49 protein-coding genes and 14 tRNA genes (2 of these 63 running past the window's edge) are annotated in these 57,671 nt (G+C 46.2%); 57 read left to right on the top strand and 6 right to left on the bottom strand.

Features of this window, described 5'->3' with window-relative positions:
* The 21 genes from ytvI to dut all read left to right on the top strand — a co-directional run.
* Positions 1-223, top strand: partial view of a sporulation integral membrane protein YtvI gene (ytvI, locus tag DHBDCA_RS10280; RefSeq protein ID WP_021315573.1) — the 3' portion only. 881 nt of this gene lie to the left of the window's left edge; only the last 223 of its 1,104 coding nucleotides appear in the window; its start codon lies beyond the left edge, outside the window; it ends in the stop codon at positions 221-223.
* A gap of 83 nt (positions 224-306) precedes the next feature.
* On the top strand, positions 307-1,455 hold the full coding sequence (locus DHBDCA_RS10275; protein ID WP_015044130.1) for a 1-deoxy-D-xylulose-5-phosphate reductoisomerase: 1,149 nt from the start codon (positions 307-309) through the stop codon (positions 1,453-1,455).
* Between the two features lies 1 nt (position 1,456).
* A complete protein-coding gene (rseP, locus tag DHBDCA_RS10270; RefSeq protein ID WP_242824895.1) occupies positions 1,457-2,545 on the top strand; it encodes an RIP metalloprotease RseP in 1,089 nt (362 codons plus the stop codon).
* 709 nt (positions 2,546-3,254) lie between these two features.
* Positions 3,255-4,325: a flavodoxin-dependent (E)-4-hydroxy-3-methylbut-2-enyl-diphosphate synthase gene (gene ispG, locus DHBDCA_RS10265; protein WP_015044128.1), complete on the top strand. Its 1,071-nt coding sequence runs from the start codon at positions 3,255-3,257 to the stop codon at positions 4,323-4,325.
* A gap of 258 nt (positions 4,326-4,583) precedes the next feature.
* Positions 4,584-6,308, top strand: coding sequence for a proline--tRNA ligase (locus DHBDCA_RS10260; protein ID WP_015044127.1), 1,725 nt, complete (start codon positions 4,584-4,586; stop codon positions 6,306-6,308).
* 521 nt (positions 6,309-6,829) lie between these two features.
* Positions 6,830-10,543 carry a PolC-type DNA polymerase III gene (locus DHBDCA_RS10255; RefSeq protein WP_015044126.1) on the top strand — a complete coding sequence of 1,238 codons (3,714 nt, stop codon included), beginning with the start codon at positions 6,830-6,832 and terminating at the stop codon, positions 10,541-10,543.
* Positions 10,544-10,700: 157 nt separating this feature from the next.
* On the top strand, positions 10,701-11,159 hold the full coding sequence (gene rimP / locus DHBDCA_RS10250; protein ID WP_034378602.1) for a ribosome maturation factor RimP: 459 nt from the start codon (positions 10,701-10,703) through the stop codon (positions 11,157-11,159).
* Between the two features lie 27 nt (positions 11,160-11,186).
* Positions 11,187-12,659 (top strand): transcription termination factor NusA, encoded by a 1,473-nt coding sequence (nusA, locus tag DHBDCA_RS10245; protein WP_015044124.1) that lies wholly within the window; start codon positions 11,187-11,189, stop codon positions 12,657-12,659.
* Positions 12,660-12,697: 38 nt separating this feature from the next.
* A complete protein-coding gene (locus tag DHBDCA_RS10240) occupies positions 12,698-12,964 on the top strand; it encodes an RNase P modulator RnpM (protein WP_015044123.1) in 267 nt (88 codons plus the stop codon).
* On the top strand, positions 12,961-13,278 hold the full coding sequence (locus DHBDCA_RS10235; protein WP_015044122.1) for a L7Ae/L30e/S12e/Gadd45 family ribosomal protein: 318 nt from the start codon (positions 12,961-12,963) through the stop codon (positions 13,276-13,278). The genes DHBDCA_RS10240 and DHBDCA_RS10235 overlap by 4 nt, the downstream gene beginning before the upstream one ends.
* A gap of 75 nt (positions 13,279-13,353) precedes the next feature.
* Positions 13,354-16,608, top strand: coding sequence for a translation initiation factor IF-2 (infB, locus tag DHBDCA_RS10230; RefSeq protein ID WP_081580530.1), 3,255 nt, complete (start codon positions 13,354-13,356; stop codon positions 16,606-16,608).
* 22 nt (positions 16,609-16,630) lie between these two features.
* Positions 16,631-17,005 (top strand): 30S ribosome-binding factor RbfA, encoded by a 375-nt coding sequence (rbfA, locus tag DHBDCA_RS10225; RefSeq protein WP_015044118.1) that lies wholly within the window; start codon positions 16,631-16,633, stop codon positions 17,003-17,005.
* The gene (locus DHBDCA_RS10220) at positions 16,986-17,981 is read left to right on the top strand and encodes a DHH family phosphoesterase (RefSeq protein ID WP_015044117.1); all 996 of its coding nucleotides are present in this window, start codon (positions 16,986-16,988) and stop codon (positions 17,979-17,981) included. The genes rbfA and DHBDCA_RS10220 overlap by 20 nt, the downstream gene beginning before the upstream one ends.
* On the top strand, positions 17,965-18,849 hold the full coding sequence (gene truB / locus DHBDCA_RS10215) for a tRNA pseudouridine(55) synthase TruB (RefSeq protein ID WP_015044116.1): 885 nt from the start codon (positions 17,965-17,967) through the stop codon (positions 18,847-18,849). Before DHBDCA_RS10220 ends, truB begins: the two co-directional genes overlap by 17 nt.
* 34 nt (positions 18,850-18,883) lie before the next feature.
* The gene (locus DHBDCA_RS10210; protein ID WP_015044115.1) at positions 18,884-19,828 is read left to right on the top strand and encodes a bifunctional riboflavin kinase/FAD synthetase; all 945 of its coding nucleotides are present in this window, start codon (positions 18,884-18,886) and stop codon (positions 19,826-19,828) included.
* Positions 19,829-19,923: 95 nt separating this feature from the next.
* The gene (gene rpsO, locus DHBDCA_RS10205; protein ID WP_015044114.1) at positions 19,924-20,190 is read left to right on the top strand and encodes a 30S ribosomal protein S15; all 267 of its coding nucleotides are present in this window, start codon (positions 19,924-19,926) and stop codon (positions 20,188-20,190) included.
* A gap of 219 nt (positions 20,191-20,409) precedes the next feature.
* Complete coding sequence (locus tag DHBDCA_RS10200) at positions 20,410-22,548, top strand: polyribonucleotide nucleotidyltransferase (protein WP_015044112.1); 2,139 nt, start codon at positions 20,410-20,412, stop codon at positions 22,546-22,548.
* A gap of 283 nt (positions 22,549-22,831) precedes the next feature.
* The gene (locus DHBDCA_RS10195) at positions 22,832-23,587 is read left to right on the top strand and encodes a polysaccharide deacetylase family protein (RefSeq protein ID WP_015044111.1); all 756 of its coding nucleotides are present in this window, start codon (positions 22,832-22,834) and stop codon (positions 23,585-23,587) included.
* 13 nt (positions 23,588-23,600) lie between these two features.
* Positions 23,601-24,809 carry a D-alanyl-D-alanine carboxypeptidase family protein gene (locus DHBDCA_RS10190; protein WP_242824894.1) on the top strand — a complete coding sequence of 403 codons (1,209 nt, stop codon included), beginning with the start codon at positions 23,601-23,603 and terminating at the stop codon, positions 24,807-24,809.
* Positions 24,810-24,850: 41 nt separating this feature from the next.
* Positions 24,851-26,119 carry a M16 family metallopeptidase gene (locus tag DHBDCA_RS10185; protein ID WP_015044109.1) on the top strand — a complete coding sequence of 423 codons (1,269 nt, stop codon included), beginning with the start codon at positions 24,851-24,853 and terminating at the stop codon, positions 26,117-26,119.
* Between the two features lie 42 nt (positions 26,120-26,161).
* Entirely contained in the window at positions 26,162-26,626 is a 465-nt protein-coding gene (gene dut / locus DHBDCA_RS10180; protein ID WP_015044108.1) for a dUTP diphosphatase, read from the top strand.
* A gap of 171 nt (positions 26,627-26,797) precedes the next feature.
* Here the strand turns inward: dut and DHBDCA_RS10175 are convergent, their stop codons facing one another.
* A complete protein-coding gene (locus tag DHBDCA_RS10175; protein WP_015044106.1) occupies positions 26,798-28,000 on the bottom strand; it encodes an L-lactate MFS transporter in 1,203 nt (400 codons plus the stop codon).
* Positions 28,001-28,233: 233 nt separating this feature from the next.
* Between DHBDCA_RS10175 and DHBDCA_RS10170 the strand changes: the two genes are divergently transcribed.
* The 33 genes from DHBDCA_RS10170 to DHBDCA_RS10015 all read left to right on the top strand — a co-directional run bounded on the left by DHBDCA_RS10170 (position 28,234) and on the right by DHBDCA_RS10015 (position 47,530).
* A complete protein-coding gene (locus DHBDCA_RS10170) occupies positions 28,234-28,548 on the top strand; it encodes a hypothetical protein (RefSeq protein ID WP_019226748.1) in 315 nt (104 codons plus the stop codon).
* Position 28,549: 1 nt separating this feature from the next.
* Positions 28,550-28,801, top strand: coding sequence for a YlmC/YmxH family sporulation protein (locus DHBDCA_RS10165; protein ID WP_015044104.1), 252 nt, complete (start codon positions 28,550-28,552; stop codon positions 28,799-28,801).
* Between the two features lie 101 nt (positions 28,802-28,902).
* Complete coding sequence (gene dapB / locus DHBDCA_RS10160; RefSeq protein ID WP_015044103.1) at positions 28,903-29,706, top strand: 4-hydroxy-tetrahydrodipicolinate reductase; 804 nt, start codon at positions 28,903-28,905, stop codon at positions 29,704-29,706.
* 77 nt (positions 29,707-29,783) lie between these two features.
* Positions 29,784-30,731, top strand: a complete 948-nt coding sequence (gene dpsA, locus DHBDCA_RS10155) for a dipicolinate synthase subunit DpsA (RefSeq protein ID WP_015044102.1) — start codon at positions 29,784-29,786, stop codon at positions 30,729-30,731.
* Positions 30,721-31,317, top strand: a complete 597-nt coding sequence (locus tag DHBDCA_RS10150) for a dipicolinate synthase subunit B (protein WP_015044101.1) — start codon at positions 30,721-30,723, stop codon at positions 31,315-31,317. The genes dpsA and DHBDCA_RS10150 overlap by 11 nt, the downstream gene beginning before the upstream one ends.
* Before the next feature lie 111 nt (positions 31,318-31,428).
* Positions 31,429-32,421: an aspartate-semialdehyde dehydrogenase gene (locus tag DHBDCA_RS10145; RefSeq protein WP_015044100.1), complete on the top strand. Its 993-nt coding sequence runs from the start codon at positions 31,429-31,431 to the stop codon at positions 32,419-32,421.
* 111 nt (positions 32,422-32,532) lie between these two features.
* Positions 32,533-33,759 (top strand): aspartate kinase, encoded by a 1,227-nt coding sequence (gene dapG, locus DHBDCA_RS10140; protein WP_015044099.1) that lies wholly within the window; start codon positions 32,533-32,535, stop codon positions 33,757-33,759.
* Positions 33,760-33,800: 41 nt separating this feature from the next.
* A complete protein-coding gene (gene dapA / locus DHBDCA_RS10135) occupies positions 33,801-34,685 on the top strand; it encodes a 4-hydroxy-tetrahydrodipicolinate synthase (protein ID WP_015044098.1) in 885 nt (294 codons plus the stop codon).
* Positions 34,686-35,054: 369 nt separating this feature from the next.
* Positions 35,055-36,719, top strand: coding sequence for a ribonuclease J (locus tag DHBDCA_RS10130; protein ID WP_015044097.1), 1,665 nt, complete (start codon positions 35,055-35,057; stop codon positions 36,717-36,719).
* Positions 36,720-36,804: 85 nt separating this feature from the next.
* Positions 36,805-36,880, top strand: a tRNA-Glu gene (locus DHBDCA_RS10125).
* 43 nt (positions 36,881-36,923) lie between these two features.
* Positions 36,924-36,999 (top strand) — tRNA-Val (locus DHBDCA_RS10120).
* A 165-nt stretch (positions 37,000-37,164) separates the two neighbouring features.
* Positions 37,165-37,241 (top strand) — tRNA-Asp (locus DHBDCA_RS10115).
* 35 nt (positions 37,242-37,276) lie between these two features.
* Positions 37,277-37,351: transfer RNA gene (locus DHBDCA_RS10110), tRNA-Gln, on the top strand.
* Positions 37,352-37,354: 3 nt separating this feature from the next.
* Positions 37,355-37,430 (top strand) — tRNA-Lys (locus tag DHBDCA_RS10105).
* Between the two features lie 19 nt (positions 37,431-37,449).
* Positions 37,450-37,525 (top strand) — tRNA-Lys (locus DHBDCA_RS10100).
* An 8-nt stretch (positions 37,526-37,533) separates the two neighbouring features.
* Positions 37,534-37,608, top strand: a tRNA-Gly gene (locus DHBDCA_RS10095).
* A 9-nt stretch (positions 37,609-37,617) separates the two neighbouring features.
* Positions 37,618-37,694, top strand: a tRNA-Arg gene (locus DHBDCA_RS10090).
* Positions 37,695-37,710: 16 nt separating this feature from the next.
* Positions 37,711-37,786 (top strand) — tRNA-Thr (locus DHBDCA_RS10085).
* 7 nt (positions 37,787-37,793) lie between these two features.
* Positions 37,794-37,878: transfer RNA gene (locus DHBDCA_RS10080), tRNA-Leu, on the top strand.
* Between the two features lie 141 nt (positions 37,879-38,019).
* Positions 38,020-38,110: transfer RNA gene (locus DHBDCA_RS10075), tRNA-Ser, on the top strand.
* A gap of 6 nt (positions 38,111-38,116) precedes the next feature.
* Positions 38,117-38,191, top strand: a tRNA-Asn gene (locus DHBDCA_RS10070).
* Between the two features lies 1 nt (position 38,192).
* Positions 38,193-38,269, top strand: a tRNA-Ile gene (locus DHBDCA_RS10065).
* Between the two features lie 5 nt (positions 38,270-38,274).
* Positions 38,275-38,348, top strand: a tRNA-Gly gene (locus DHBDCA_RS10060).
* Positions 38,349-38,709: 361 nt separating this feature from the next.
* Positions 38,710-40,044 carry an IS1182 family transposase gene (locus tag DHBDCA_RS10055; RefSeq protein ID WP_015044096.1) on the top strand — a complete coding sequence of 445 codons (1,335 nt, stop codon included), beginning with the start codon at positions 38,710-38,712 and terminating at the stop codon, positions 40,042-40,044.
* Positions 40,002-40,313, top strand: coding sequence for a transposase (locus tag DHBDCA_RS15815; RefSeq protein WP_242824893.1), 312 nt, complete (start codon positions 40,002-40,004; stop codon positions 40,311-40,313). Before DHBDCA_RS10055 ends, DHBDCA_RS15815 begins: the two co-directional genes overlap by 43 nt.
* A 490-nt stretch (positions 40,314-40,803) precedes the next feature.
* The gene (locus tag DHBDCA_RS10050; protein ID WP_015044095.1) at positions 40,804-42,012 is read left to right on the top strand and encodes a type II secretion system F family protein; all 1,209 of its coding nucleotides are present in this window, start codon (positions 40,804-40,806) and stop codon (positions 42,010-42,012) included.
* Between the two features lie 29 nt (positions 42,013-42,041).
* Positions 42,042-43,247, top strand: coding sequence for a type IV pilus assembly protein PilM (gene pilM / locus DHBDCA_RS10045; protein WP_015044094.1), 1,206 nt, complete (start codon positions 42,042-42,044; stop codon positions 43,245-43,247).
* Positions 43,248-43,262: 15 nt separating this feature from the next.
* On the top strand, positions 43,263-43,820 hold the full coding sequence (locus DHBDCA_RS10040) for a PilN domain-containing protein (RefSeq protein ID WP_015044093.1): 558 nt from the start codon (positions 43,263-43,265) through the stop codon (positions 43,818-43,820).
* On the top strand, positions 43,820-44,653 hold the full coding sequence (locus tag DHBDCA_RS10035) for a type 4a pilus biogenesis protein PilO (protein ID WP_015044092.1): 834 nt from the start codon (positions 43,820-43,822) through the stop codon (positions 44,651-44,653). Before DHBDCA_RS10040 ends, DHBDCA_RS10035 begins: the two co-directional genes overlap by 1 nt.
* Before the next feature lie 47 nt (positions 44,654-44,700).
* Entirely contained in the window at positions 44,701-45,885 is a 1,185-nt protein-coding gene (locus DHBDCA_RS10030; RefSeq protein ID WP_015044091.1) for a PilX N-terminal domain-containing pilus assembly protein, read from the top strand.
* Positions 45,886-45,921: 36 nt separating this feature from the next.
* On the top strand, positions 45,922-46,248 hold the full coding sequence (locus DHBDCA_RS10025; RefSeq protein WP_015044090.1) for a type II secretion system protein: 327 nt from the start codon (positions 45,922-45,924) through the stop codon (positions 46,246-46,248).
* Positions 46,249-46,277: 29 nt separating this feature from the next.
* Positions 46,278-46,811, top strand: coding sequence for a PulJ/GspJ family protein (locus tag DHBDCA_RS10020; RefSeq protein ID WP_015044089.1), 534 nt, complete (start codon positions 46,278-46,280; stop codon positions 46,809-46,811).
* Positions 46,812-46,879: 68 nt separating this feature from the next.
* Positions 46,880-47,530, top strand: a complete 651-nt coding sequence (locus DHBDCA_RS10015) for a sigma-70 family RNA polymerase sigma factor (protein WP_015044088.1) — start codon at positions 46,880-46,882, stop codon at positions 47,528-47,530.
* 289 nt (positions 47,531-47,819) lie between these two features.
* Here DHBDCA_RS10015 and DHBDCA_RS10010 read toward each other — a convergent pair whose 3' ends face one another.
* Both DHBDCA_RS10010 and DHBDCA_RS15925 read right to left on the bottom strand, forming a co-directional pair.
* Complete coding sequence (locus DHBDCA_RS10010; protein WP_015044087.1) at positions 47,820-48,242, bottom strand: prepilin-type N-terminal cleavage/methylation domain-containing protein; 423 nt, start codon at positions 48,240-48,242, stop codon at positions 47,820-47,822.
* Positions 48,243-48,508: 266 nt separating this feature from the next.
* Complete coding sequence (locus DHBDCA_RS15925) at positions 48,509-48,907, bottom strand: type IV pilin protein (RefSeq protein WP_015044086.1); 399 nt, start codon at positions 48,905-48,907, stop codon at positions 48,509-48,511.
* Between the two features lie 226 nt (positions 48,908-49,133).
* On the opposite strand from DHBDCA_RS15925, the gene DHBDCA_RS10000 reads away from it, so the two are divergent.
* Both DHBDCA_RS10000 and DHBDCA_RS09995 read left to right on the top strand, forming a co-directional pair.
* The gene (locus tag DHBDCA_RS10000; protein ID WP_015044085.1) at positions 49,134-51,887 is read left to right on the top strand and encodes a methyl-accepting chemotaxis protein; all 2,754 of its coding nucleotides are present in this window, start codon (positions 49,134-49,136) and stop codon (positions 51,885-51,887) included.
* 13 nt (positions 51,888-51,900) lie between these two features.
* Entirely contained in the window at positions 51,901-53,112 is a 1,212-nt protein-coding gene (locus DHBDCA_RS09995) for a hypothetical protein (RefSeq protein WP_015044084.1), read from the top strand.
* A 182-nt stretch (positions 53,113-53,294) separates the two neighbouring features.
* Here DHBDCA_RS09995 and DHBDCA_RS09990 read toward each other — a convergent pair whose 3' ends face one another.
* Positions 53,295-54,371, bottom strand: a complete 1,077-nt coding sequence (locus tag DHBDCA_RS09990) for a type IV pilus twitching motility protein PilT (protein ID WP_015044083.1) — start codon at positions 54,369-54,371, stop codon at positions 53,295-53,297.
* A gap of 35 nt (positions 54,372-54,406) precedes the next feature.
* Complete coding sequence (locus tag DHBDCA_RS09985) at positions 54,407-56,086, bottom strand: GspE/PulE family protein (RefSeq protein WP_015044082.1); 1,680 nt, start codon at positions 56,084-56,086, stop codon at positions 54,407-54,409.
* 154 nt (positions 56,087-56,240) lie between these two features.
* On the opposite strand from DHBDCA_RS09985, the gene DHBDCA_RS09980 reads away from it, so the two are divergent.
* Positions 56,241-56,906 (top strand): prepilin peptidase, encoded by a 666-nt coding sequence (locus DHBDCA_RS09980; RefSeq protein ID WP_015044081.1) that lies wholly within the window; start codon positions 56,241-56,243, stop codon positions 56,904-56,906.
* A 113-nt stretch (positions 56,907-57,019) separates the two neighbouring features.
* Here the strand turns inward: DHBDCA_RS09980 and DHBDCA_RS09975 are convergent, their stop codons facing one another.
* On the bottom strand, positions 57,020-57,671 hold the final stretch of the coding sequence (locus tag DHBDCA_RS09975) for an ISNCY family transposase (RefSeq protein WP_242824890.1). It continues 725 nt past the right edge of the window; only the last 652 of its 1,377 coding nucleotides appear in the window; the start codon falls outside the window, past its right edge — the gene reads right to left on this strand; the stop codon is at positions 57,020-57,022.

Raw genomic sequence — 57,671 nt, 5'->3', positions numbered from 1 at the left:
CTCAGCAGTTAAAATCCTGGTGATCTACCTTGCCGCTACTGTGATCCGGCAGGTCCTGGAACCAAAGATTTTGTCTCATAATATCGGGCTGCATCCGCTGGCCACCCTGATGTCCATGTACATTGGAATGAACCTTTTCGGAGCAGTAGGACTGATTATCGGCCCCACTCTGGTCGTCATGTATGAAGCCGTCAGGAAAGCCGGCTTTTTTAAGGGAGAATAGCAAAGCCATTCTCTTAAAAGATTCACTCTAAGTAAAACTTAAGCATAATGAATTAGGATAGAATTTGAATTGGAGATATCAAAGTGAAAATAATCTCGGTTTTAGGCTCCACCGGTTCAATTGGCACGCAGACACTGGATGTGGTCAGAAATTCGGAAGGAAAATTAGCTGTCTATGCTTTGTCGGCCAATTCTCGGGCCGACCTTTTTGAACAGCAGATCCGCGAGTTCAGGCCGAGGATTGCCGTAATGATGCAGGAAGAAAAAGCACTTTACCTGAAACAACAGGTTGTTGACCTGCCTGTTAAGGTGCTGGTAGGTATGGAGGGACTGCTTGAGGCGGCGACTGCAGCAGAGGTTGACACGGTTGTGACCGCAGTCAGCGGCAGTATTGGTCTTGAACCTACACTGGCTGCACTGAACGCAGGAAAAAATATTGCGCTGGCCAACAAAGAAACGCTCGTTGCCGCAGGGGAACTCGTAATGCAGACAGCAGAACGGAACGGCTGTTCCATCATTCCTGTTGACAGTGAACACTCTGCTGTGTTCCAGTGTCTCAGCGGCAACGAAAATGCAGTTAAAAAAATTATTTTGACTGCTTCAGGCGGCCCTTTCAGAGGATGGAGCAGGGAAAGGCTGGCTGAGGTAACACCGGTAATGGCGCTGAAACATCCGAACTGGAATATGGGCGCCAAGATCACCATTGATTCAGCAACCATGATGAACAAAGGTTTGGAAGTTATTGAGGCAAAATTTCTTTTCGGCGTAGATTATGACCAAATTGATGTTTTGGTTCATCCTCAGAGCATTGTTCACTCGATGGTCGAATTCCATGACGGCACTGTTCTTGCCCAGCTTGGCATACCGGATATGCGCATTCCAATTCAGTATGCGCTGACCTATCCCGAACGCTGGGAAAACCGTTTGCCGGAACTTTCGCTTGCCGGAAAGAGCTTAACGTTTGAGAAGCCCGATTTGGCTGCTTTCCCATTTTTGAAATTCGCTTGTTCCTGCGGTCAGACGGGAGGGACACTTCCTGCTGTCATGAATGCTGCCAACGAAATCTGTGTACATGCTTTCCTGGCAGGACGCATAAAATATCTTGAGATGCACGAACTTGTGGAACGCACTTGTCAGGCCCATCAGGTTCTGGAGATAAAGGACCTGGATACCGTACTGACTGCGGACAGATGGGCTAGGGAGTATGCTGCATCACAAATAAATCTGGGTTGAGGTGAATGGTTTGTTTGAAATATTGAAAACGGTAATTGCTTTTATCGTAATATTTGGCGTTTTGGTATTTGTGCATGAATTTGGGCATTTTATCATAGCCAAGAGATCGGGGATTAAAGTGCTGGAATTTGCTTTTGGCATTGGGCCAAAGCTTTTTGGGTTCCAGGGTAAGGAAACGCTTTACTCCATCAGGATACTGCCTCTGGGAGGGTTCTGCAGATTCTTAAGTGTTGAAGAAGTCGAAGAAGGGGAAGAAGGCGATCAGGTTAGCAGGGAGGAACTGTTGGCCCGAAGTTTTGAAAGCAAATCAATCTGGAAGAGAATGGCCGTCATTGTGGCCGGACCGCTCATGAACTTCATCCTCGGTGCGGTGCTTTTTGTGGTTGCTTTTGCCTTTTTTGGCGTAGCCGTAGCCGATAACCAGAACCTAATCGGTGAGGTGTCACTGGGTAAACCTGCAGCCACGGCGGGACTCGCCGCCGGAGACAGAATTATGGCGATCAATGGTACAGAGACTCCAGACTGGAATTCTGTAACGCAGCAAATTCACACCAACCCCGGAGAAAAGATGTCGTTTACCGTAGAAAAAGCGGATACGAAACAAATTGTCACGATTGAGATTACCCCGGCCTATGATCAGGAGCTTGGAAAAGGATTGATCGGGATTGCGCCTTCTTATACCATGCAGAAAGTATCCGTCCTGAAATCCATTCAATATGGTTTTCTGCAGACGGTAGAGTTTACTAGACAACTCGTCCTATATCTGATCCATATGATTACCGGCAAGGCGCCGGTTGAACTTTCGGGTCCGATTGGTGTTGCCCAGGTCATCGGGGAAGGCGTAAAACAGGGCATGTCATCGCTATTTACCCTGGCTGCTGTGCTCAGCATCAACTTTGGTGTATTAAATATTCTACCGCTTCCGGCGCTCGACGGCGGTCAGCTGGCCGTGATGACTTTTGAAGGAATCCGACGTAAGCCTTTAAGTATCGAAAAGAAAGGCTGGATTCAGCTCACAGGCTTTGCGCTGCTCATTGCGCTGATGATCGCGGTGACGTATCAGGATATACTGAGGATTATTACGAAGTAAACTTTTTTGGTTAAAGAATAGCGGATATGTCTCTATAGCGTTTGAATTATGAATGTTATTTGAAACCCTATTGTTTGGGCAAGGCTGAGGGCCACAATACCGCTTTTCGGCCGTTGTGTCCTCCGTGACCCGTCGCTCCTTGCCATCCATGGCATCGCGACATTAGGCCATCCATGGCCGTCAAAAGGCCGCGCTATGCAATCCTTGCTCCGCTCACAGCGAAACTGTGGCCCGCAGCCTGATTTTTAGGGTAATTGGCATGACTTATACGGAAGTTGCAGTTCTTCTATGTAGAGAATACAATTATAGTTCTCTTGCTGGGAATTCATACTAGATTTTAATCACGAATAAAAAGCGTGTTTATCTGATTTGATTTAAGCACGGATTATTCTTTAGCCTTTAAGTTCCCAACGCTATGCAAACGAATGACGTTAGCTAGGTCAATCATCATCTGAATGCATCCAATCGATGATATCAGAGCGCTTGAAGGAGCTTGGCAGGCTTCTTCTTCATAGAGATACTTTCTGGCTCCTTGATCTAGCTTGCAAATTAAACTTAAGATTAGTCTGGGGGCCACAGTTCCGCTGTCAGCGGAGCACGATGCGGAGCGCGGCTTTTTGTGCCACGGAGGGCACAACAGCCGAGAAGCGGTATTGTGGCCCACAGACTAGCCCAAGATAAACTACGTCAAAATAGGAGGGTTTATCGATTGAAACGTAGGATTACGCGAGAAGTGAAAATCGGATCGGTGGCGATTGGCGGAAATCATCCGGTCGTGATTCAGTCGATGACCAATACGGATACCCGGGATGTGCAGGCCACGCTCAGTCAGATCAGGCACTTGGCGGAAATTGGCTGTGAGATTATCCGGATGGCTGTCTTAAATGAGCAGGCTGCGCTTGCATTGAAAGACATCTGCAGCCTAAGTCCGATCCCGGTAGTTGCGGATATTCACTTTGACTACCGGCTTGCACTTAAAGCTGTTGCAAATGGGGTTCATGGACTCCGGATCAATCCGGGAAATATCGGTGAGCGCTGGAAAGTACAGGAGATTATCAACGCGGTCCGCGAAAGAAACATCCCGATCCGGATCGGAGTCAATACCGGATCTCTGGAAAAGGAAATCCTTGAGAAATACGGCGGACCGACCGCGGAAGGGATGGTCGAAAGCGCTTTGGGCCATGTTGGCATCCTGGAACAGGAAAACTATCATAATATCAAGATATCCCTGAAATCGTCCCATGTTCCGTTGATGATTGACGCTTACCGCATGATTGCCCATCGGGTGGACTATCCGCTGCATGTCGGGGTAACCGAAGCCGGTACGGTCAGATCCGGGGTGGTAAAGTCTGCGATCGGCATAGGAACGCTTCTGGCTGAAGGCATCGGCGATACGATCAGAGTCTCACTGACAGGCGATCCTGCTGCAGAGATTCCGGTTGCCCAACAGATTCTGCGGGTACTGGATCTCAAGAAAGGCGGATTCGAATTAATCAGTTGTCCGACCTGCGGCAGGACTCAGGTGGATTTAGTTCATCTGGCTGAGGAAGTAGAACAGAGACTTGAAGCTTTACCGGCACCATCCAAGAGGGTATCCATAGCCGTGATGGGCTGTGTGGTCAATGGCCCTGGGGAAGCCCGGGAAGCCGATTTTGGCATTGCAGGAGGAAAAAGCAGGGGGCTGCTTTTTGCACGGGGTGAGGTCATCGCGCAGCTGCCTGAAGATGAATTAGTGTCGGCTTTGATGGAGAAAATCGAAGACGATTTAAGTCTATCATAAAAACTCTAAACATTTTCTGATAGATCTAAGTGCAGCTAAGGCTGTCAACGGCTACGGAAGCGTGAAGGCGTTTAAATAGGCTTCACGGTGTCACGGTGCCACGGATGGTAAGGAGCGATCACCAGTGACTTGGCGTTAGCCAAGTTTTCTTTAAATAAATCTGAGGTTTTCCAGTTGTTTAATCCTGTGTGAAAATGGTAATATTGAAGAGCAAGAATTTTTTAAGAGCAAGCACTTGTTGAAAGGAAGAAATAAACAATGAAAGTTAGCCAATTATTAAATCCGACCTTGCGGGAAGTGCCTGCAGAAGCCGAAGTGATCAGTCACCAGCTCATGCTGAGAGCCGGATTTATCCGCAAAGCTGCAGCCGGGATTTATACATATCTTCCTCTGGGACTCAGAGTAATTAAAAAGATCGAGCAAATCGTACGCGAAGAGATGGATGCCAAAGGCGGGCAGGAAGTCATGCTGCCGATTGTCCAGCCGGCTGAGCTGTGGAAAGAAACCGGACGCTGGGATGTCTATGGTCCGGAGATGTTCCGATTAAAAGACAGGCATGATCGGGAATTCTGTCTCGGACCCACGCATGAAGAAGTCATCACCGACTTGGTCAGAAGTGAAGTCCGTTCCTACAAACAGCTGCCGCTCCTTCTGTACCAGATTCAAAACAAATACCGTGATGAAAGAAGACCACGTTTCGGACTGATGCGCGGCAGGGAATTTATCATGAAGGACTTGTATTCTTTTGACAGGGATCCTGAAGGTTCCAGGGAAAGCTACCGCAAGATGTATGAGGCTTATGAACGTATTTTTACGCGCTGTGGGCTGACTTTCCGTGCTGTCGAGGCAGATGCCGGTGCGATTGGCGGAACAGGCGGAACCCATGAATTTATGGTGCTGGCCGAATCCGGAGAGGCTGCGGTGGTATTCTGTCCAGATTGCGATTATGCCGCCAATGTCGAGAAAGCTGAATGTCTGCCGCATCCAGACACTGATCAGGATATTCTGGCAGGCCGGACAGGTGAGGTTCATACCCCCAATATCAAAACGATTGACCAGCTGGCCGATTTCTTAAAAATCAACAAGTCTTCTCTGATAAAAACGCTTTTATATAAAGGCGACGACCGTTTTATACTTGTCCTGGTTAGGGGAGACCGGGAAGTCAATGAAATCAAGGTCAATAATATGCTCGGACCGTTCCTGAACCTCAGAATGGCTGACCCGGAGGAAGTCCGGGAGGTTTTCAACTGCGAGCACGGGTTCATCGGACCGGTTGGACTTAAGGATGTCTATGTTGCCGCAGACCTTGAAGTAGCTGAGATGAAACAGGGAGTCTGCGGAGCCAATAAAAAAGATTATCATCTGCTCGGTGTTGCTTGCGGAAAGGATTTTGTTCCCGCCAAAATAGCAGACCTCAGAATGGTAACACCGGGTGAACCCTGCCCGAAATGCCAGGGACCGCTCCAGGAAGCCCGCGGGATTGAAGTCGGACAGGTCTTCAATCTTGGTACGAAATACAGTCAGGCCCTTCAGGCAACCTACCTCGACGATACTGGTAAGGAAAAGGTCTGCTACATGGGTTGCTATGGGATAGGCGTCAGCAGAACAATGGCTGCCGCCATTGAGCAGAATTATGATGAGAACGGAATTATCTGGCCGATGCCGATTGCCCCGTATCATTGTATTATCGTCCCGGTTTCCTTAAAGGACGAAAATGTCGTCTCAACTGCCGAAAGGTTATATGCAGAATTAAAGGCAGCCGGCGTCGAGACAGTATATGATGACAGAGATGAACGTCCGGGCGTAAAATTCAAGGATGCAGACCTTGTCGGCTATCCTTTGAGACTGACGATCGGCCCCAAAGCACTCGTCGAAGGTAAAGTTGAACTGTACAACAGAAGTACCAGACAAGTCGAACTGGTTGAGGCGGACCGCGTTTGCAGTCTTGTAACAGAAATCATCAAAGAAGCCTGTCGTGCCTAGAACCACGTTTTCAAAATCTTACACAAATTGTTGATAAAGTTCTATTGAGTATTACAAAACCATTATGTATGGCAGGTCTGGGGGCCACAATACCGCTTTTCGGCGAATTGCGCCCTCCGTGGCGCAAATGCCGCGCTGCGCACTCCATGCTCCGCTTGTCGCGGAACTGTGGCCCCCAGACTGATCTTAGGCTTATTCAAGCAAGTCTGCATGTCAGAATGTAGATTATTCTTGAGAATTTATTAAAAGAAAAGAACAGTGTATCGTTATACTTCTCAAAGCTATATGCTTAATTTAAGCAAGCATTATAATCTTATTATCCAAAGATTCAGTCTGTGTGCCACAATTCCAGCGTCAAGCGGAGCATGGAGTGCGAAGCGCGGCCTTTTGTGTCATGGATGACACAACGGCCGAAAGCGGATTTGTGGCACACAGACCAACCCCAAATAAGTTACATAGTAAGTTACATAGTAATATGCAGTGATGTGAATTGCGTTTGGATACAAAGGAGGCATTCATTGGTGTCAACTGCGGCGGTCAAACTGGAAGCAACACCTTTTTATCAGGAATTACCAAGTGATGTCAGCATGAGGCTGGATACTTTTCTAAATTACATACTGCTGGAGAGGGTGGAGATTGTTCCTGAACAAAGAAAGTGGATACTCCATCTTTCTTTATCCTGTCCGGTCCAGGAAGAAATTCTGGGCCTCTTAACTGAATCCTTAAAGAAAAGATTAAATAGTGGGAACGAAAATAACGGAATCACGATTGAGATAAAAACAAAAATGTCTCCCGATTTTACCCTAGAGATGCTTTGTCAAGAACATTGGCTGCAAATCATCCAGGATATTCACGAGAAGGTGCCTTCCCTTAAGGTCTGGCTGAATGCTTCCGTAAAATACGAGGTTGTTAAAAACAGACTGACCTTCTTCGTTCCGAGCATGATGGCGATGGAATATTGTCAGCTGAAACAGGATAGTCTGGAAAGCTTCTTTCGGCAGAAATATGGTGTGGAGGCAAGGATTTTCTGGGAAATTGAAGAGACTGCCGCCGAAGAGGAAATCTATTTTGACGCGGAAAAAGAAGAGCAGAAGTATGTAGAGGAAATCCTGTCCAAAAAGCCTGAAGAGAAAAAAGAGAAGAAAGAGCAGAATGCTGTTTTGCTTGGCAGAGAGATAAAGGGTACGCCGGCTCCGTTAGCCGATATTCATGACGAGGAGAAACAGGTCATTGTAGAGGGTGAGGTCTGCGAAGCAGAAATCAGACTATTAAAAAGCGGACGTCAATTATTGTCGTTCGGTTTGACAGACAAGACAAACTCAATAGGCTGTAAACTGTTCTTTGACGAAGGAAAAAAACCTCTGGAAATCAACAAAGGTGACTGGCTCAGAGTGAAAGGAGCTGTGCAGTTCGATCGTTATACGACCGAGCTGACGTTGATGCCAAGGGATATGATGATTGTTCCGAAGACGTCCAAGCTGGATCTTGCGGAAGAGAAACGGGTTGAACTGCATCTGCACACCAAGCATTCGGAAATGGATGGTGTTTCATCGATCCAAAACATGGTGAAGCGAGCCGGTGAATGGGGACATACCGCGATTGCTGTAACAGACCACGGGGTCGTCCAGGCTTTCCCGGATGCAGCTGAAGCCGGAAAAAAGTACGGTGTTAAAATCATCTATGGCATGGAAGGCTATTTGGTCGAGGATGTCGGAACTAATCCGGTCGAGTTGAGCCGCAGCCGTTCTTTTCATATTATTATTCTGGCCAAGGATTATACCGGCTTAAAGAATCTGTATAAACTTGTTACCGCTTCCCATATGGAGTATTTTTACAGACGTCCCCGTATTCCGCGTTCGCTGCTTGATGCCCACAGGGAAGGTTTGATCCTTGGTTCGGCCTGCGAATCAGGAGAATTGATACGGGCGATCCTGCAAAAGAAGGATGCGGCAGAAATCGAAAAAATTGCATCCTACTATGATTATCTGGAAATCCAGCCGCTGGGCAATAATCGGTTTATGCTGAAAAACGGTGAGGTCTCCAGCGAAGAACAATTGATTGATATGAACCGGCGCATTGTCTCTCTCGGTAAGGAACTTGGGGTTCCGGTCGCTGCTACCTGTGATGTTCATTTTTTGGATAAGGAAGATGAAGTCTACCGAAGAATTTTGATGGCCGGGAAAGGGTTTGCTGATGCTGATGAGCAAGCCCCGCTGTATTACAGGTCTACGGATGAAATGCTCGAGGAATTCTCTTATCTTAATGAAGAGGATGCCTATCGGGCGGTAGTCACTACACCGAGAATGATTGCTGAACAGGTAGCTGAAATCAAGCCATTCCCGGATGACTTTTTTGAACCGAAGATTGAAGGCGCTGCCGATAAAATCCGGGATATGACGATGACCAGAGCGTATGAGCTGTACGGCAATCCTTTGCCGGAAATGGTTCAGAAAACCTTAAATAAGGAACTGGATTCCATCATCGGCAACGGTTTTGCCGTGTTGTATCTGATTGCGCATCTGCTCGTAAAAAGATCGAACGAGGATGGTTATCTGGTCGGATCAAGGGGTTCCGTCGGTTCATCGCTCGTCGCAACTTTTACCGGCATCACGGAGGTCAATCCGCTTCCGCCACACTATCGTTGTGCTAACCCGGAGTGTCTTTATTCAGAGTTTGTGACGGACGGAATCGCCGGAGCAGGTGTGGATCTGCCGGATAAAATATGTCCGCAGTGCGGCAGGGAACTGGTCAAAGACGGACATGACATCCCGTTTGAAACCTTCCTGGGCTTTAAAGGAGACAAGGTTCCTGATATCGATCTAAATTTCTCGGGAGAATATCAGCCCAGAGCTATGAAATACACCGAGGAGATATTTGGCAAGGAAAATGTTTTCCGGGCCGGAACGATCTCCACGATTGCTGAAAAAACTGCCTATGGTTTTGTGAAAAATTACCTTGAGGAAAGAAAGGTCAAATATAACCAGACAGAACTGAACCGGCTGGTTAACGGCTGTACGGGCGTAAAAAGAACAACAGGACAGCACCCGGGAGGATTAATGGTTATCCCGAAAGAATGCGATGTCTTTGATTTTACCCCGCTGCAAAGGCCAGCTAACGACACCTCTTCAGATATCATTACGACCCACTTCGACTACCATTCCATCTCCGGGCGTTTAACCAAACTGGACCTGCTCGGTCATGACGATCCGACGTCGATTAAAATGCTGGAGGACCTGACAGGGCTTGATGCCAAGAAAATCCGACTCGATGACACGCAAACCCTCTCGCTTTTTTCGAGTACGGATGCGCTTGACGTGACTGCGGAGGAAATCGGGTCCACGACCGGAACACTCGGCATCCCGGAATTCGGTACAAAATTTGTAAGACAGATGCTGGAAGACACCAAACCTTCAAGCTTTTCCCATTTGGTCAGAATATCCGGACTTTCCCATGGTACGAATGTCTGGGTTGGCAATGCCCAGGACCTTGTCTTAAACGGTACAGCTGACATCTCCAACATTATTGCCTGCCGTGATGACATTATGATCTATTTGATTCAGATGGGACTTAATTCCAGCCATGCCTTTAAAATTATGGAGTCGGTCCGCAAGGGCAAAGGACTCAAAGATGAAGATATTGAGGCCATGAAAAAACAAAATGTTCCGGATTGGTATATTGACTCTTGTCAGAAGATCAGCTATATGTTTCCGAAGGCCCATGCTGTAGCTTATGTGACAATGGCTTTCAGGATTGCTTGGTTTAAGATCAATTATCCTGAAGCGTTTTATGCCACATTTTTTACCGTCAGGGCAGATGAGTTTGATGCGGAACTGATCTGCAGCGGTGTGAAAAAGTGCCGGGAGGCTATCAAAGAAATTGCCGCCAAAGGCAACAATGCAACGGCTAAGGACAAGAACCTGCAGACGATCCTTGAGATTGTGGTGGAAATGTACTGCCGAAAGATTAAGCTGCGCAAGGTTAATCTGTGGAAATCGGATGCGGTACGTTTTCAAGTAACGCCTGATGGGCTCCTGCCGCCACTGTCATCCCTGCAGGGAGTCGGTGAAACGGCTGCGGCGAGTTTGGTCAAACTCAGGGAACATGGAACGATCAAATCTGTCGAAGATATCCAGGCCCGATCCAACGGAAAGATCAGCAAAACCGTCATTGAAACGCTTCAGCAGCACGGGTGCCTGGAAGGGCTGCCCGACAAAAATCAGCTGAGTTTGTTTTAAACTGGACATTAGGAATATTGCAGACGGAAACAGTATATGATATAGTAAAAGCAGGAATTTTATTCTAAGCAGATTTTTGGTTCAGAGTGGGGATTACCCACTCTTTCATTTGGTATGATGAAAAATAAAAAATGCTTAACTCTAAAGGGAGTATACGATGAGCAATTCTATTCTAAACAAAGTTAGAAGTTTGGCAGAGCCACTCGTAATGGAGCTGGGACTGGAATTCGTCGATGTCGAGTATGTTAAGGAAGGTGCTTACTGGTATCTGCGATTATATATTGATAAGGAAGGCGGAGTAGAGATTGACGACTGTGCCGAGGTAAGCCATCAAATTAATGAGGTTCTGGATAAAGAAAACCCGATTCCTCAGGCCTATATGCTGGAAGTCTCTTCTCCCGGAATTGAGAGACCGCTTAAAAAGAGAGAAGATTATATCAAATATACAGGAAAGCTTGTCAGTATTAATACGACAGAAGTGTTTGAGGGATACAGCCGCTTTACCGGAAATTTAAAAGGACTGGCTGATGACCAGGTTATCCTAGAATATGAGGGGCGGGAGATTGCCATTCCTTTGTCGCTAATTGAAAAGGCCCATCTTACTTTTGAGTTTTAAAATGATTTTGAGGAGGGATTCAGACAGATGAACATGGAGTTCATTGAGGCAATTCACGAATTAGAAAAAGAAAAAGGTATTTCGACAGAGATATTGTTTGAAGCGATTGAAGCTGCTCTGATATCGGCATATAAAAAGAACTTTTCCTCTTTACAGAATGTAAGGATCCATATAGACCGCTTGAATGGAGAAATTAAAGTATATGCCCGCAAAAACGTTGTGGAAATTGCGGATGATTCTCGCACCCAAATATCATTAGAAGAAGCTAAAAAAATTGACCCGAACTATTCAACTGAGGATATTGTTGAATTTGAAGTCACCCCGCGTGACTTTGGCCGCATCGCAGCGCAGACTGCCAAGCAGGTTGTTGTCCAAAGAATACGCGAGGCTGAACGTGGATTAATATACGATGAATATATTAATCGCGAGGGAGATATTGTCACCGGTATTGTCCAACGCTATGAACAGCGTAACGTCATTGTGGATCTTGGCAAGGTGGAGGCCATACTGCCTGCCTCAGAGCAGAATCCCGGAGTAAACTACCAGCCTTTTGAAAGAATCAAGGCCTATGTTGTTGAAGTGAAGAAAACTACCAAAGGCCCCCAAATTTTGCTTTCCCGCACCCATCCAGGACTGATCAAACGATTGTTTGAGCTGGAAGTTCCGGAGATCCACGATGGAATTGTAGAAATCAAAGCAGTTGCAAGGGAAGCAGGTGCACGCTCCAAAATTGCCGTTTACTCGAAAGACAAAAACGTTGATCCGGTTGGAGCGTGTGTTGGACCGAAGGGTAGCAGGGTACAGAATATTGTGAATGAACTGAAAGGCGAAAAAATGGACATCATCAACTGGTCGGCTGATCCGATTGATTTTGTCTCCAATGCGCTTTCCCCGGCCAGAGTCCTGGGTGTTTATCCGCGGTATGAAGACAAGGTGACGTTAGTGGTCGTGCCGGACTATCAATTATCACTCGCTATCGGGAAAGAAGGACAGAACGCCAGACTGGCTGCAAAGCTGACCGGCTGGAAAATCGATATTAAGAACGAAACGCAGGCGCTCGCTCAGAATTTGATCCCGGAAGACAGCTATCAGGATGAAGAATATGAGGGTGGGTACTATGAACAGGCATATGAACCCTATGAAGAAGGAGAATATACAGATTATGAAGACGAGCCCTACGGCGATTATGTAGAAGGCGAGTATGAAGAATCTGAAGAAGAATATCAGGAATATGATGAAGGCTATCAGGACTACACAGAAGAAGGATATGATGAATATGATGACGGGAGTTATCAGGAGGACGAGGATAGCCAATACTACGATGAATACGATGAATCTGCAGAATATGACGGCGATGAAAATGCCCGAAATGAAAACAGTGATGCTGATGTGTCTTATTCAGAATTAGAATCACCTGCTGATGAAGCTTCCCAAGTAGATGAACAGCAGGAAGCAGAGAAACCCAAGAAAAAGGCCAAGTCTTCAAGCAAGAAAAAATAGGCTTCAGTGACCAAAAGTAATTCCTGAAAGGTGAGAAAATGAAGGTACGAAAAATCCCTCTGCGCATGTGTCTTGGCTGCCAGGAAATGAAACCAAAAAAAGAATTATTGAGAATTGTAAAAACACCTGAGGGAGTATTGGAATTTGATCCTTCTTCCAAGAAAAATGGGCGTGGAGCTTACCTTTGCCAGTGTCCAGATTGTCTGATAAAGGCTCTGAAACAAAACCGTTTTGAAAAAACTTTTGGCATCAAACCGACCAAAGAGATGCTGGCCGAAATTGAAAGGCAGATGAATTCTTCTTGACACCAAAAATATTATCATTGCTTGGAATGGCAAGGAGAGCCGGGAAAATTTCTTCCGGAGAATCACAGGTTGAAGCGTTCCTTAAAAAACAAAAGGGCTCGTTATTGATTATTGCAGAAGATTCACCGGGCTCTATCACCAAGTACACGCAATGGGCCGATGATCTTCATATTCCGGTTATGATCTGCAGCACGAAACAAGAACTCGGGACGGCTGTCGGATTATCACCAAGAGCACTTATACTGATTATGGATGACGGTTTCGCCAAAGCAATCATCAGGTTGGGGGACACACCTGAAAATGAGCGGGTTTAAAAGTTTTAATGTCCTCAGTAAGAGATAAGGAGTTGAAAGGTTATATTTCTATTTTCGTTTTTGGGGGGTGACAATGTGACCAATATTCGAGTTCACGAACTGGCTAAAGAATTGAATATATCCAGCAAGGCTTTAATGGAAAAGTTGAATGATATTGGGGTACCAGTGAAAAACCACTTAAGTGCGGTATCCACGGAGGAAGTTGAAAAAGTTAAAAAAGCACTGACCAAGACAGGCGAATCACAGCAAAAAGAAGTAAGCAAGCCGGTTAAGGCTGCCGGGGCTGAGGAAAAAGTCCCTGCCAGAAAAAAGACCGAAGAAGATATTCCCCCGGAAAGCTTTAGAGATGCAGAAGGTCACAAAGGAAGTCAGGGTCAAAGACCGCCAGGCGAGATGAGACCGCAGGGTCAAAGACCGCCAGGTGAGATGAGACCGCAGGGTCAAAGACCGCCAGGTGAGATGAGACCGCAGGGTCAAAGACCGCCAGGTGAGATGAGACCGCAGGGTCAAAGACCGCCAGGTGAGATGAGACCGCAGGGTCAAAGACCGCCAGGTGAGATGAGACCACAGGGTCAAAGACCGCCAGGTGAGATGAGACCACAGGGTCAAAGACCGCCAGGTGAGATGAGACCACAGGGTCAAAGACCGCCAGGTGAGATGAGACCGCAGGGTCAAAGACCGCCAGGTGAGATGAGACCGCAGGGTCAAAGACCGCCAGGTGAGATGAGACCACAGGGTCAAAGACCGCCAGGTGAGATGAGACCGCAGGGTCAAAGACCGCCAGGTGAGATGAGACCGCAGGGTCAAAGACCGCCAGGCGAGATGAGACCGCAGGGTCAAAGACCGCCAGGTGAGATGAGACCGCAGGGTCAAAGACCGCCAGGTGAGATGAGACCGCAGGGTCAAAGACCGCCAGGTGAGATGAGACCGCAGGGTCAAAGACCGCCAGGCGAGATGAGACCGCAGGGCCAAAGACCGCCGGGTGAATTCAGACCGCAGGGCCAAAGACCGCCGGGTGAATTCAGACCGCAGGGTCAAAGACCACCAGGTGAATTCAGACCGCAGGGTCAAAGACCACCAGGTGAATTCAGACCGCAGGGTCAAAGACCGCCGGGTGAATTCAGACCGCAGGGTCAAAGACCACCAGGTGAATTCAGGCCGCAGGGTCAAAGACCACCAGGACCAAGACCGCCGATGAGCGGTGACCGGCCGTATGCGCCGAGATCTCAGGGCGATTTCCGTCCATCACAGCGTCCTGCAGGTGATGACCGGAGACCGCAGGGTGGCGGACGTCCGTTCTCCGATACCGGAAGAAGACCTTCCCAGGGACAGCGTCCGGGAGCAGATAAAAAAGCCCCTCAAACTCAGAGGATCAAGATCGAAGGAAAATCCGTTGAGCTTACTGTCGCCGAGCAGCCGGTAAAACGCCAGCCACCGGAGAAAAAGAAAGCCCATGAGAATAAAGAGTTTTTATTTGATAAACGGCGCAATGATGAAAAAGATTTTTCTTCCATCTTAAGAAAAAATGACCGGAGTCAACCAAACCGGAACCAACTCAATAAGATGGTTAAAGAAGTGGTTCCCAAGCATATTATTATTCCTGAGTCCTTGTCAGTTCAGGAACTGGCGCTCAGAATGAGCCGCAAAGCCGGTGAAGTCATCAAGGAATTAATGAAGCTTGGTGTTATGGCGACCATCAATCAGGAAATTGATGCTGATACAGCAACGATTGTCGCTACTGAAATGGGCATGACGCTTGAGGTTAGAGCCGAAAAATCCATGGCAGTCATTGAGGAAGTAGAAGATGATGCGTCCACGCTCAAATTCCGTCCTCCGGTTGTCACGGTCATGGGCCACGTCGACCACGGAAAAACATCTTTGCTCGATGCGATTCGTTCCGCCAATGTCACCGCATCCGAAGCTGGCGGGATTACGCAGCATATCGGTGCTTATCAGGTAGAAATTAAAAATCAAAAAATTACTTTCCTGGATACTCCTGGTCACGAGGCTTTTACAGCCATGAGAGCGAGAGGGGCCCAGGTCACAGATATTGCCATACTGGTTGTTGCTGCGGATGATGGTGTCATGCCCCAGACCGTGGAAGCGATCAACCATGCCAAAGCGGCCAATGTACCCATCATTGTTGCTATCAATAAAATTGATAAAGAAAATGCCAATCCGGACCGTGTCAAACAGGAACTGACCGAGTACGGCTTAGTTGTTGAAGAATGGGGCGGGGATACGATCACGGTACCGGTCTCAGCCAAAGCTAGACTCAACATTGACACGCTGCTGGAAATGGTCCTGCTTGTTGCAGAGATGAAAGATCTGAAAGCTAATCCGAACCGGAAGGCAACCGGAACCGTTATTGAAGCGAAGCTCGATAAAGGCAAGGGGCCTGTAGCAACTGTCCTGGTATCCAAAGGTACGCTGAATATCGGTGACATTATTGTTGCCGGGCATTCCTTTGGCCGGATCAGGGGGATGGTTGACGACAAAGGCCGCAGAGTAAAAAAAGCGGGACCTTCCATGCCTGTGGAGGTTCAGGGATTGTCTGAAGTTCCGCCGGCGGGAGAAATCTTCAACGTTGTTAACGATGAGAAACTCGCCCGCAGCGTTACCGAAGCCAGAATGGATGAGAAAAAAGCGGAAGAAGTCAAACAAAAATCCAGGATTAGCCTTGATGATCTTTTCGATAAGATCAAAGAAGGCGAAGTCAAAGATTTGAATATCATTATTAAAGCTGACGTTCAGGGCTCTGTCGAAGCTATTAAGCAGTCTCTGGCCAAACTGACGACCTCGGAAGTACGCGTAAACATCATTCACGGCGGAGTCGGTGCGATCAGTGAATCCGACGTGATGCTCGCTGCGGCTTCCAATGCGATCATTATTGGCTTTAATATCAGACATGATTCCAACACAAAATCGACAGCAGAACTCCAGGGTGTGGACATCAGGATGTACAGAGTCATCTATGATGCGATTGATGACATTAAGGCAGCGATGGAGGGCCTGCTCGAACCTACCTTCAAGGAAGTCATACAGGGTAAAGCGGAAGTCCGTCAGATTTTCAAGGTGCCAAAGGCTGGAACTGTTGCTGGAAGCTATATAACCGACGGCAAGATTCATAGGTCGGATAAGATCAGGGTAATCAGAGATGGAATTGTCGTTCACGAGGGAGACCTGGAATCTCTGAGACGTTTCAAGGATGATGCCAAGGAAGTTGCGGAAGGATACGAATGCGGGATTGGCTTAAAGAACTTCAATGATCTTAAAGAAGGAGATATCTTGGAAGCCTTTACGATGGAGGAAGTTAAAAGAGAGCTCTAGACCAGCATTGGAGGTTTTCTGAATGGCTAAACACAGGGCTTTTCGCCTGGCAGAATCGATCAAAGCAGAAGTGGCACAAATGATCCGGGAGGATATTAAAGACCCGCGGCTTGGATTCGTGACCGTCACAGATGTGGAGGTGGCTGACGATTTACGGCATGCCAAAATATTCGTCAGCGTATTGGGAACAGAAGAAGAAATGAAAAGCAGTTTAGATGTTTTAAATAAAGCATCCGGATATCTGCGCAGCGAACTGGGTAAAATCATCAGCCTGCGCTATTTTCCCGAGATCACTTTCAAGTATGATCAGTCTATCGAACATGGCGCCCATATTTCCAAGCTGCTTCGTGAGGTTGGCGCGAAAGGTGAATCCAGCGATGGACAAGACGACGAATAAGGTGATCTCAGAACTGGCTAAAAAATTGGATACAATCTCCGAGGCTGCACTGCTTACGCATATATCCCCGGATGGGGACTGCATTGGTTCAATGCTTGCTTTGGGGATTGCCTTAGAAGGTCTGAACAAAAAAATATGTTATTATAATCCTGGGTTTCTGCCGGTAAATTTGAAGTTTCTTTCGGGTGTGGACAAGATATGTTCTGTTCTGCCTCCGGAAGAGTTTCCAGAAACCCTTATTTTTATTGACTGCGCTGAAGCGGAAAGGGCGTACAGCGGTCTTTGCCCGGAGTTCCTTCAGGGGAAAACGGTGATTAATATCGATCATCATATTTCCAATAACGGTTTTGGTACGGTTAATTGGATTGACGCCGGCGCAGCCGCCACAGGTGAAATGATTTTTCACCTGCTGGGTGAAATGGGAGTTTCCATGACTAAAGAAATTGCAGAGAATCTCTATACTGCGATCATCACGGATACAGGCAGATTCAGCTACAGCAACACCACAGTCGAAAGCTTCAGGATTGCCGCGGAATTGCTCAAAACAGGCCTTGATCTTGTTCAGATCAACAATATACTGTTTGAACAGAAAAGCCTGGCTCAGACTAAACTGCTGCAAAAAGCGCTGACGAACCTGGAACTTCATCAGCAGGGAACGATGGCTGTCATTGTTCTGACCAGAGAAGACTTTGAAGAAACAGGTGCAGATGAGAGCTTGAGTGAAGGCTTGGTGAACTATGCACGCAATATCGAAAAGGTGGAAGCTGCTGCGCTGTTAAAAGAAATTGCCCCGGATGAAATCAAAGTCAGTTTCCGATCCAATACCTGGCTTGATGTAAATCAAGTTGCGAGCCGGTTCGGCGGAGGCGGACACCGGCGGGCATCAGGCTGTTCTATTAATGGAACAATGGGTCAAGCCAGGCAAATGATTGTATCCGCACTTGAGGAGGCCCTGAACGTTGGACGGGATCATTAATGTTTTAAAACCTGTTGGCATGACCTCCACAGACGTTGTTAGGTGGCTGCTTCGAAAAACAAAAGCCGGCAAGGCAGGCCATATTGGGACGCTGGATCCCGGAGCTGCCGGGGTGCTTCCGATTTGCCTTGGCAAGGCAACGCGGCTGGCAGAATACCACAGCGACCAGGGGAAAAGTTATAGAGCTGAGATTACACTCGGAATCACGACAGATACGCAGGATGCTTTCGGACAGGAACTATCGAGGATTGTGCCTATAGTATCACGAGAGCAATTTGTAAATACACTGGAAAATTTTCTTGGTGTCATTGAACAGGAACCGCCTATGTATTCCGCTGTCAGAAAAAATGGCAGGCATCTGTACGAATATGCCCGCCAGGGGATCGATGTTGCAAGAGAAAAAAGACAGGTTGAGATCAAGCGGCTGGATCTGGTGGAATGGCATGAAGAGACGTTTCCAAGAGTTCTATTCGATGTGGAATGTTCCAAAGGAACGTATATACGCACTTTATGTCACGATATTGGCGTTGCCTTGGGCTGCGGTGCACATATGTCCTTTTTGCTCAGATTAGGCGCAGGCAAGTTTACGCTGGATTCCGCCTACACACTGGAAGAGATTGACCAAACACTTGCCGGCGGCGATGAACACATGCTCCTGGCTCCGGAATGGGGACTCACACTGCCAAAGGCAAGTATACCGGCCTATCGGCTTGCCGCTTTCCGAAACGGGCTTTCTACCGGAGGGGATCTTGTTGATGCTGAAGTGTACGGGGAACAGCTTCCTGTTCAGGTATTTTGTGCGGGACGTTTTATTGGCATAGGGAATTGGGAAAACGGATGTTTATGCCCCAATAAGGTCATGGGTTAGCAAAGGTTAACGAGGTACTAGGGGGTAAAGGTTTTTGGAAGTTTGCACTTTGATTCCGGGACACAAATTTGAGCCGACTGTGCTTGCTCTGGGGAATTTTGACGGTATACACCTAGGACATCAGGAGCTGTTGAAGCACGGATTGAAGAAAGCACGTTCACTGAAGACATTGTTTTCAGTTTTGCTTTTTGATCCCCATCCACTGAAAGTACTTCATCCAGATAGAAAACTGGAATTGATTACCGGCAAGGATGAGAAAATCATGCTATTTGAACAATTTGGCGTAGACAAGGTGTTCTTATTGCCTTTCTCTCCGGAATTTGCCGAGACAACACCGCAGGAATTCGTTGAAAATATTCTGCTGAAAATCGGGGCCGTTCATGTCATCGTTGGTTTCAACTACTCCTTCGGCTGTCATGGCAAAGGAAAACCCGGTGACCTCGAAAAGTTTGGTGAAGCTTACAACTTTGGAGTAAGTGTTGTCCAAGCCCAGATGCTTGACGACAGAGTGATTTCTTCGACCGAAATCAGACGTGCGCTTCTGAATGGGGATATCGATCTGGCCAAGGCGATGATGGGACGCGCACCTACGATTATCGGAACGGTGGTTCACGGTGACGGGCGGGGCAGAGATATTGGATTTCCGACAGCCAACATAGAGACACATGAGGACTTGCTAATCCCGAAAAATGGTGTGTATGCCGTTACTGCAGAAATTGACGGCAGGATCTACGGCGGGATGATGAATATCGGGATTGTACCGACCTTTAAAACCGGCCAGGAGAAGATCATTGAAATCCATTTTTTTGATTTTCACGGAGATTTATATCAGAAGGACTTATTCATAGATATTCAGGTCAGACTGCGAGCTGAGAAGAAATTTAGCGGAGTTAAGGAAATCACAGAGCAACTCGGCAAAGACATGGAAGCGGCAAAACAAAAGCTGCAAAAACAAAACTTTACAAAATTTATGGAATAAGTTAAAATGACAAAGGTAACCGCTGACTGGGTTCGACGAATCTCCACCGTCTTACTTGGCAGCAGGCGCTTAAAAAATATGGAGGTGCAGAACCAATGCTTACACCGGAGAAAAAGAAGGATATCATTGCGAAGTTTCAGCAGCATGAAGGAGACACAGGTTCACCCGAGGTTCAGATCGCTCTTCTCACTACAAGAATCAGCGAGTTGACAGAACACTTCAAGACCCATAAGAAAGATCATCATTCCCGCCGGGGTCTCTTTAAATTGATTGGACAACGCCGTGCAATGCTGAACTACCTCAAGAAATCCGATTTTAACCGTTACCGCACAGTAGTCACAGAACTCGGCTTACGTCACTAAAAACCATCGAAAATATTTTGGTCATTCAATTTATATGTCGATATTTACAGGAGCGTGTTCAGCGCTCTTTGTATTTATGTATTAGGGTATTTATCTTAAGAAAAATTGTCCGGACTGTTTTTTTTGCTCGGGTGCAGGAAATAATAAATAATATGTCGAACACATTCCGGATAATAAAAAATTGTGAATAAAAGAAGCGTATTTAAGGAGGTTTCCAAAGTGACTCAAGAAGTCTTGGAACGCTCGCTACAGGTTGGAGGCAGAAACCTGTCGTTTGAAACCGGTATCATAGGTCGTCAAGCCGGTGGGGCAATTTATGCCAGATATGGAGACACAGTCATATCTGCATTTGCAACGACCAGTTCTAAACCACGGGAAGGGATCGACTTTTTTCCTTTGACTGTTGATTTGGAAGAACGTTTTTATGCCGTAGGAAAGATTCCCGGTGGATTCATTAAAAGAGAAGGCAGACCTAGTGAGAAGTCCATATTATCGTCAAGACTGATAGACAGACCGGTCCGTCCGCTTTTCCCGGACGGTTACCGCAACGATGTACAGATCAGTGCGATGGTCATGTCCGTCGATCAGGACTGTGCACCGGACGTAACGGCTATCAACGCAGTTTCGGCTGCGCTCACGATTTCCGATATTCCTTTTCTGGGTCCTATTGCCGCCGTGGTTGTCGGGCTTGTCGACGGAGAGTTTGTCGTTAACCCGACGGTAGCCCAGGCGGAAATCAGCAAAATGCAGCTGACAGTTGCTGGAACCAAAGATGCGATTATGATGGTCGAGGCTGGTGCCAAGGAAGTTCCCGAGGATCAGATGCTCGAAGCGATCATGTTTGCGCACGAAGAAATTAAAAAGATAGCAGAGTTTATTGAGAGATACAGGGAAGCAGCCCTGGAAGTGGGACTTGCCAAAGCTAAAAGAGAAGTCACTCCGGTCGAGATCCCTGCGGAAATATCCGACAAGGTCCTGGCCTGGGGTTATGATAAGCTCGATCAGGCTATCCGTATTGAAGAAAAACTGGCCCGCCAGGAAGCTGTTGACAAGGTCAAAGCAGACGCGCTCGAAGTTTTCGCCGAGGAATTTCCTGAGGGCTTGAAATTAGTTACGAAAATATTGGATGACATGACCCATAAAATTGTCCGTAAGCTGATTACCCACGAACATATCAGACCTGATGGCCGTGCTTTGGATGAGATCAGACCGATTACGATTGAAGTCGGACGTCTTCCGAGAACACACGGCACCGGTCTGTTTACGCGCGGACAGACACAGGTACTCACGGTTGCGACATTAGGAGCTGCCGGTGATGAGCAGATCATCGACGGTTTGGGATTGGAAGATTCCAAACGTTATATGCATCATTATAATTTCCCGGCCTTCAGTGTCGGCGAAGTCCGTCCGAACAGGGGACCGGGCAGACGTGAGATTGGTCACGGCGCTTTGGCTGAACGTGCCCTGCTGCCGATGATTCCTCCGGAAAGTGAATTCCCGTATACGCTGCGTCTGGTTTCCGAAGTATTGGAATCCAACGGATCGAGCTCCATGGCTTCCGTCTGCGGCAGCACACTCGCTCTAATGGATGCTGGGGTTCCGATTAAGGCTCCGGTAGCTGGGATTGCGATGGGATTGATCAAAGAAGAAGACCATTTTGCGATTCTTACCGATATTCAGGGTTTGGAAGACCACGACGGTGATATGGACTTTAAAGTAGCCGGTACTGCCGAGGGCATTACAGCACTGCAGATGGATATCAAGATCAAAGGCGTCAACCGTGAAATCCTCGCTCAGGCTCTGGCTCAGGCCAAGGCCGGCAGGATGTTCATCCTGGATAAAATGCTGCAGGTCCTGCCGCAGCCCAGACCAAATCTCTCGCCATTTGCACCGCGAATTATTACCTTTACCATTCATCCTGACAAAATCAGAGATGTCATCGGACCAGGCGGCAAGATCATTAAGAAGATCGTGGAAGAAACCAAGGTCAAAATCGATATCGAAGATGACGGACAGGTATTTATTGCTGCGGTTGACGGTGAAGCCGGAGACAAAGCAGCTGAGATCATTCGCTCTTTGACGCAGGACATTGAAGTCGGGAAGATCTACAAAGGCAAAGTCGTCCGGATCATGGATTTTGGCGCCTTTGTCGAAGTCATTCCAGGCGTGCTTGGACTTCCGGGAAAAGATGGTCTCGTGCATATCTCCCAGCTCGATGTGAACCGCGTGAACAAAGTAGAAGATGTCGTCAAACTTGGCGATGAGATCATCGTCAAGGCTACCGGCATTGACAAGCAGGGCAGATTGAACCTATCCCGTAAAGACGCTCTCGGACAGAGCCAGGGACCAAAAGAATAAGGAATTTTTGCGAGCTTAGGCCTGCAATCATTAACGGAGCTAACTAACCTCAGCTTACAGAAGGCGTCTCATATAATTGAGGCGTCTTTTTTCTATTCTTGGGCAGTGTAGCCTTGCACGCGGAGCACGATGCGGAGTGCGGCTTTTTGTGCCATGGATGGCACAATAGCCGAAAGCGGTTATGCATTATGGAGACCCGCCTCAGATAAGTATTTAATAGTCAATATAGAATGACGTCTGTATTACTTCTCATCGTCATATTAATGTAGGGGAGGGGATGCAGATGTCATTTTTTCCTCTGACTAAGATCAAGTTTAAAGCAATTACCCTGCTGGTTGTGTTTATCGGTCTTACCTTGATGCAAAGCCGGGTCGTTGGAGTCAGCAACCCGAATTTACCTGTTCCGGTCGATCAGGTTCAGACGGATAAAAAAATGATTGCGCTTACCATTAATGTCGACTGGGGGGAAGCGTATATCCCGGAAATACTGGATATCCTCGACCGTTATCAGGCCAAAGCAAATTTTTTTGTGACGGGCAAATGGGCCGCCAAACATCCCGAACTCATTCAGCAGATTGCAGTAAAAGGCCATCTCCTTGGGAATCACGGTTATTCCCATTCACATCCGGACAACCTGACTGTGGCCCAAAATAAAGAGGAGTTAAGCAAGACGGAAAATATAATTAAAGAAGCGACCGGGTGCAGAACAATATACTATGCCCCTCCATATGGGGAAAAAGGAAAAAACGGACTTCAGGCAGCAGATGAGCTGGGCTATACGACCATCCTCTGGACGCTGGATACCATTGACTGGAAGCCGGAGAGCACTCCGGAACTGATTACCCAGAGAATTTTGGAACCTAAAATACGATATGGCGTAAAACCGGAGAAAAAGGGTGCGATTGTGCTGATGCATCCCAAGGAAAATACCGTCAAGGCGTTACCCAATATCTTAGCCGGTTTAAAAAGTGAAGGATTCAGTTTTGTAACAATAGAAAAATTAATAACAAACGGATTAACAGGAAATACTACTCCTTGAGCAAAATGAAGGGGTGGTACAATTGAAAAAAAAATTCTTGGGCATAATTCTGAGTCTGCTGACCATGATACTGACAGCAGGCAGTCCTCTATATGCCCAAAATACCAGGTTATCCGGAGAAATGATCGTAGAGACGTCCAATTTATCCAGCGGAAAGTGGACGCTTCCATATGTAACAGCGCATTCGGCAGTGCTGCTCGACTTGGAGACAGGAGAGCTGCTATATGACAGAGACGGAAATGTCCAGCGGCCGCCCGCCAGCACCACCAAGATCATGACCGCAATCCTGGCTCTGGAACTGACAGAGCCTGAGGAGATAACTACGGTCAGTGAGAAAGCCGGCGGTGTAGGGGAATCTTCTATCTATCTGGACAAGGGAGACAAGATTAAGATTGGAGAATTGCTGGAAGGGGCGCTCTTAAGCTCCGGCAATGATGCGTGTGTCGCGCTCGCTGAAAATACCGCGGGAAGCCAGGATGAGTTCATCCGGCTGATGAATCAGAAAGCAGCTTCGCTGGGCGCTTATAACACAAACTTTGTCAATCCAAACGGTCTTCCCGATCCAAATCATTATTCCACGGCGTTTGACCTGGCTCTCATCACCAGATATGCGATGAATAACCCTCAATTTGCTGAAATCGTAAGCCAAAAATATTCAGTTATCAGCTTTGAGGAACCGCGTAAGTCTCAAAATGCCAAAAACACCAATAAACTTCTGTGGAATTACTCTTTGGCGGACGGTGTAAAAACGGGAACGACCAACGCAGCTGGGAAATGCCTAGTCGCTTCAGCCAGTAAAGACGGACGGAGACTGATCTGCGTTGTGCTGAATGCCCCGGATCGTTTCGGAGATGCCCAAAGACTTCTGCAATGGGGCTTTGATTATACCGGAATCATTGAAATAGGGAAAAAAGGGGACGTTGCAGGCAACTTTCCGATTTCAGATACGGAAATTCCTCTGGTTCTAGGCGAAGATATCCGGCTCTGTCTTGAAAAAGACACGATCAAAGGCCTTAAAATGCAGATAAACCTAAGGACGGAAATTGACTATCCAATTAAAGAAGGAGACATTCTGGGTCATTATCAAATTTATGCAGAGGACAAGCTTCTTAAAGAAGTACCGCTCCTGGCACAGCATGATGGGGAAAACCCAGGTAATCTTCCCGGAAGAGTCCGAATCTTTGTGGACGATTTACTGGATTTCTTTGCTAAGAAAGGATAAACTAAATAGAGCGTTATCAAAGTGCTTAAGGGGGAAGATCATTGCATCGAAAACACGTATTGCCTAACGGAGTTCGAATCATCACCGAAGAGATTGATTATGTCCGTTCAGTGGCGATTGGGATCTGGGTCGGAACAGGATCTCGCAACGAAACGGAAGGGTATGAAGGTATTTCTCATTTCATTGAACATATGTTTTTCAAAGGAACCGGGAAACGAAGTGCACGTCAGCTCGCAGAATCTCTGGAAGCAGTCGGAGGCCAGATTAATGCGTTTACGACTAAGGAGCTTACTTGTTATTATGCCAAAGTGCTTGATGAGGACCTCTCACTGGCGATTGATGTCTTAAGTGATATGTTTTTTAACTCTCTCTTTGATCCTAAGGAGATGGATAAAGAAAAAAAAGTTGTCATTGAAGAAATCAAAATGTATCAGGATTCTCCGGATGAGCTGATCCATGATCTCTTTTCCCAGTATGTCTGGAATAAAGACCCGCTGGGTAAACCGATCCTCGGTATCGAAGAAACCATTCACGATTTAAGCTGCGAAAAGGTTTCCCATTACCTGGAGACACGCTATACACCAGATCAGGTCGTCATTGCGGTAGCCGGAAAGATTAAGCATGAGGATATCATCCGTCAACTGGCCATGTTCGGTGATTTCCAGAGACAAAGAACAGATTCCATCAAGGGAGACCCTCAGGGGACGGCCTTCAGAAAAGCGGTTGGCAAGGATACCGAGCAGATGCACCTGATCGTGGGAGTGCCGGGGCTCGGACAGGATCATGAGGATATCTATGTGATGCATGTAATCAACAGCATCTTAGGTGGAGGGCTTAGTTCACGTCTTTTTCAGGAAATCAGGGAACAGAGAGGCCTGGCTTATTCCGTCTATTCCTATCACTCCACCTATGTCGATACCGGTCTGTTTGCGGTCTATGCAGGCACGAGCCCCGGGAATACGGATGAAGTCATCAAATGTATCCTTGATGAATTGAATAAATTAAAAAAAGAAGGATTAACTGAAGAGGAGCTCATGAAAACGAAAGCCCAGATCAAGGGCAACCTTTATCTGGGACTGGAATCTGTCAGCAGCAGAATGAGCAGACTCGGCAAAACAGAGCTGTCTTTCGGCGAAGTAAAAACACCGGAAGAGGCAGTTGAAAAACTGGAAAAGGTCACCACGGCGGATGTCAAGAGAGTGATGGAGCGTCTCTGGCAGAAAGAAAAAATCAGCATCCTCACGTTGGGACAAAAGGATTATAATACAGATTTCGACAGGATTATTGAGGAAGCTTTTACGGAAACATGATGCAATAAAGACGAAGAAATAATGCGGAGGAAGAGGAGAACGATGCTGGAAGAGAGGATTCGAGTCAAAATAAGGAAGATTTCAGACGGAGATGCGGATAGGTCCAAAGTACCCTTTTATGCAACGACAGGAGCCGCGGGCGCAGACCTGTTTGCTTCTCTGGATCAAGACATGGTTGTGCGGCCTGGGGAAAGGGTCCGCGTTCCTACTGGAATAGCCATAGAACTGCCAGGCCCGCAGGTGGCAGCTTTCGTGTTTGCCCGCAGCGGCCTGGCAGATAAAAAAGGTCTTGCTTTAAGCAACGGAGTCGGTGTCATTGATTCCGACTTCCGGGGCGAAATCAAAGTGCTGATGATTAATCTTGGAAAAGAAGACGTTGTCGTCAGCAATGGTGACCGCATTGCCCAGATTGTGTTTATGCCTGTCTGCAGAGCCATTTTTACAGAGGTTGAAGATCTGGGTGACACGTTCAGGGGCGAAGGTGGCTTCGGATCGACTGGTTTATAGAAAGAGATCTACCCTCATAATCAGTCCGTGGGCCACAATTCCGCGTTAAGCGAAGCAGGGATTGCGCAAATCGCCGAAGAGCGGTATTATGGCCCACAAACTTACCCTAATTATTAATTATAAACATGTCAGCCTTGCAGAATTCAAAGCCAAGGCTGATTTTTTATATTGTCAGGACTTCTGAGGCTTCTTCAAGAAAAAGGTCAGAACTACTGCACAAAGGCATAACAGGAAGGAAATGTTGAAAGCCAGGGAGTAGCTTTTGGTCGCATCAACAATGGTTCCGGCCATCAGTGGACCAAAGACGCCGCCGACACCCCAGGCTGTAAAGACTAAGCCGTAATTTACTCCAGCATGTTTTGTACCGAAATAATCATAGGTTGCTGATGGGAAGAGCGAAAGCAAAGAACCGTAGCCTAATCCTGCAATCGCTGCACCTAACGCAATTAATGCCGGAGTATTGTAAGTGCTGAAAGCAAGCATGTTGAGCGCCTGGATCAGGAAGAAAATACGCATCGACCAAGAACGCCCGATTTTATCGGAGAGCCAGCCGGCAATAACCCTGCCGGAGGCATTAAAAATGGCCAGCAAAGCGACCATCGCGTACCCCCAGGAAATACCGGCCTGCGTTTTGGCAATTGAAGAAAGCTGGCTGATGATCATCAGCCCGGCGCTGGCTCCTGCCGCATACATCACCCAAAGCAGATAGAATTCCCGTCTTATAAGCATTTGCCGCCAGTTTAGGCCTCCTGTCGAGGCAGTAGCCGCTGAAGGGGAAGCCGTGCTGCTCTGAGATTGGCCGCTTAGAGTGGAAGGGACAGTCAGTACCTGGGCAAGCAAAACAATAATCAGTAAGAACAGGATCCCTTCAATACGGAAGGTGCTCTCTATGCCAAACTTTCTCAGCAAAGCATTGGTTAATGGTGCGATATAAAGAGAAGCCAAACCAAAGCCGGCAACAACGACACCCGAGATCAGACCTTTTTTCTCTGGGGGAAACCATTTGACTGCGGCAGGTGTCGCAGCCGAGTATCCGAGCCCGATCCCCATCCCGGCAATTAAACCGAAAGTAACGATCAGCATGGTCAGTGAGTGCGTAAAGCTGCTCAGGATTAAACCACTGCCTGCCATGATTCCGCCAAAGGCAGCAATCCAGCGGGGACCGTACCGGTCTTGAAGATATCCGCCGGGAACCATCATCAAGGCAAACACTGCGCAAGCGACCATATACGGAACAGAAGCCGCAGTTTTAGTCCAGTGAGCCTGCTCAATCAGGGCAGCTGCAAAAACGCTCCAGGTATACAGAACGCCAAGAGCCAAATTAATGCCGGTTCCGGCCAAAGTAACTGTCCAACCTTGTCTCACTCTGTTCATTATTATCTTCCTTTCTTTATCTGTCCGTCGATCCTGATGGAATCCGGCCAGCGTTATCTTTTTACGTATCTTATCAGAAAAGAGATCAAAGGTTTGTGATTCTGACTGCAAAAGCAGTATTCAGCACGTCAACGGAAGATAATAAAGCGTTACCCGTTTACGGAAGAATAATGCCGTTTTTTCCCTCATAGATATGCTTAGGGGGGATTCCTAATGAAAGCCCTGAAGCGTTTATGAGTATTCTATATAGTGTTCTGCTGGCGCTCGGGATTGCTGTATCATTGAGAACCAGAGTAAAAGTCATGATGTGGAGGTCTCCTGAGGCACCTAATCGTTTGGCCAAGGCCATTACCCAGCTGGTCGGGACTGCGGGTGGAATTTATATTTCTTTGGAACTGCTACTGACCTTTCTAGGAATACCAGAAAACATCTGGAATCCCTCATCGGTTTATTTTATAAAGCCACTGGCTGTTTTTTCGCTGATCATTGCGATACTGCAGCCCTATGGTCAAAAAATATGGGAAACGGTCCGGGGCAGGAGTGTGTAATATGCTTTTAAGTGAACTGTCAGGAAAAGAAATTATTAATCTTCATGATGGCGCGAAGCTCGGTTCAATTGGCGAGAGTGATATTAAAATTAGCCCCGAAGGAAAAATTGAGGCAATCATCATCGATTCAAGAGTGGGATACGGAAGGTTTTTTAATAAGAACAGTGAAAAAGAAGGCGGGTATGTGGTCGTCCCCTGGAAAGCCATTAAAAAAGTAGGCAGTGAAGTGATCATCGTAGATATCGATATGTAGGTTTGACAGGTTTCTATTGATATAATAGAATAAGAAGTGTATTAAACCCCGAAAGGCTTCTGGCGCGGGGTTTTGCGTTATCGTATTCAGGAGGGGTATATTTGGACAAAATACGCGTATTTGTTGCCGGAGCATGTGGCAAAGTGGGCATGGAAACAGTCAGGACAATACGTCTGCAGAACGATATGGAGCTTGCAGGGGTATCAGATATTCAGAATCAAGGAAAGGATATTGGATTAGTCCTTGGACAGCAGCCATTCGACCTACAGATTTCCGGCCAGATGGAAATAGAAAAATTAAAAGAACTGCAAGTAGATATTCTCGTTGATTTTACGAATCCCCAATCAGTATTTTCCAATGCCAAAATTGCAATTAAAGCGGGGGTTGTTCCTGTTATCGGAGCGACTGGGCTGGACGGTCACGAAATCAGTGAATTGGAGGATCTGTCCAAAGCGACCGGCACAGGGGTTTTTATTGCACCGAATTTTGCGCTTGGCGCAATACTGATGATGAAGTTTGCGAAAGAAACCGCAAAATACTTTCATCACGTCGATATCGTTGAATATCATCATGATCAGAAGCTGGATGCACCTTCAGGCACTGCTTTGAAAACTGCGGATATGATCTCTGAGATCCGGGAACCAATAATCCAGGGACATCCGAACGAATATGAGAAAATACCTGGTTCGCGGGGCGGAGACCTGAATGGCATTCACATCCATTCCATCCGTTTACCGGGACTGATCGCCCATCAGGAAGTTATTTTTGGAGGATCCGGACAGACGCTTACGATCCGTCATGACGCGTATACCCGGGAAACCTACATGCCCGGGGTGATACTGGCCATTCGCAAAGCATATAAGCTGACCGGACTTGTTGTCGGACTCGAGAATTTCCTGGATTAGGTTAAGCACCGCGTTTCTCGGCTGCTCATATACTGGATAGTAGTTAACTGGACACTATCCAGTAAGGAGGCATAAACATGAATGCGGTACTTGAAGGAGTTCGCCTGGCAGTAATCGGCGGGGATGACAGAGAAATATTTCTTGTCCCTGAGCTGCAAAAGTGTGGTGCCAAGATCATCGGGCTCGGTCTGGAAAAGTCTCCGCTTGGAGACAGCATTGAACATGCCAAATCTTTTACCGAGGTTATTGCTAAAGCAGATGCTCTTATCTTGCCAATGTTTGGTACAGATGCACGGGGCCTGATCAAGGCAAAGTATTCCAGCTACCCGATCATCTTGAATAATGAAGTTCTGGAATTGATTCCGCCTGGTGTTCCGCTTTTTATAGGCTGGGCCCGTCCTGCCCTAATCAGCGCAGCCCAAAAGATGAACATAGACCTCGTGGAAATAGCAAACCGTAATGAAATTGTCATCTTGAATTCGATACCTTCAGCCGAGGGAGCGGTTCAGATGGCAATAGAGGCCACGACGATCACCATTCACAGCAGTGAAAGCTTTGTTTTGGGTCTTGGCCGCTGTGGCATGACGCTGGTGAATCTACTGAAGGGAATGGGAGCAAGGGTTACGTGTGTTGCACGTAAGCCAGCAGACCTGGCCCGGGCCGTAGAGATGGGAGTGCGTGCTATCGGTTTTTCTGATCTTGAAAAGGAAATCAGCAGGGCGGAAATTGTTTTCAATACCGTACCCGCCCTGGTTCTTGGTAGAGACCTGCTGAACAAAATGTCCCGGGAAACCGTCATTATTGATATTGCCTCTATTCCGGGAGGTACTGACTTTGAATATGCTCAGATGCTTGGCATTAAGGCCCAGCTTGCTCCTGGCCTGCCTGGTATTGTCGCTCCAAGGACCGCCGGAAAAATACTGGCAAAGCTTTATCCGCCTCTGATTCTTGAGCACCTTGTACCTGCTGCAGAAGCAGCCACTGCTGCTGCACTCCGGAAGGGGGTGCCCAAAAATGAGATTTGAAAAGCTGCACATTGGTTTTGCGCTGACCGGTTCCCATTGTACCCTTGGCCGGGTCATGGAGGTGATCAGGCAGCTTGTCGAAGAAGGAGCAGATATAACGCCGATTGTTTCGGAGTCTGTTGATACAGTGGATACGAGATTCGGGAAAGCAGCGTACTGGAAATCCAGTCTGAAAGAGATTACAGGGAAAGACCCGATCAGGACTATCCCGGAAGCAGAACCAATCGGTCCGGGCAAGCTTTTTGACTGTATAGTTATTGCGCCCTGTACCGGGAATACACTTGCCAAACTCGCCAACGGTATCACCGATACACCCGTCTTAATGGCTACCAAAGCGCATTTGCGCAATTTAGGCCCTGTTGTAATCGCTATATCCACAAATGACGGGTTAGGGGTTAACGCCAAGAATATCGGAGCCTTACTCTTAGCCAAGAATATCTACCTGGTGCCTTTTGGTCAGGACAGCCCGCTCAAAAAAACCAATTCACTAGTTGCCCAGATGGATAAAATACCGGACACAATACTGCTGGCCTGCCAGGGAAAACAAATTGAACCGCTCCTGGTAGAAATTACTTCTTCTGAGTAGCTAAAATATTTAGTATCCTATGAGAGAATAATGATTTATACTATATTAATACTTAGTTGTTGAAAGTGGATTGTCAGAATTATTGAATATCCATGTTTAAGGAGGATCTCAATGCCGAATATTGCAATTGTCGGGGCAACGGGTGTCGTTGGTCAGGAATTTCTGAAAATTCTTGCTGAACGGAAGTTCCCGGTGGATGAGCTTCGCTTGCTTGCGACGAAAAGATCAAGCGGGTCACGGATTTCCTGGCAGGGAAAAGAAATAGAAGTGCAAGAAACAACGAATCAGAGCTTTCAAGGCATTGATATCGCCTTATTTGCGGGCGGTTCCGCCAGCACGGAGTATGCGCCGGCCGCAGTCCGGAGCGGGGCAGTCGTCATTGACAACAGCAGTGCTTTTCGGCTAAATCCGGATGTTCCTCTGGTTGTGCCTGAAGTCAACCCCGAAGATGTCAAATGGCATAAAGGAATTATTGCCAATCCGAACTGTTCCACGATTATCATGGTCGTGGCACTGAAACCGCTCGAAGCGCTTTCGCCAATCAAACGCATTGTGGTATCCACGTATCAGGCAGTTTCCGGCGCGGGCAAAGAAGGTATTATTGAACTGGAGGAACAGGTGAAGTCGTGGAGCAACGGGGAAAAGATCACAGATATCGATACCTTCCCATATCAGATCGCCTTTAACCTGATACCCAGAATTGATGTATTCCAGGAGGGTGACTATACAAAGGAAGAATGGAAAATGGTCAAGGAAACCCAAAAAATCTTCCACAGGGATGATTTGCGTGTTACGGCTACCTGTGTCCGTGTTCCGGTCTTTCGTTCTCACTGTGAATCCATCAATATTGAGACTGAGAAAAAACTCATGATCGATCAGGTCAAGGCTGCGCTTGCCCAGGCTCCCGGCGTAATCTTAAAAGACGATTCGGCGAAAGATATTTATCCGATGCCGCTCGACAGCTCGAACAGGGATGAAGTTCTGGTCGGAAGAATCCGGGAAGATCATACCATTGATCAGGGGATTAATCTCTGGATCGCAGGTGATCAGATTCGCAAAGGTGCAGCGACAAATGCAGTCCAGATTGCAGAATTGCTGTTATAATAGATAGAAAATAACGGATAAGATTAAAAGATAAGAAAACATAGACGTTATAATAATAAGGAAAGCAAAATTCAAGACAAGTTAAGAAAATTGGAGGAAGGAGAAATTACCTTGCGTATATTGGTTCAAAAATTTGGCGGAACTTCCCTGGCCAATCCGGAAAGAAGAGCGCAGGTCGCTGCTAAGGTTTCCGAGGCTATTAATCAAGGGTTTTCGCCTGTGGTTGTTGTTTCTGCAATCGGGCGTTCGGGAGATCCCTATGCGACCGATACGCTGATTAAGATGGTTTCAAGCATTTATTCCGAAGTGCCCAAAAGAGAAATGGATTTACTCTTAAGTTGCGGGGAAATCATTTCCGGCAGCATTATGGTTAGCACGCTGCAGGGTCTCGGGTTGGAAGCTGTTCTTTTAACGGGTGGACAGGCCGGCATTATCACCAACAGCAGTTTTGGCGATGCAAGAATTGTCAGAATCGAACCGGAAAATATCCTGGAGCAGCTGAAAGAAGGCAAGGTTGTCGTCATTACGGGCTTCCAGGGCATGACCGAAAACGGACAAATTACAACCCTGGGCAGAGGCGGAAGCGATACGACGGCCTGTTCGATTGGCGTCGCACTAAATGCTGAAGCAATCGATATTTATACGGACGTCGAAGGTATTATGACCGCAGACCCCCGGATCGTCCAGGATGCCAAAATTCTTGACGTGATCACCTATAATGATATCTGCCATCTGGCGCATCAGGGAGCTAAAGTCATCCATCCGCGTGCCGTGGAAATCGCGATGCAAAAGAATATCCCACTACGGGTAAAATGTACGTTTTCCGATGCTCCTGGAACGCTGGTCACCAATGTTCAGCCCGACCTTGCGGAGGGCTCGGACATGATCGGCGACAGGATTATTACAGGGATTGCACATACCCCGAATGTCACCCAGATCAAGATCCACATTCAAGAAGAAGAAAATAAACCCAAAGCGATCACCAAAATATTCAAAGGGATGGCTTTAGCCGATATTAGTGTCGATTTCATCAGCGTTCAGCCAGAAACTGTCCTGTATACAGTTCGTGATGAGCTGGCAAAGAAAGCCGTCAATATTTTAAAGAATCTGGGCTTTAACCCTGAATCCGCACCAGGATGCGCCAAGATTGCGCTTGTCGGCGGGGGAATTGCCGATGTACCCGGTGTCATGGCCAATATGGCAGAAGCACTTGCTGAGAGCGGCATTGAGATTCTTCAGTCCGCTGACTCCCATACCACGATCTGGGTGCTTGTCAGAAAGGAACATATGGTTCCGGCTGTTCAGTCTTTGCACAAAAAGTTTGAGCTTGGTATTTGACAGCCAGGCAGTGCATAAAATAGTTTATGGAGGAAAGAGAAATGTTTGGCAGCGTTTTAACAGCTATGGTGACACCATTTAACGATAAGCTGGAGATCGATTATCCTGCAGCCGCAGTGCTGGCCAGATATTTGGCTGAAAACGGCACAGAAGGGATCGTCGTAGCCGGAACAACCGGTGAGAGCCCTAATCTGACCGGTGAAGAAAAGCTTAAGCTTTTTACAACAGTGAAAGAAGCGGTTGGGGATACGTGCAAAGTCATTGCGGGCGTGGGTACCTATTCGACCCGTGAAAGCATTGAACTTGCCGAAAAAGTCTCAAACCAGCTCGATGGCATTATGGCAGTGGTTCCGTATTACAGCAAACCTTCCCAGGAAGGTCTTTATGAGCATTTTAAAGCCATCGCAGCGGCCACAGACCGGCCTGTGATGCTTTATAACATACCAGGAAGGACAGTCATCAATCTTCTTCCTTCTACAGTCGCCAAACTAGCTGAAATCTCAAATATTGTCTGCATTAAAGAAGCAGCAGGATCAATGGACCAGGTCAGTGAACTGAAAAAGGAACTACCTTCGACCTTTGAGATTTATTCGGGCGATGATTCATTGACCGTGCCGATGCTGTCTTTAGGCGGGGCAGGGATCGTAAGTGTCGCTTCTCATCTGATCGGTACCCAGATGCAAAAAATGGTTGCTGCGTTTAAGGCCGGCGATATGGAGAAAGCTTTAAAATGGCATCTGCTGTTGTTCCCGATCTTTAAAGGGATGTTCGTGGCAACAAATCCAGTGCCGGTGAAGTATCTACTGAATGAAGTCGGCATCAAAGCCGGAGGCTACCGGTTGCCCATTGTTGGCCCGACCCAGACGGAACAAGCTTTCTTAAAAGAATTGCTCACGAATATTCGGAATCTGCCTGAAGAGGTCTAATCTCAGAATTTGCTTTCGGATAAAATCAAAAAATTAATAAATGATTTAAAACTTTGGCAATGCCGAAGTTTTAGTTTTATTCGCGAATGGGGAACAATAATGTTGGAAGCGGTTCACCCAGCTTGCATATCTGATATTCAAGTACTATAATAAATCTAATGTGTTGTACGGCTAACCGAATAACGGAATCAAAGAAACCAAGAGGTATTTTTACCTGTTTCTATTTTTGTTTGTGTTTTTTTGTTTTAGTCTTTTTTATCCTGCTCAGGTACTTCGGGGTATCTTATTGTATTCTCTAGGTTTACAAATTAATAGGATTACAATTGAAATTAATAAAGTTAAATATATAAATCAATGGAGGTATTGCCTTTGCCAAAAGAACACAAACTGCAAATTATCCCTTTAGGCGGGTTGGGTGAGATCGGAAAAAACATGACGCTGGTAAAGTATGACAACCAGATGATCATGATTGATGCCGGTATGGCTTTTCCTGAAGATGACATGCCCGGAATTGATCTGGTCATCCCTGACTATTCCTATGTCATCGAAAACAAGGACATGCTGCTCGGGATTATGGTGACCCATGGTCATGAAGATCATATCGGCACATTCCCATATCTTCTGAAGGACATAGACGCGCCTGTATTTGCGCCGAAACTTACCTTGGGACTGATCCAGGCCAAATTAAAGGAGTGCAATGTCAACCGGTTTAAATCGACTGTCGTCAATCCTGGAGAGAGTATCAAGCTTGGCGTTTTTAAAATTGATTTTATCCGGGTCAACCACAGCATACCTGATTCTGTGAGTCTGGCTATCCATACACCCCTCGGTGTGATCGTCCATACCGGAGATTTTAAACTGGATCATACCCCCGTTACCTCGGAGATCCTAGATATTTATAAATTCTCCGAATTGGGTGAAAAAGGTGTACTCTGCTTAATGTCTGACAGCACGAATGTAGAAAGACCTGGCTTTACGATGTCGGAGAGAGTGGTCGGACAGATGTTTGACGATGTATTCCGCACCGCCAAGGAAAGGATCATTTTAGCCAGCTTTGCTTCGAATATCCATCGCGTGCAGCAGGTCATCACCGCTGCTTTCAAAACGAACAGGAAGGTTGCCATTGTCGGCAGGAGCATGCAGAATTACGCCTCAATCGCTGCTGAATACGGATATCTGATCATTCCAGAAGGAACGCTGGTCGATGTAGAAGAGGTTCTCCAGCTGCCGCCGAATCAGGTCTGCATTATTACAACAGGGAGCCAGGGAGAACCGATGTCGGCACTTTCTCGTATGGCCTCTAGCGATCATAAACAGGTCGAAATCCTGCCCGGTGATACGGTGATTATTTCGGCGAGTCCGATTCCGGGAAATGAAAAATCGGTGGCCCGGACCATCGATCAGTTGTTTAAACTCGGCGCCAATGTGATCCACGAACAAGCATCAGGCGTCCATGTTTCCGGTCATGGCAGTCAGGAAGAATTAAAGATGATGCTGAATATGGTAAGACCGCAGTATTTTGTGCCTGTGCACGGTGAGTACCGCATGCTGATCAAGCATGGTCAGATTGCCGAACAGCTTGGCATTCCGCACAAAAATATTTTTATTGCCGAAAATGGAAGTGTCATTGAGTTCACCAGAAATGGAGCAGGTATCGCTGGAAAAGTGCCATCCGGCAGAATTTTAGTGGACGGACTTGGCGTAGGGGACGTCGGCAATATTGTGCTGCGCGACCGCAAACAGCTGTCTCAGGACGGTATTCTAATCGTAGTCATTGCGCTGAGCCGTTCCACCAATGAAATTGTTGCCGGGCCTGATATTGTGACCAGGGGATTCGTCTATGTCAGAGAATCCGAGACGATGCTGGATGAGGCCAAAGAGAAAATCAGACAGACCACCGAACGCTGCCTCGAGAACGGTATTATTGAATGGGTCACACTCAAAAATCAGATTAAAGACGTTCTAGGCAAGCATCTGTACGAAAAAACGAAAAGAAAACCGGTCATCCTGCCAATTATTCAGGAAGTGAAATAAGTTCAACAAGTTCGAACATTTTTTTCCTAAACGGGTTGACAATGTTTTCGCATTTAGCTATACTATCAAATGTTCTCGCAATTTTGGCCCGTTGGTCAAGCGGCCTAAGACACCGCCCTTTCACGGCGGTAACACGGGTTCGAATCCCGTACGGGTCACCATTTAAAATCCGACGTTCGTGGTTTTTCCCCGAACATCAGATAAGGGCGATTAGCTCAGCTGGGAGAGCGCCTGCCTTACAAGCAGGATGTCGGCAGTTCGATCCTGTCATCGCCCACCAAACTCGAAGTTCGAAGTTCGAGGCGCGAAGTTCGAAAAAGCATATTAAGATATTGCTTGAAGAGCGGAAGGTACGAACTGAACATCGGGAAACTTACTGCAGAGGAATACGAAGGTTCGAATATCGAATATCGAATATCGAACGTCGTGCCTCGAATATCGAATTGGCCCCGTAGCTTAGTGGTTTAAAGCGCCTGCCTGTCACGCAGGAGATCGTCGGTTCAAATCCGATCGGGGTCGCCATTATTCATCAGGTTCTGAATTCATCCTGAAACCGATGGGGTGTCGCCAAGCGGTAAGGCACCAGACTTTGACTCTGGCATTCGTTGGTTCAAATCCAGCCACCCCAGCCAGACGGGTCATTAGCTCAGCTGGTAGAGCACCTGACTCTTAATCAGGGTGTCCAGGGTTCGAGCCCCTGATGGCCCACCATCAAATCAATATTATTTCCGAGCCATTAGCTCAGTCGGTAGAGCATCTGACTTTTAATCAGGGTGTCCCGCGTTCGAGTCGCGGATGGCTCACCATCTATCATGCGGGTGTAACTCAGTGGTAGAGTGTCACCTTGCCAAGGTGAAAGTCGCGAGTTCGAATCTCGTCACCCGCTCCAAAAAAATATGCGCTCGTAGCTCAGCTGGATAGAGCGTCTGACTACGAATCAGAAGGCCGGGGGTTCGAATCCCTCCGAGCGCACCATCTTTCAAAGGCATTCGCCGTTATAGCTCAGTAGGTAGAGCGTATCCTTGGTAAGGATAAGGTCACCGGTTCAATCCCGGTTAACGGCTCCAGTTTTATGCGGGAGTGGCGGAATTGGCAGACGCGCACGTTTGAGGGGCGTGTGGTTAACACCGTGCGGGTTCAAGTCCCGCCTTCCGCACCAATTATGAAGCTTTCATCGGAAGAAGGGCCTTGAACGGCCGTAAAGAAAATGCGACCTATGGAAGCATTTTTAGGCCCGGCGTGATAGCGTGCTGAAAGCACGCGGCGCAAGTCCCGCCTTCCGCACCAATCAGTAGTTTACGGAGAAGTACTCAAGTGGCTGAAGAGGACGGTTTGCTAAACCGTTAGAGTGGGTAACTGCTGCGAGGGTTCAAATCCCTCCTTCTCCGCCAGCATATTCCTCGATAGCTCAACGGTAGAGCAATCGGCTGTTAACCGATAGGTTGCTGGTTCGAATCCAGCTCGGGGAGCCATGGCAGGGTAGCCAAGTGGTCTAAGGCAAGCGGTTCATACCCGCTCATCCGAGGGTTCAAATCCCCCCCCTGCTACCAAACATGCGGGTGTAACTCAATGGTAGAGTGCCAGCCTTCCAAGCTGGTTACGTGGGTTCGATTCCCATCACCCGCTCCAAAGAAAATAAGGGGCTGTATCACAACTTAGCCCCAAGCGAAAGACGTCAATTTAAAAAAATGGCGTCTTTTCTTTTTGGGGTAGTGCAGACTCGCACAGTCCACCGCTCCCCCGTTCTCGCAGCTAAAAACAGAAACCCTCGCTAACATGCCAAAACCCCGCTGTTTACTGCAAGTTAACCGTTGGCATGTTTTAACGCTGCGGATTTCTGTTTTTTAACGCTGCTGCCACTAACGTCCGCTTGTGAATCTGTGCAAGTCTGCAATATTTGAAGAAATCAGCAGATATAGGGAGATATTTTTGACGTGAATGTGGTATAATGTCTATGGATATAAATATTGCCATATTTGGAGGTATTTGAATGTCTAAGAAAGGGCAGAAAGTACATACCAAGAAAGTATTTAAACCTTATGTGCAGGAACAACAAACACTGCCGTTAAGCATCGACAGCCTGATTCCTCAAAACCATGTCGTCCGAGTTGTGAATCGTGCTATCGATCGCATGAATCTCGAACCCTTGTTTGCCAAATATCCTGGAGGCGGCCGTTCCAGCTTTCACCCTGTCATGATGACCAAGTTATTGGTTTATGCGTATACGGACAGGGTTTTTTCATGCCGCCGGATAGCAAAAGCGGCCCGTGAAAATATTATGTATATGTGGCTGTGCGGCGGCAATCAGCCGGATTTCATGTCAGTTAACCGCTTCCGGAGTGAACGGATGAAAGAGGTTATTCTAGAAGTATTTGCTGAAGTTATTGAACTCTTAGTCAAAGAAAAATACATCAAGCTGGAAAATTATTTTTTAGACGGGACAAAAATTGAGGCCAATGCCAATAAATACAGTTGGGTATGGGGCAAATCCACGAAGCGCTATAAAGAAGCGTTAAGGGAGAAATGCCGGGAATTATTTAAAGAAATCGATCAGATCAATGAAGAAGAAAATGCGGAATACGGCGACAGTGATTTAGAAGAGCTAGGCAATGGCAAGCCCATTGACTCAGAGGCTATTGAAGAAGCCGTAAGGAAAATTGACGAGAGACTGGCTAAGAAATCGGAAGAAGAGACAGTAGATGCTGAAACCAAAAAGTTAAAGAAAACAAGAAACACCCTTACGAAAGATTATCTGCCAAGAATGCAGAAATATGAACAGCAAGAACTGATCCTGGAAGAAAGAAACAGTTACTCCAAGACAGATCACGATGCCACCTTTATGCGAATGAAAGAAGACCATATGAAAAACGGTCAGTTAAAGCCAGGTTACAATGTCCAGATCGGGACGGAGAACCAGTTTGTGGTCGGTTACAGTGTTCATCAGAGACCGGGCGATACCAGCTGTATGAAGGATCACCTGGAAGAATTAAAAACGCTCCTGCATGGGGAATTACCAAAGAATATTATTGCCGATGCCGGCTATGGCAGCGAAGAAAATTACGACTATCTGCAGGAGAAAAAGCTTGTGTCTTATGTCAAATATAATACCTTCCACAAAGAAGCCAGTAAGAAATGGAAAGAAGACATAACGAAACCACAGAACTTCACCTATGACCATGAAAATGATGAATATATCTGCGGTTATGGGAGAACACTCATTTTCTTATACGAGCGGCACCAAAAAAGTGACAATGGCTATAGGAGTTTGATCCGAATCTATGAATGCCTGAATTGTTCCGGTGTCCTCATCGGAACCAGTGCGTGAAGTCATCCGATCCATACGCTAACAGAAGAATATATGTCAATCGCAAACTGAATGCCTATAAAGAACAGGCCCGCAGGAATTTGTGTTCAGAAGAAGGTTTGCGCATGAGGAGCTTGAGGCCGGTCGAGGTTGAAAGCGTCTTTGGAGACATTAAAGGGAATCACGGTATGCGAAGATTCCTGTTAAAAGGGCTAGAAAAGGTTAAAATTGAGTGGGGATTACATTGCATCGCTCATAATATGAGAAAAATGGCGTTGATCACTGGATAGGAAACTAAATTTTAAAAAAATTCACCATAAAAAGTGAGGGGGCGCAACCGAAACCTAAAGTTTCGTTACGCCCCCTTCTATTTATGAGGCGATGGGAATCGAACGGGTAGCGCTGTTCCTTGCCATCCATGGCATCACGGCATTAGGCCATCCGTGGCCGTCAAATGCGACCTATGGAAGCATTTTTCCACCCCGGCGTGATAGCGAGCGAATTGGCAGAGGCCAATTAGTGAAGCGGAGCGATTCCCATCACCTGCGGAGTTGAGGTATGAAGTAATAGATAAGAGTGAAGAGAACTACCAGAAGTATAACTTGTCAAGATTTTGTCAATGACAAATTAAAGAAAAAACTTACAATTTATACTATTTGGTAGTATAATAAAATTGTATAATTATTTCTAAAAATGAAATATAAGAGTTATGAAAGAATGTAAAAAATATGTAAAATAAATGTAAAAAAAATGTAAAATTGACATAAAGGAAGTGAAATAATGCCCTTATATTCGTATGTCGCCAAAGACTTTTCCGGCCAGAGAACGACAGGCGTTTTGGAAGCCGACAGTATTCAGAACTTTTACCGGCAGCTCAAAGAGCAACAGCTTTTCTGTATCGAAGTCAATGAAAAACGGCAAAATGTCCAAAAGGCGATCAGTAAGGACAAGCCGATCAAGTTGAAAGTCAAAGATCTTGTCGTATTCTGCAATCAGTTTCATGCGCTGTTAACAGCCGGTGTAACGGTCATTAAAGCCCTCGATGTCATTTACCAGCAGACAGAAAGCAAAAAGCTTAAAGCTGTAGTCCTCAGAGTCTATGAAGCAGTACAAAAAGGGGACATGCTTTCCGAAGCTATGCGCAAGCAGGGGCAGGCATTTCCTGAAATCCTGATTAATATGATTGAGTCCGGTGAGGCTAGCGGTAAGCTCGATCTCGTACTGAATAAGATGACTGATCATTTTGAAAAGGAACGAAAGCTTCGGACAAAAATGATTTCTTCCATGACATACCCGGCCATCTTAACCGGCGTAATGATCATTGTGGTTATTATATTGATGACTTTTGTGCTGCCGACGTTTACCGCCATGTTTGAATCTACCGGCACAACCCTGCCGTTGACAACCAGAATCCTTATGGGAATCAGTAACTTTATGAGGTCTTATTGGTACATTTTAATTATTGTGATTGCAGCGGTTGTTTTTGCAACAAGACAATACATTAAGACCGATTCTGGAAGACTGAAATGGGATGGAATGAAACTGAAAATCCCTGTTGTAAAGTCGACTTCCATCAAGATCATGTCCGCCAGGATGGCCCGTACCCTTTCCACGCTGTTAAGCAGCGGGATTCCTTTGCTGAACTGTATAGAAATCACCGCGAAAGTGCTTGGGAATAAAGTAGTCAGTGACGGTCTGTTAGCTGCCAAAGAGGATATGAGCAAAGGAGCGACAATCTCGCAGTCCATCCGCAAGATCGGGGTGTTTCCGCCGATGATTTATTCCATGATCAGCATCGGCGAGGAATCCGGCTCACTGGAGAGTATTTTGGAAAGAACGTCTGCCTATTATGACGAGGAAGCTGATGTGGCAATTCAGCGTATGCTGGCGCTGTTTGAACCGGCCTTGATCGTTGTGATGGCGGTCGTGATCGGCTTTATTGTTCTGTCGATTGTTTCGGCGATGTATGGCGCCTATCAGAATATTTAAGTAAATTTTACATAAGAGGGGGAATATACTTGACTGCTGCATATCTGTCCTTTGATCTTGGAACAAGAAATATTCACGCTGTTGTCGGCCAGACGGAAGGAAATACTGTCAGAATACTGCGAAGTGCCAGCATCGGGCTTCCGAAAGGCGTACTCTCTGACGGTTTGATTACGAATAAAGAAGTACTGACCTCAGCCATGCAGGAAGTGCTTGCTTCTCTGAATACTTCCACTAAAGATGCCCTGATCACGTTTAACTCCAACAGCGTGATTATTCGTGAATTTGAGGTTCCTTCAGGAAATGAGCAAGAACTCGAAGCAATGATTAAGAATGAAATTATTCAATTTTTCGGTATGACGGATACCGATCTGGTCGAGTACCGCAAGATCGGTGAGACAGAGACCGGCGGAATGAAAAAAGTCAAGGTACGGGCAGCGGTCATGAATAAGGAAATAGCGCATGCGTATTACGACCTTCTTGATAGCCTTAAGCTGAAACCAGTCGCCCTGGACATTCACGCGAATGTTATTTCTAAAATTTTCAACGAACAGACTGCGATTAACAACGATTTGTCGAACAACTATATCATTTTAGATATTGGATATTCCGGGACGATGATCTATCTGATCTCTCAGGGCAGCCTGAATTTCTTCCGCTCAATCAGCTTCGGTGGAAAAGCGGTGGACCGCCTGCTTGCAGGCCTATTTGCCTTATCCGAAGAGAAGGCTGAAGAAAAGAAACTGGAGTTTCTTTCCGATAAACAAGAGCGCATTGCTTCGGAAGCAGGCGTAACGGAGAGAACCGAGAACAGATCCCTTGCCGTAAAAAAGAAAGGCCATACATTTGTGATTAAAAAGAAAGGTCTAACCGAAAATATGGAAGAACCTGTTTCCGATTCAGCTGAGAACACGGTTGAAGGGATTCGGCCCATAGAACAAGGAAAAGTTTTTACTAAAGAGGAAGCACTAGCCGCTGTGAAACCGCTTTACGGAGAACTGCTCGAAGAAATCCGAAAGGTTATGCAGTTTTTTGCGAACAGGAGCGGCTCTAAGGATTTGAGCCAAATCTACCTGATCGGTGGAGGAGCCAGTCTTACAGGAATACCAGAGTACCTGTCACAGGGGCTCGGTTTGAAAGTTGACCGGCTTCAGATGATCAGTAACATTCAGTATATTGACCATGAACAGGCACCCGGAGACTATGTTAATGCCTCCGCTGCGCTGATCAGGCTTTGAGAGCAGGTGACTAAAATGAATGATTTTAACTTTTTTTCAACATTTGAAAAACAGAAACTGGCCCAGAAGAAAAAAATCAGAAGATCCTACGGAGCCATTCTCGGCGTAATTCTTGTTGTTGTACTGTTCTACGGCATTATGGGAGCAAGGATGCTCTATTGTTCTTACGCGATTAATAAAGGCGAGGCCTTTCTGAATGCTCCGGAAAACAAAGCGAAGCTGACAGACATTCAGGCCAAGAAAGCAGCAACCGAGAATTTAATCACCTATACGGTGCAAGTAAATCAGGCTAAACAAAAAATTACGCTGGCCACTAAAGTCAGCAGTGAATTCCTGAATACAATTCAAAAGACGATTCCGGCAGCAGTCAGCCTGAAATCTCTGGAAATCAAAGACTATCAAGTGATTTTGCAGGGCACTGTACCGGCATCGGCGACAGTGGCCGAGTTGGCCCATAACCTGGAGGCAACAGAACTTTTTTCCAGGGTGCAGGTACAGTTTATTCAGAGTGGTACAGAAACAGCCGCCTATGAATTTTCCATTCTGTGCGAATTGAAGGAGGTGGCTAAATAATGAAGCTGCAGAAACCAAACTTGCAGGGGAAAAAGATTGGGAGATTATCACTCGATGCCAAAATCACCGAGCGGGATAAAAAGCTGCTGATGGTTCTCGGGGTTGTGATTATCATCGCAATCAGCTACTATGTCCTTTACCTTCCGATGAGTGCCAGCCTTGAAAGTTTAACAGCCGATAAAGAAGTCATGAAACAAAAAGTAGCCGCAGCCAAAAGCGACCTGGAAAATGAACAAAGCATCGTCAAGGCCTATGAAACGCAATTAGCAAACGGAATGGAGGCTTCTGAATCCTTCTTCCCCGGCGTCTACCCGTATAAGGAGCAGTACGTGCTGCTCGTTGAGAAAATCGTGAAGGGAAGCGGCGCGACGTTGACGAATCTCGAGTTTTCTGACCCCGAAGTTAATGGGGTCGTGATGCCGGAGGACAACCGTTATCTGCTTCCGGCTTATTCCTTGCAGCAAGAAGCGAATACCATTAACCAGGCTTATAGTGACCAGCCGGCAAAAGAGATATCTTCTGCTGCAGGTACTTCTCAGAGTACCGCCACTACCGGTGAAGAGAAGACTTTACCTGCCGATGCGGTGCTCCGGTTACCTACAACAATTGAGTTTACAGGAAGCTACGCCCAGTACCGAACAGTCGTCACCAGCCTGGAAAAACTAAACCGGGCGATTGCGCTGGAAGCCGTCGAAGCCAAGGAAGATGAAAAAGGACTAAAATTCATACTGACTGTATCTTTCTATGCGGTGGAAAAAGTTGATAACGGCGAGGATCCATTCAACGCTTGGACGATTAAAGGCAGTTACGGAAAGTCGGATCCTTTCAATTAAGATAACAATGATTTCTTTCAATAATAGGAATACAAGGAGGGAGTCATGTGAAAAAAAAATCGGATGGTTATGCATTAGTGCTGACGATGGTTTTGCTGGTCGTTTTATCTTTGCTGGGGACTGCGATCCTGAGTATTGCTTACGGGGAAACCAAGATGGTTGCGAACCAGGTTGAGAATAAACGGGCCTACTATGCCGCACGTTCCGGAGCCGATGCCATGGCTTCATACATCATAGAACAAAGCAGCAATAATACGACAATTTCAGGAGTAGTCGATGATCTGATCTTTAAAATTGAGACATTACCTGGAACCGGAACGATCGGGACCGGGGCTACTATTAGTTCATTCCAAGTGAATGTCAGCCGGATACCCAGCGGACCATACAGAGGTGATTTGCTGTTAGAGTCCACAGGGACGACCGCCACTGGTACACTTCCGGTCAAGGTAAGTTTAACATTAAAGCAGGCTTTAAGGACAGTATTAGATACAACAATTTTTGCCAATGACAGTATGAGTTTAGGTAACAATATCACCGTCAATGGTGATATTGGGACAAATGCCGGTTCTATTACCTTTGGCAGGAACCCGGTTAATGGAAATGTAATTTTGGGACCGGATGCTACTCAGACATATTTAAATAACTCCGTAGATCCTATGTGTGGAACTCCGCAGAGACTTAATGAAAAAATTATATTTCCTAATACCAAGACGGACCTTTTTCCAACTGAAAATAATAATTCACAGCTAGGGACACCAAGACATGGCCATAATCCACCAACACCATATGTTGTCACCGCGACCCCAAGTGACCCAGGCAACCATGTACTTGCGACTGCGGTTACTGATTTGAGTGATATCATGGCCAATATAACATGGCCTGCAGGTGGGGGCGGAGAGCTTCACATATTGATATCGGATACAATTACTAATTTTACATTGGGGTCACAAGTCAACGTCCCTGATGGCAACACATTATATCTATATTATAATGGAACCAACCAAATTGCAGATAACAGCGGTAATTTTTCATATCAGCATCTGAGTATTTATGCTCCAAATGCCTCGTTCAATATAACAGGTGGTGGTAATGGTACTTTTCTAGGGAAAATGGTAATAGGAACATATGATGATACTTCTAACAGCCATGTAACATTAACAAATGACACAACGGTAGACCAGAACGATATCATTGGTGCTGAAACGTATCAAAGGGATGCTTGGCTTAAATAATGGCAATATAATAATTTATTAAGGAGGGATACCGCAATGCTTCGAAAAAAGGCCAAAGGATTTACGCTGATTGAGATCATTGTCGCTCTGGCGATCATCGGTGTGATGGGAGTGTCCCTTCTTACTGTTTTCACAATGGGCATACGGGTCATCGTCCAGGCCAGAGACCGCAATGATGCGTCATTCACAGCCCAGTCCCAGGTGGAGGTAGAGCTCAATACGATAAATGCAGCGCCTTCCACGATTACAATCACGATGCCCGATGCGACGACGATTTCGGCTAGTGGTACAGTAATGCCTGCCGAGAGTGCTACTGTGAACGGAAAAGAAGTTTCGATTGATTACTTCAAGCCCGGAAAATAAAAGAATTTAGACGACTAGGAGGGGAGCCCATGAAATTCAGCATAAAAACACAAAGGAAGAGCAAGGGCTTTACCTTGCTTGAAGTGATGGCTGTCACAGCAATCATGGCTTTGGTCGTGGCGATCATTTACCCGATGATCACATTCGGAACAACCGCTCTCCACAAGGGACAAGTAAATGCCGATAGGCAATACCAGGTGCGCATGGCTGCCGATTTTATCAGCAAGCAGATACGCTATGCCAATTCATTTACCTTCCTGACGAGTACGCCTACCGCTGCCACCGGCAGAAACGATATTTACCTGGATGCTTCAGGTTTCTTCCACTACAATAACAATGGAACGAGTGCCACTGCGCCCGGAGTTGATAGCACCCAAAAATTTATGATTTCTTTTGCAAACACAGGCAAATCAAATTCGGTCATTTTTACAATTAGGGATAAAGATGATGCCAATTATGATGTCACCACAGAAGTCATTCTGCTGAATTATCATAAAAGCACGTTTCCGACCGCCTCAGGCTCCTGTATCGGTTTCTCGTATACCTTGCCGTCTTCTTTGTAGGGCAGCCTACTCAGTTGATTTTAGTAAAGTAAATAGTCTGGATGATCATATCCTATGGAGAGTGTAGTATGGAAGAAACCGGACAAGTGAATCAAACGATCAATGAAGCAGCAGCCTACTACTATCAGCATAAAGATAAAGAATCAGCAGAAAAGGTGCTTGAAGCAGGCAAGGGACTGATCAAATATTTTGCAAGGCTCTACGGCGGAGGCTGCTGCGAGGACGATCTCTTTCAGGCTGGCAGTCTGGGTTTAATGAAAGCTTTGCGTAATTTTGACCCCGATAGGGAGACTAGATTTATGACGTTTGCTTCTCACTGTATCATGGGGGAGGTTCGTCATCTGGCGCGTAAAGAAGCATCTTTCTACCGTCCGGGTTGCATTGCTGAGCTTCAGGCCAAAGTAGAACATGAAGTTCAAAAATATATGAAAGAAAACGGCGATGTACCGGGTACAGATTATATTGCCAAAGAGCTAAAAATTAAGGAAGAAAGTGTTATCGAAGTTATGAGAGCGGGCTTTGTTAGTTTTGATGAGATTGATGCTTCAAGGATTCATAGTACAGCCTATGAGACATTTCACCTTCCGATTGAGGATAAACTTGCCCTTTACCATGCATTAAAAAAGCTAACGAATATCCAGCAAAAAGTGGTTCAAATGATTTTCATTAAAGATATGACACAGCAGCAGGTCGCTTCGCAGCTGGGAATCTCTCAGTGACAGGTAAGTAGGGTGAAGGATCGAAGTATAAAGATATTAAGGGAGAATATTAATAGAGACTAGAGAGCTGGTAATTAAAATTTGCTAGCTCTTTATCAGTAAGATAAAATAACAACATCCGGATATTTGATAACCTTTGCACTATTATGAAATCTTTAAAGAAGTATTCTTACCTAAGGATATGAAAAGAACTAGCAAAGTTCAATGCAAGTTCTTTTCTTTTATCAATACGTTGTTTGAAGTAGAGATCTGCTATAGGTATTCTACATAGCTATTCATGAATTATTTATTACCAAGTGATATTGAATTTCCCCGTAGCAGCCCGGGAAGCAGTATAAGCTGCTGTACCTATAGTTTTGTCATAGGTAAAGATAAAATGCTCACCTGAAACAGACCCGGATGAAATAGTCCCTGTAATATCTGAGCCAGCTAAGGTTAAAATATCAGCATCCGTAAACACGGTTGTAGAAGCAACGATACCATAAGTTTTCCCTCCCCCTAAAAGACCATCAGCTGCAGTGGCAATTTTCTTTGCCTCTAGCAAAACTTGAGTGCTTCTTGCTTTTTCCTGATAACCAGAAAAGCTTGGAATCACAGCTGCCGCAAGGATACCAATAATTGCAATAGCTAAAATCAGTTCAACAAGTGTGAAGCCGCGGTTTAGTTTTTTTTGTGGGGTTATAAGTAGTTGATTAGCGAGATTTTGGTGCATACTCTTTTCCCCTTAATATTATTCTGGATATTCACCAAACTATTATTAGACGAACAGGTTATCTTTTTATTCATCAAGAGTGAAATCACTTCGAAGAAAGTCATGATTAATTCAATTAACTGAAATATCGGATGTATAAGAGACAGGGAAATTGTTGTAACTTATGTTATTTTACAGTTAAATGTATGTATGTCCCAAGAAAAGAGCCAACAGGTTAATCTGTTAGCTCTTTGAATTAAATTATAATTTGCTATAAGACAAACCTACTAATAGGTAATGACAATTGAATAGTTATTGGCTGCATTTCTAGTTGCGGTAAATGTTTTAGTTGAACCAGTTACTGTTGTGACATAGACAAATCCAACATGTCCGCTACCTACAGCACCAACGGTGATATCAGCTGCGGCAATATCAGGTCCGGCTACTGCAACAATTTGAGCTGCTGTTGGTGCTGCTCCCAGCTCTACATAAAGACTGTCTGCGGCAGTGGCGATCTGTTTAGCTTCAACCATTACCTGTGTGCTGTGGGCTTTATCCTGGAATCCAGTAAACTGCGGAATCAACACAGCAGCCAAAATACCCAGAATCGCAATAACCACAATCAGCTCAATTAGTGTAAAGCCTTTGTTTTTCTTTTTCATTTGAAGACACATTTTCTTTAACATTTCTTTTTCCTCCAATTTTTTATTATCGTAATTTTTTGAGGTCGTCCTCAAGGTCTAGACGTTTGAATTATACCTGTGGATTTTCTTTTTAGACATCATTCTACATATTTTACAAAATACATACAATTAATTTACAATTAGTTTACAAATCAAAAAATCTATTGTCCTGGCAGGATTTGGGCAATATAATAGACCATAGATATAGAAGCATAGGGGGATATGAACAATGATTGCCATGATGACGCAGACAGATATAATGGTCTTAAGCGGAACATTGCTGCTGGTGCTGTTCATAGCACTAATATTTTACATAAAATACGATATAGTATGTCTTGATGGACTGGCCAAGGGCCTTAAACAGATAAGTAATGCGGATAAGAAGCTGCCTTCTGATCAAAAGGGCAGAATGGACACGCTGCTGGATATGGCCTCTAAAACAGGAAACCCGGTTTTAGAAACGCTTTGGAAAGAATATAACCGGGAATATGCAGATAGGCTTAAAGGTGAGATCTGTCCGGACATTCCGTATTACTTTAATGAAAACAATATGATCAATATCCCGTGCGGGCGGCAGATGATGGAGCGCGCAGGTTTGACTCTTTTTATTCTGGGTATTGCCGGGTCGCTGCTATATCCCTCTTTGTATTTTCTGGGTTTTGACGGGACGGTGACACCGGAAGGCATCATCAGGAGCCTTGGCATCCTGCTTTTGGAGCTCGCAGCGGTCTCCGTAATTGTCTTTCTGTTTAAAGTGGCCGATGCAGCCAGTCTAGAGAGAACTAGGAAAGGGCTATGGGAATATCAATACAAGCTTTCCGGATGGCTGAATCCGATCTCCGAACCTACTGAAATCAGTCTCTTAGTCGAGAGCCAGCGTCAAAACACCCTGGCTTTTCAGGAGGCGGTTCAGCGGCTTGAAAATAGATTGGATTCCTTTGAGACAGAGACAATGGCGCCGATGCTTGGAGATAAGTTCAGGGAAGCCATCGAACAGAATATTACGCCGGTATTAAAGCAGACTTCAGGCGTGTTGAGCGATCTTTCAGATGCGCTGATTACCAGGCAGGAAAACGGAATGAAGGAACTCGCGCAGACGTTTACCGAAAAAGTCACTGCGGTTACGGCCGACAGGCTGAATACGTTTACGGAAAAGACCACAGTGATTGCCGGGGCTCTGGAAACCGTTGTATCAGGTATGAGCAGGATCCAGGAAGCGACCGAACAAAACGCAAAATCCCAGGAAAAACTTTGTGTACAGTCTCTTGATGCACTGAATGAAGCCGGTAAAGTCCAGACACAGGTTTCAGAAGCATTGCGGGCCTCTCTGGACAGCGTCAGGGCGGCAGAAACAGTTGCTGCTGAGATGAGGGCGTATGCAGTTCAAGGTATGGATAAAGCCGATGCCATGGCGCTGCAGTCGCTGCAGCTGCTCGAAGGGAATATGGAGCAAGTGAAATCGGTCCAGAACGGGATTGCAGAGCTGACGGGTACCCTGCAGGGGCATATGGATCAATCCATCACCAGGATTTCCGAAACACTGACCGGCGCAGTCGAAAAATACGCGGAGATTTTTGCAGGGATCGAGGAATCAAGAAAACTGCACGGTGAGGAGACGGATGAGCGGATCGGGAAAATGATCGAGAGTCTTGACCTGCGCCTCTCGGATCTCAGTAGCCGGATCTTGAACTCCGGTGCACTGGCAATGGATAAACTGACCTCTTCCGTAACTGAGATCTCTGAATCCAGCAATCAGCTGCTGGAGCAAATCAATGAGAAGGCTTCCCAGATGTATGCGGAGATTACCGGCAAGCTGGATAATTCCAATATGCAGATTTCCGGATACCTAGCTCGGGCTGTTGCGGAATATGCGGAGGTCAGCAACAGAATGGAAGCGTCCCGTGAAAAATACAGTGAAGAACTGGATAACAGGCTTAGTCAATTAATCAAGGCAACCGATGAAAGGTTGGCGGGCTACACGGAGAATATCATGGGATCCCATACGCTGACAGCTCAAAAATTGACGGTAGTCGCGGAGGGTTTCTCGCTATCAAGCAGCAATTTATTGGAACAGATCAACGAACGCGCTTCCCAGCTGTTCAGTGATGTGGCAACCAAGCTGGAAAGCTCCAATCTGCAAATCTCCGGAGATCTTGTCAGGGCGGTTGAAGGATACACAGAAGTCAGCACCAAAATGGAAGAGTCCCGCGAAAAATATGGTTATGAGCTGGATGAAAGGCTCAGTCGGCTGATAGCGATAACCGATGAACGTTTGTCGGATTACAGTAACAGAATCATGGCCTCCAACCTGCAGACAACGGAAAAACTAGCTGATATGGCCGCGGAGGTATCGCTCGAAGGCAAAAATATGCTGGAAAAGGCAGGCCGTCAGGCGTCTGATCTTTATGGCGATTTGCTTAGCAGGATGGATAAGTCCATTGATTCCATGGGCGAAAATCTGGCAGTAAGTATGCGGGCTGCTATGGGTGAAAGCATAGAGATCGTGGAGAAGCTGGCAGTCAGGACTGCAGAAATGAAAGATCTGTATGACGACTACTTCACCCGGATCGCGGAGCAGTCTTCGAAGACCCTGGACGAGCTCGATTTCAGCATTCAGAAGACACTAGCCTCCTTCTCATCAGAAACGGCCGAGATCATCAGCAAAATTACGAACAACTCTTCCGGGGCACTGGAATTCTTTGATAAAGGGATTAAGGAACTGGTTGAAAATATGGACGAGAATTCCCGCAGTATCGGTCTCTACGCCAAAGAAATTAATATTGACGTGGCCGATCTGTCTGCAAATCTCAGGCTGTCCGTACAGGAATTTAATGAGCGGATTCAGGACGGGATCAACGGAACCTTTGCAGATTTTGACAAGGGTCTCGGGGAAGTAACTCTGAGGCTGGCCACCATCCTTGAAAGTATCAGAGATTCTGCAGAAGCGCTGCAGAGCGCTTTAAAAACAGGAACGAAGCAGTAAACAGGAGTAAAGTATGCAGAGGTTTACCCCGGAACGATTAAACAGCACAATGGATGTTCTGCGTGAGGCCGTTTTACTGCCGCACGAGTTTGCGGAGCGGGTCAGCCGGAATCCAGAGCCTGGAACATTTAAAGACGATTTCAGCAGATTCCAGGGCTCTCTGGAGAGCTATGCTTTTTCCCTGGGCAAAAGGGAACTTGAGGATTGTCTTGTCGCTTTGATACAGGATGACAGGCCGGAAATGAAGTCCGTGATTCTTCAGATCCTTAAACTGCGGATGAGTCCAAGGCTGATTGGCTTGATCTGGGCGCTCACTCAGTATTTTTGTGAGCTTCCGGAAATGAGAAAGGCTTCAAGGCTTGCAGCAAATTCTAGGGATTGCAGTGATGAGCTCCTGCATGAGTTGTTTGATCAGGAAAAGGATATTATTGAAGTTGCGGTCAATCTGATTCATCAAAATGAGGAAATGGTTTCCCTGATGATCTCGAGATACAGGTTGATTGCAGACAGTCCTTTCAGCAAAGGGGTGATCCGCAGGTTTTTTCAGTTTGGAAATGAGGAAAGCTTTCTTTTAAATGAGGATTATTTTTTAAAAATGATTGATGCGGATTCTGAACCGGATTTAGTGCCTGTGGTCATTAATTATCTTGATCAGCCTTGGACGCAGGCTCCTTCCAGGTCTATCAACCGGAAGCTGCTCCAAAGGTTTGGCCTACCGGAAGATGATAAGTCATCCCTATGGGCGAGTATCGATGTGGATCTGATTGCAAAATTCCGTCAGTGGGTTTTCCTGGACATGATGGAAGATTTCTTTGGCTCAGATAGCAGGAAATATCTGATTTACAGCAGGTATTATCAGGAACTGAAGCATATCGGGCTCTACCATGACGATCAGATCATGGTTCTTGATTTTGGACAATTCGGCATCTTAAATCTGAAAGAGATGGCCGAATATTCCTGGTTGATGGAAAAATCAACACTGGAAATGGAGCTTGAAACCCTGCAAGAAGGGGAAAAACTTCGCTTGATCCACAGGAAGACCGATATTGAGGCCAGAGATGTTATCATTGAAGAAAAAAGTTCAGATATTCTGGTTTTAAATCTTACCGGAGTTGGTAAGCTATATGTTGCGGAGCTAATGGGGGAACTGCTCCGCAGGGGCGAGGAGATCTGGCCGGTCAAGTTCAAGCATGCGATATCCCGCTTTCGGGAAAAGATCTATTAATAGATGATCTACCCATAGATGATATACTTAATTGTGAAAGAAACGCCCTGCCCGGAATATTTCTTATACTCCGAACAGGGCGCTTTATTTTATTGCTTTATAAACAAAATACTAACGATGGTGCTATTCGCGGCCAGTGAAGCACGATGCGAAAGCACCAGGCCGTAAGCCCCTATTTTAACTTAGAAAATATACGGCTGATCAAGATACTTCGAGAACAGTTCTGGATTCACACATCTCGATTTTGCTTCCTCGAGGGTTACCATCTTCCGCTTAACCAGATTCGCCAGAGAATAATCCATCGGGGCCATACCGACTTTGATGCCAGTCTGGATGACCGTATCAATCTGGTGGGTTTTACCTTCGCGGATCATATTCCGGACAGCGTCATTGACGATGAGAGCTTCCATCGCTGCAACACGTCCGGTACCCTCAAGAGTAGGCAGCAGCTGCTGGCAGATAATGCCCTGAAGAACAGATGCCAGCTGAACTTTAATTTGCTGCAGCTGATTCGGCGGAAAGACATCGATGATCCGGTCAATGGTAGTCGCTGCGGATGAAGTATGGAGTGTGGACAAGACCAGGTGGCCTGTTTCTGAAGCCATCAGGGCCGTGTTGATCGTCTCAAGGTCGCGCATTTCACCGACCAGGATAACATCGGGGTCTTCACGCAGTGCAGACCGTAAAGCATCTGCAAAGGTATGGGTATCGTCACCTATCTCACGCTGGTTTATCATACATTGATTATGGGCATGCAAATATTCGATCGGGTCTTCGATGGTAATGACGTGACTGTTGCGGTGCGTATTCATATGGCGCACCATGGCAGCAAGGGTAGTGGATTTACCGGAACCGGTCGGACCTGTGACCAGGATCAGACCTCTGGGTTTCATCGCGAGGTCTTTCAGGATATCGGGAAGTCCCAGTTCGTTTATGCTTGGAATATCAGGAACAATGACCCTGATCGCGGCTGCCATGCTTTTCCGCTGGCTGTAGACGTTAACCCTGAAACGGCTGATACCAGGGATCGTATAGGAAAAGTCAACTTCTCCCTTTTGCTGCAAACGGTTTTTCACGGGTTCATCCATCAGTTCGTCGACAAGCTCTTTGGTGTCCAACGGAGACAAATACTTGGCGTTTGCCATCGGAGTCAGGATACCATTGATTCTGAACATTGGGGGAAGGCCGGTTGTGATGTGGAGGTCAGAAGCTTTCAGTTCCAATGACATTAAAAGTAAGTCCCTGATATTTAGATTCATACAAACACTCCTCAACATAAATAGATTTGATCAGTCTATTCAATACTATAGGTTACTTTTAATAATTCTTCCGTGGTGGTGGTTCCGTCCAGAACCAGACGGGTACAGGTATCACGAAGCGAAATATAGCCAAAGCGGCCGGCAATATGTCTTATTTGATCAGGAGTTACACCCCGGTTAACCATCTCGCGGATATCCTTGTTGATCGGAATGATTTCATGGATGGCAGTTCTGCCGTGATAGCCTGTGTAATTACAGGCAGGACATCCAGTCCCTTTGTATAGCGGCTGGGGTTCTCGCAGTTTCAGCAGCATCATTTCCGCATGTTCCGGTCGGTATGAAGTTTTGCATTTCGTGCATATTTTACGGACAAGTCTCTGTGCCATCAGGCCGACAACAGCGGAAGAAACAAGATAAGATTCAATTCCCATATCGACAAGCCGGAGGATCGAGGAAGCTGCGTCGTTGGTGTGGATAGTGCTTAAGACCAGGTGGCCGGTGATGGCTGAACGGATCGCAATCTGGGCTGTCTCCGAATCACGGATCTCCCCAATCATGATAATGTCGGGGTCCTGACGCAAAATCGACCGCAGTCCTGAGGCAAAAGTCAGGCCGGCTTTGGTATTGACTTGAACCTGATTAATCCCATCCATCCGGTATTCAACAGGGTCTTCTACGGTGATGATATTGGCAGTTGGTTTATTCAATTCCCGCATGACTGCGTAAAGTGTCGTCGTTTTTCCGGAACCGGTGGGGCCGGAAACAAGGATGATCCCATTCGGACTTTTAATAATCCGGTCAAACAGCTCAAGATTTTCAGCAGTAAAGCCCAGCTCAGATTTGGTATATGTACTGTTTCTCATTCCAAGCACGCGGATAACAATCTTTTCTCCGTGGACAGTCGGAAGTATGGAAAGCCTGAGGTCGACGTTATTGCCGTCAATGCTGACTTCGATTCTGCCATCCTGGGGCAGGCGCTTCTCAGCAATATCCATTTGCCCCATGATCTTAATTCTGGTGACGATGGCCTGGTGAGCCGCTTTAGATGTTTTCATGGCTTCCTGAAGTTCTCCGTCTATCCGGTAGCGGATCCGCATTTCATTGTCAGACGGTTCAATATGAATGTCACTGGCATTGGTCTTGATCGCGTGCTGAATCACGGAATTAACCAGTCTTACGACAGGGGCATTCGTCACCTCATCGCCAAACTGATCGTCAATTCCCGAAAAGTCAACAAGGTCATACGTTTGTTTCAGTTCTTCAATCGCTTTTTCAGCGCTTTCCTTGCCATAATAGCGCTCGATCGCATTCATGATATCCGACGCGGTAGCCATGGCAGGCTTAATGTCAAGACGGGTGGCCCGTTTGACATCATCGATCGCATAAAAGTCCAGCGGGTCGACCATGGCAACGATCAGCACATTATTTTCCTTCTTGATCGGTATCAAGGAATGCTTTCTGACCATTCCTTCTGTAATCAGTCCCGTAGCAAGAGGATCAATCGGAGTTTCACCTAGATCATAGTATGGAATATGATATTGAAATTCCAGTACTCTGAGTAGCTGTTTTTCTGTAATGGATTTCATTTCAATCAGGATCTCGCCCAGTTTTTTAGAGGTTTTGGACTGCATCTCCAAGGCATCTTCGAGCTGCTTAGTAGTAATCACCTCTGATTCAACTAAAAGCTGTCCCAATTTCCGCATCGTTTCCGGCATATTTTTTCTCCAATTGCAAAATTATTGTTTATATTTTGGCTATTCTCATTTATTGTATTATAGTGTAAATAAAAAAGAAAGAAGAATTACTAATATTTACAAATCCTGTGAATTTGGATACTCTTGAGGAAAGAAAGGTCAAAGGAGTGTTTGGATGGAAACGTTTTTTATGGAACATATTTGGCTGACCTATTTGGGTTTATTTATCGTCGGGATTGCTGCCGGAAGATTTTTGAAAATATTAATTAGAAGAAACATGGATGAGGAACACAGAAATTTCCCATCCAAACCGGTCGTGGAAATCCTGAATGCGCTGCTGTACTGCGCTGTATTCTGGAAGTATGGTTTTTCTGTGGAGACACTGGGTTTTATAATTCTTGGTTCCATCCTTTTGCTGATTGCTTTCGTCGATTTTAAGACTATGTTGATCCCCAACTGGACTGTCCTCTTGATTCTGGTTCTGGGCATTCTGTTTGCCTTCTTCAATCGGGATGTCTCCTGGCTGGAGAGGCTGATTGGCTTCTTTGGAGCTGGATTGGGTTTGCTGCTGATCTATATATTATCGAGAGGCGGCATAGGTGGCGGAGATATCAAGCTGATGGCCGCAGCAGGCTTTTTTCTGGGCTGGAAACTAACGCTTTGGGCAATGCTTGTCGGGTCAATCATCGGCGGAGTCTTCGGGGTGATTATTCTGGCCAGCGGCAAAGGACAATTAAAGACTGCGATTCCATATGGACCATTTTTAGTAATAGGTATCATAGGAAGCATTCTTTTTGGCAATGAAATGATTTTGTGGTATTGGAGTTTATTAATACGCTAAATCGTTTTATTATTTTTTAGATTAGATGTATTGTATTTTTGCCGCAAATAATAAGAAAATGCGTAAAATAACAGGCAATAAATTCTTTTGAAAGAATCATGTGATTTGCTGTGTCAATAGTCTGCGATAATGTCACCCTGATAGGGTGATAACTGTGCAGCAGAAATGTCATCCCTAAGTTTCTTGGAATAGAAAATTTCGGTATAGCCAAACCAAGGGGAATTAGTTTTGTTTTTAGGTTTAATTAAAGTCTCAGAAGGTAGGCAATTAGTAGAGTTGTCCGGCTGAGAGATATGTATTATACTTTCCTTAGGCTGAGTATTAAGCGGTTCTGGTTTAATCACAAGGCCCTTGAAAAGAACCTGCATTCCGATATGTTTACTGGTTGCTACAGTAATCGTGTCATGAGGGGATGCAGGGATTTCTTTATTATCCTTAGAAATTGGCAACCGGTATTTCTGACCTCTATAAGAAAAGGAAAGGCCTGAATCAAGCTTTCTTGTTTCATGTATAGCAAAGGTTAACTGAAATGCAGCCAAATCCTGTTTGGGCAAATAGGCCTTTTCCATGCTGGCAGCCTGGACGGAGAATTTGCGGTTGTAATAGGGAATATATTGCCTCAGGAATTCATTAGCCTGTTCAATTGAATTAATGCCTTTACGCTTCATATCTTTAGGCAAACGATCCTGCAAAGTTTCCCAGAGCCTTTCAATCCCCCCTTTAGCTTGTGCAGACTTGGCAATGATAAGTAGAATTTTGGTTTCT

Origin of the sequence: Dehalobacter sp. DCA (assembly GCF_000305775.1) — a bacterium.
GTDB classification, from domain to species: Bacteria; Bacillota; Desulfitobacteriia; order Desulfitobacteriales; family Syntrophobotulaceae; genus Dehalobacter; species Dehalobacter alkaniphilus.
The sequence above is the reverse complement of the archived record's forward strand: the minus strand, read 5'-3'. Positions and strand labels throughout refer to the sequence as shown.

Excerpts from the sequence above, each read along its gene's own strand:
- DHBDCA_RS10260 (WP_015044127.1), top strand. The coding sequence starts at position 4,584 with ATGAAAGTTAGCCAATTATTAAATCCGACCTTGCGGGAAGTGCCTGCA.
- rimP (WP_034378602.1), top strand. The coding sequence starts at position 10,701 with ATGAGCAATTCTATTCTAAACAAAGTTAGAAGTTTGGCAGAGCCACTC.
- nusA (WP_015044124.1), top strand. The coding sequence starts at position 11,187 with ATGAACATGGAGTTCATTGAGGCAATTCACGAATTAGAAAAAGAAAAA.
- DHBDCA_RS10240 (WP_015044123.1), top strand. The coding sequence starts at position 12,698 with ATGAAGGTACGAAAAATCCCTCTGCGCATGTGTCTTGGCTGCCAGGAA.
- rbfA (WP_015044118.1), top strand. The coding sequence starts at position 16,631 with ATGGCTAAACACAGGGCTTTTCGCCTGGCAGAATCGATCAAAGCAGAA.
- DHBDCA_RS10220 (WP_015044117.1), top strand. The coding sequence starts at position 16,986 with ATGGACAAGACGACGAATAAGGTGATCTCAGAACTGGCTAAAAAATTG.
- rpsO (WP_015044114.1), top strand. The coding sequence starts at position 19,924 with ATGCTTACACCGGAGAAAAAGAAGGATATCATTGCGAAGTTTCAGCAG.
- DHBDCA_RS10195 (WP_015044111.1), top strand. The coding sequence starts at position 22,832 with ATGTCATTTTTTCCTCTGACTAAGATCAAGTTTAAAGCAATTACCCTG.
- dut (WP_015044108.1), top strand. The coding sequence starts at position 26,162 with ATGCTGGAAGAGAGGATTCGAGTCAAAATAAGGAAGATTTCAGACGGA.
- DHBDCA_RS10175 (WP_015044106.1), bottom strand. The coding sequence starts at position 28,000 with ATGAACAGAGTGAGACAAGGTTGGACAGTTACTTTGGCCGGAACCGGC.
- DHBDCA_RS10170 (WP_019226748.1), top strand. The coding sequence starts at position 28,234 with ATGAGTATTCTATATAGTGTTCTGCTGGCGCTCGGGATTGCTGTATCA.
- DHBDCA_RS10165 (WP_015044104.1), top strand. The coding sequence starts at position 28,550 with ATGCTTTTAAGTGAACTGTCAGGAAAAGAAATTATTAATCTTCATGAT.
- dpsA (WP_015044102.1), top strand. The coding sequence starts at position 29,784 with ATGAATGCGGTACTTGAAGGAGTTCGCCTGGCAGTAATCGGCGGGGAT.
- DHBDCA_RS10150 (WP_015044101.1), top strand. The coding sequence starts at position 30,721 with ATGAGATTTGAAAAGCTGCACATTGGTTTTGCGCTGACCGGTTCCCAT.
- DHBDCA_RS10145 (WP_015044100.1), top strand. The coding sequence starts at position 31,429 with ATGCCGAATATTGCAATTGTCGGGGCAACGGGTGTCGTTGGTCAGGAA.
- dapA (WP_015044098.1), top strand. The coding sequence starts at position 33,801 with ATGTTTGGCAGCGTTTTAACAGCTATGGTGACACCATTTAACGATAAG.
- DHBDCA_RS10055 (WP_015044096.1), top strand. The coding sequence starts at position 38,710 with ATGTCTAAGAAAGGGCAGAAAGTACATACCAAGAAAGTATTTAAACCT.
- DHBDCA_RS15815 (WP_242824893.1), top strand. The coding sequence starts at position 40,002 with ATGCCTGAATTGTTCCGGTGTCCTCATCGGAACCAGTGCGTGAAGTCA.
- DHBDCA_RS10050 (WP_015044095.1), top strand. The coding sequence starts at position 40,804 with ATGCCCTTATATTCGTATGTCGCCAAAGACTTTTCCGGCCAGAGAACG.
- DHBDCA_RS10040 (WP_015044093.1), top strand. The coding sequence starts at position 43,263 with ATGAATGATTTTAACTTTTTTTCAACATTTGAAAAACAGAAACTGGCC.
- DHBDCA_RS10035 (WP_015044092.1), top strand. The coding sequence starts at position 43,820 with ATGAAGCTGCAGAAACCAAACTTGCAGGGGAAAAAGATTGGGAGATTA.
- DHBDCA_RS10025 (WP_015044090.1), top strand. The coding sequence starts at position 45,922 with ATGCTTCGAAAAAAGGCCAAAGGATTTACGCTGATTGAGATCATTGTC.
- DHBDCA_RS10020 (WP_015044089.1), top strand. The coding sequence starts at position 46,278 with ATGAAATTCAGCATAAAAACACAAAGGAAGAGCAAGGGCTTTACCTTG.
- DHBDCA_RS10015 (WP_015044088.1), top strand. The coding sequence starts at position 46,880 with ATGGAAGAAACCGGACAAGTGAATCAAACGATCAATGAAGCAGCAGCC.
- DHBDCA_RS10010 (WP_015044087.1), bottom strand. The coding sequence starts at position 48,242 with ATGCACCAAAATCTCGCTAATCAACTACTTATAACCCCACAAAAAAAA.
- DHBDCA_RS15925 (WP_015044086.1), bottom strand. The coding sequence starts at position 48,907 with ATGTTAAAGAAAATGTGTCTTCAAATGAAAAAGAAAAACAAAGGCTTT.
- DHBDCA_RS10000 (WP_015044085.1), top strand. The coding sequence starts at position 49,134 with ATGATTGCCATGATGACGCAGACAGATATAATGGTCTTAAGCGGAACA.
- DHBDCA_RS09995 (WP_015044084.1), top strand. The coding sequence starts at position 51,901 with ATGCAGAGGTTTACCCCGGAACGATTAAACAGCACAATGGATGTTCTG.
- DHBDCA_RS09990 (WP_015044083.1), bottom strand. The coding sequence starts at position 54,371 with ATGAATCTAAATATCAGGGACTTACTTTTAATGTCATTGGAACTGAAA.
- DHBDCA_RS09985 (WP_015044082.1), bottom strand. The coding sequence starts at position 56,086 with ATGCCGGAAACGATGCGGAAATTGGGACAGCTTTTAGTTGAATCAGAG.
- DHBDCA_RS09980 (WP_015044081.1), top strand. The coding sequence starts at position 56,241 with ATGGAAACGTTTTTTATGGAACATATTTGGCTGACCTATTTGGGTTTA.